Below are 55518 nucleotides of genomic sequence, written 5' to 3' on the forward strand. Positions count from 1 at the left end.
CCACGCCCGCAAGCCCCACCAGCGCAGACGTTCTCCACGAACGGATGACCTTGCCGATTTCGCTTCGGTCCGTCGCCAGCATCCAGAAGAGCATGAACAGCGTCTGGAAGCCGGTGACGAAAGCCAGCGTAAAGCCTGCCTGCATCACGGCGTTCGGCCCATCGAGCGACAGCGACGCCGAACGATAGGCCACCGCCGAAATGCCGAACACGGCCCCGGATGCAATGCCGATCAAGGCCGTGCGGGTGGCGAGCGAACGGAAGAGGCCGGAAAAGGTCAGCGGCGAGCGCGCCACCGAAATCGTCATCACGCCGACAATGCCGATGAGGATCGCCACGAGTGTCCCAAGGCTCAAGCGTTCGCCCAGAATGACGAGGCCGAAGAGCGCCGCTTGCATCGGTTCGGTCTTGGAATAGGCCGTCCCGACGGTAAAATTGCGCAGCGAAAACAGGTAGACCAGCATGATGGTCGCATAGATCTGCGCAAGCCCGCCGATGATCGACCAGACGGCAAAGCCGAGTGTCGGCTGCGGCAGGCGGAAACCGCCGAAGAGATGCAGGCCGGCGACATAGAGTACGGCGACCGGAAAGCCGTAACCGAAGCGCACAAAACTTGCGCCGCGCGTGCCGAGCGAGCCCTGCAGGTGCTTTTGCAAGGCCGAGCGCAAATTCTGCAAAAAGGCGGCGGCAATGGTGATGGGGATCCAGAGTTCCATTCCGTGGCGCTAGCATGCGGCCCGTGCACCCGCCAAGGCCACCTCGGGCCGGAACGGTTCGGCTTACGGCCGGATGGCTTTTCTTTCCGTGGCGGGCGGTGCATAAAGCCGCCATGCCACAGCTCAACGCCACGCCCGACCCCGCCGATTTCGCCCATGTCCGTGACTGGGTCTTCGACCTCGACAACACGCTCTATCCGCATCACGTCAATCTGTTTGCGCAGATCGACCGCAACATGACGGCCTTCGTGGCGGAACTCCTGCAGATGGAGCCGCAGGAGGCACGGGTTCTCCAGAAGCGCTATTATCACGAGCACGGAACAACCCTGAAAGGCCTGATGGTGCATCACGGCATCGATCCGAACGCGTTCCTCGAGCGGGCGCATGCCATCGACTATTCCGCCCTTCTGCCGCATCCGGAACTGGGCGAGGCGATCAAGGCGCTGCCGGGGCGCAAGTTCATCTTTACCAACGGCACCGTTTCGCATGCGCAGGCGGCAGCAAGAGCGCTCGGCATTCTCGATCAGTTCGATGATATCTTCGACATCGTGGCGGCCGATTACGTGCCGAAACCCGCCGGCGCCACCTATGACAAGTTCGCCAGCCTCAACCGCGTAGATACGCGCCATGCAGCGATGTTCGAGGATCTGCCGCGCAATCTCGAAGTGCCCCGCGCGCTTGGCATGAAGACCGTGCTGATGGTGCCGCGCAATCTCGGTGATTTCATCATCGAACGCTGGGAACAGGCGCAGGACGAGGACCCCAACGTCGATTACATGACCGACGACCTGGTGGCCTTCCTCGGCGCCATCCTTCAACGCTGACGGCAAAACATTACCAAAGCTTCATTAGAGATTACCGATGTTTAAGTGGTGAAGGCGGGCAAGCAGCCCTAGCTTGGTGTCAAGACAACAAGCAGAAGGATGCATGTCTATGACGATCAAGAAACTCGCTCTCGCAGCCCTTGGCGCGACATTCCTCGTCGGGGCAGCCGCGCCAAGCTTTGCAGCACCCGAGGGGCGGCCCCATCACGGTCCCGGCCGGCCCGGCCCCGAGCGCGCCATGATGCGGGACATGATGTTCATTCGTCTGCTGAAGGAAGCCGACACCAACAAGGATGGCAAGATCACCCGCGAAGAAGTGACGGCCTGGGGTGATCGCCTGTTTGCGGCAGCCGACGAAAACAAGGACGGCGTGCTGACGCCGGGCGAACTGCGCAAGTACCACGAGGCGCGCATGGAAGAGTGGCGTGAAAAGCGCCGCGCCGAACGCGCCGCCGAGCCGAAGGGTCCAGGCGCCGAGCCGGACGAAATGGCCGATGACGAAGGCGGCCCGCCACCGCCGCCGGAAGCCGGTGGCCCGCGCGGCCCCGGTGGACTCGATGCCATGAAGCATGACGGCGGCCCCCGCGGCGAAGGTCCCCGTGGCCCGCATGGACGGCATCACGGCATGGGTCCGCGCGGCATGATGCCGATGATGGCCCTCATTCACATGGCCGACACGGACGAGAACGGCCAGATCAGCAAGGCCGAGGCAACGGCGGCCATCGACAAGCTGTTTGACCGCATGGATCGCAACAAGGACGGCGTCATCACCATCGACGACCTGCCGGACCGCCCGTTCTGATCCCCGGCTTCAATTTCTGAAGAAAGGATATGGCCCGCCCCTCACCGCGAGGGAGCGGGCTTTTCCATGTCGTAGAAATCGGCCATCACCTGCCACGCCTCCTCGGCGGTTTCGACGAAATTCAAGAGCTCGATGTCTTCCGGCGCAATGGTGCCGAAATCGGCCAGCGCCTGGAAATCGATGATCTTGTGCCAGAATTTCTCGCCGAACAGGATGAGCGGGATGCGCGCCATGCGCCGCGTCTGGATGAGCGTGACGGCCTCGAACAGCTCGTCCAGCGTGCCAAAACCGCCCGGAAACACCGCAATTGCCCGCGCCCGCATGAGGAAATGCATCTTGCGGATGGCGAAATAGTGGAAGTTGAAGCTGAGGGCCGGCGTGACATAGGGGTTTGGCGCCTGCTCGTGCGGCAGAAGAATGTTCAGCCCGATCGTCGGGGCCCCCGCTTCCGAAGCGCCGCGATTGCCGGCCTCCATCACGCCGGGGCCACCGCCGGTCACCACGACATATTCCTGATGGCCGTGAAGGGCAGACTCCTGCGCACAGAGCGCGGCAAACTTGCGCGCCTCCTCGTAATAGGTCGAGGCCGCGGTCAGGTTCTTGCGCTGCACCTCGTTGCGGGCAGCCCAGGGCTCGGTGCCGGGGGCCGGGATGCGCGCGCCGCCGAAGAGAACGACGGTGGACTTGATGCCCATTTCGGTGAGCGTCATTTCCGGCTTCAGCAGCTCCAGCTGCAGGCGCACGGGGCGCAACTCGTCCCGGCAGAGAAAATCCTCGTCCACATAGGCCAGCCGATAGGAGGGCGATTCCGACTGCGGCGTCTTGGGGATGGCGCGGGCACGCAGCTTGTCGACGGAGCTGTCCTTCAGCGGATCGAAGACACCACCCTTGCGTCTCGTCGCGTCGTTCTTTCCTGCGGCCATCTGTCGTGTCCTTCGCAATCCTGCTGTCACTGTCTCGTTCTATCCGCAATGGATTGAGGAAGTGTGCGGTTCCCCATTCACATGCGATGCATTGCTGCGTTTCGCCGGGCGGGTCTTCGTGCCGGCACGCCAAACCACATTGACGCTTAAGTGGCGGTCGCTTAGAGCAAAAGGCAAGAATTTGCCAGCCGGCAGCGCGCTTGCCCTCATCACGATCCGTGTGACATCCAAGGACCCCCCATGACCAGCCCCGAGCCCAAGGACTTCTCCTCCCTCGAAGCGACCATCGAACAGGCCTTCGACAACCGCGATAGCGTCAACCTTGGCACCAAAGGCGAGATCCGCGATGCCGTCGAGGCAGCCCTGAACCTTCTCGACGCCGGCACGCTGCGGGTTGCCGCGCGCGGCGCAGACGGCCAGTGGACGGTTCACCAGTGGCTGAAGAAGGCCGTTCTCCTCTCCTTCCGCCTCAACGACATGGAAGTGGTGAAGGGCGGCCCCGGCGCCTCCACCTGGTGGGACAAGGTGCCGTCGAAATTCGAAGGCTGGGGCGAAAACCAGTTCCGCGCCGCCGGCTTCCGCGCCGTGCCGAATGCGGTCGTGCGCCGCTCGGCCTATGTCTCCAAGGGCGTCGTGCTGATGCCGTCCTTCGTCAATCTCGGCGCCTATGTCGGTGAAAACACCATGGTCGACACCTGGGCGACCGTCGGCTCCTGCGCGCAGATCGGTTCGAACGTTCACCTGTCCGGCGGCGTCGGCATCGGCGGCGTTCTGGAACCCCTGCAGGCCGGCCCCACGATCATCGAGGACAATTGCTTCATCGGCGCCCGCTCGGAAGTGGTCGAAGGCTGCATCATCCGCGAGGGTTCGGTTCTCGGCATGGGCGTCTATATCGGCAAGTCGACCAAGATCGTCGATCGCGCCACGGGCGAGGTCATGTATGGCGAAGTGCCGCCCTATTCGGTCGTTGTTGCCGGCTCCATGCCGTCCGCCAACGCCACCATGGGCAACGGCCTTCCCGCCCCGCATCTCTACTGCGCCGTCATCGTCAAGCGCGTCGATGAAAAGACCCGCTCGAAGACCGGCATCAACGAGCTGCTGCGCGACTGACCGAAAGCCTATTTGATGTCTGCCACCGATCCCGTCGAAAACCTCGGCACTCTCATCCGCTGCCCGTCGGTCACACCGGCGGAAGGCGGCGCGCTGTCGGCGCTTCAGGCCATGCTGGAACCCCTCGGCTTTTCAGTCGAGCGGGTGACGGCCACGGAGGCGGGAACGCCGGACATCGAAAACCTCTATGCACGCCTGGGAACGTCCGGCCCGCACCTGATGTTTGCCGGCCATACCGACGTGGTGCCGGTCGGCGATGCGGGTGCCTGGAGCCATCCGCCCTTTGCCGCCGAAATCGCCGGCGGCGAACTGTTCGGCCGTGGTGCCGTCGACATGAAGGGCGGCATCGCCTGCTTCATCGCAGCCGTTGCCCGCCATATCGAAAAGCATGGGGCGCCTGAGGGCTCGATCTCCTTCCTGATCACCGGCGACGAGGAAGGCCCGGCGATCAACGGCACGGTGAAACTCCTGGAATGGGCCGCCGCAAAGGGCGAGCGCTGGGATGCCTGCCTGGTTGGCGAACCGACCAATCCGGACCGCCTCGGCGACATGATCAAGATCGGCCGCCGCGGCTCGATCTCCGGCTTCGTCACCGTGCATGGCGTGCAGGGCCATGTGGCCTATCCGCACCTCGCCGACAATCCGCTGCGGGCGGCAACGGCCATGATGCAGGCGCTGATGAACCCGCCGCTCGATGCGGGCACCGAGAATTTTCCGCCGTCGAACCTTGAAGTCACCGGCATCGATACGGGCAATACGGCCACCAATGTCATTCCGGCAAAGGTCAAATTTGCCTTTAACGTGCGCTTCAACGATCTGTGGAGCGTGGAGAGCCTGCAGGCGGAATTGCTTGCCCGTCTCGAAAAGGCCTGCGCCGACGAGAGCCTGAGGCCCGGGCGCACGGCGATGCGCTATGAGATCACCTGGTCAGAGCGCCCGAGCCATGTTTTTCTCACCCGCAACGATGCGCTCGTCTCATCGCTTTCCGGCGCCGTCGAAAGCGTAACCGGCCAGACGCCCACACTGTCGACCACCGGCGGCACCTCGGATGCGCGCTTCATCAAGGATTATTGCCCGGTGGTGGAATTCGGCCTTGTCGGCCAGACCATGCACATGGTGGACGAGCGCGTGGCCGTGGCGGATCTCGAAACGCTGACAAACATCTACGGCGTGTTCATCGAGCGCTGGTTCGCGCATGCTGTCCTTTAGCCAGCTGAAGCGGCATCTGGCCGGCCTGCTGCTGCTGGTGCGGGGCGATGCCCGTGGGCTGTCGGTGTTTGATATTTCAGACGAAGGGCTCGCACGCTCCTTCAGCGCCTATCTCTGGACGCTTCCGGTCATCGCTTTCTATGGCATCGGCAGCTGGCTGGTGGAACGTGGAGGGACGCCGGGTCTTGGCCACCCTGTAGCGGCACTGGACGGCAGCCTTTCCTTCGCCTTGAAATTCCTGCTCAACGAGGCAGCCGGCATCGTTTTGCCGATCCTCGTGTTGTCGCTTGCCTCGCCGCTTCTCACCGTCCGGGTTCTCTTGCGCACGCTGATCGTCACATGGAACTGGTCGGCACTCGTCTATCTGCCGCTCGTCCATCTGGTGGCCGCACCCTTCTTTCTCATGAACCTGCAGACCTGGAACCTTGCAAGCCTGGCGGTCGTCGTGCTGGCGCTGATCGGCGTGGGCGTCGCCTTGTTTGCGCTTCAATGGCACCTTCTGACAACCGTCGTTGGCGGCGACAGCCGGATCCGGCTGCTGATCCTGCTGATCCTTTTGCTATCGCCTCTGGCCATGTTGCCGCTTCGCACCCATTTGTCGTCCTGACATCCCCCGCCTCCCCGTCTCAACCGATACGAGATCCCCCTTTGCCTCCCTTCGATGAAATCAAGCTCTACCTCTTCGGTCTCTGGCTGCTGATCAAGGGCAACCGAGCGGGCTTCAAGTATCTCGACCTGAGCGACCGCGGCATGATGCGCTCCTTCTGGGCCATCATCTGGTGCCTGCCGGCCATCGGCCTGTCATGGTTCTGGTGGCGTCTTGCCTATCAGCAGGGGCTTCCACCCAGCCAATCGATCGGCGGCATCTTCTTCCTGCGCATGGCCATGCTGGAGGCGGCCAACTGGCTGTTTCCGCTGGTTCTGGCCGGCATCCTTGCGCTGATGCTTGGCATCGGCCGCTACTTTCCGGCCATCGTCTTCGTCACCAACTGGCTGTCGGTGCCGTTTTCCTATCTGTATGGCGTGCTGAGCCTGCTGCTGATTGCCGTGCCCGGCCTGACTGGCCTGATTGCGCTGGTCTGGCTTGGCGCCATCATCGCGCTCATCGTGGCACTCAGCCGGATCTTCCGCATGCTGCTCGGCGATCAGCGGCTGATGATCGCCACCCTCACCATGGTGCTGATCGTACCCTCACTCCTCCTCTCGGACGTTCTGGAGCGGTTTCTCGACGTCTATCCGGGCTGAACCGGCCCCGTCCGGGTAATCCACCTGCATGAAATAAAGTCCGTCCGGCGGGGCAACCGGCCCGCAGGCCGCGCGGTCGCGGGCTTCGAGCGCCGCGCGCACATCCGCAACCGTCATCTTGCCCTCGCCCGCCATTTTCAGCGTGCCGGCAAAGGAGCGGATCTGGTTGTGCAGGAAACTCTGCGCAGACGCCCGGATCTCGATCAGATCGCCGGAGCGCGTCACGTCCAGCCGGTCGAGCGTGCGCACCGGACTGGCCGCCTGGCAGTGGACGGACCGGAACGTCGTGAAATCATGGTGGCCGACCAGCGTCTGGGCCGCCGCGTGCATGAGCGTATGATCGAGATCCTTCGACACCCACCAGGCGCGTTTCGCCTCGACCGCCAGCGGCGCGCGGCGGGAAATGATGCGGTAGAGGTAATGCCGGCGCAGCGCCGAAAAGCGCGCGTCAAAGCCGTCTTCCACCCGGTCGACGTCAATGACCGCCACCTTTTCGCCTGCCATCATCAGATGGGCATTCAGCGCATTGCGCAGCTTGTAAGGCTGCCAGTCGCGCGACAGATCGGTGTGGACGACCTGGCCGAGCGCATGGACGCCGGAATCGGTGCGGCCAGCGCCGCGCACCACGACGGTCTCCTGCGTCAGCGACAGAACCGCCTTTTCGAGCGCTGCCTGCACCGAATGGCCATTCTCCTGCCGCTGCCAGCCGACATAGGGCGTGCCGTCATATTCGACGGTCATCTTGAAGCGCGGCATCAGGCAATCCTTGAACCGGCGGGAAGCGGCGTGCCGCGCAGGAAATCGACTGACGCAAGCGGCTTGCCGCCGGCCTTCTGCAGCCGCGTCAGACGCACCGCGCCTTCCCCGCAGGCGACCGTCAGCGCGTCATCCAGCAGAACGCCCGGCTCGCCCTGCCCGTCGGCCCTCTCGCTGGAAAGCACCTTCACCCGCTCCGTCCGTCCATGGATCTCCACCTCGAACCAGGCACCGGGAAACGGCGACAGACCGCGGATATGGTCATGAACCTCACGGGCGCTCCGTGAGAAATCGATGCGCGTCTCGCCCTTGTCGATCTTTGCGGCGTAAAGCACGCCCTCGTCAGCCTGCGGCACCAGAGGCAGGTTGCCGGCCTCCAGCCGCGCCATGGCCTCGACCATGGCTTCCGCACCGACCTGCATCAGCTGGTCATGCAATTCTCCAGCCGTGATGTTTTCGCCGATCTCCACTTCGCGCGTGAGGGCGACGGGCCCGGTATCGAGCCCCTTTTCCATCTGCATCACCATCATGCCGCTCTTCTGGTCGCCCGCCATGATCGCCCGCTGGATCGGGGCAGCCCCGCGCCAGCGCGGCAGAAGCGAGGCATGGCCATTATAGCAGCCGAGCCGCGCGCCCTCTAGCACCGCCACCGGCAACAGCAACCCATAGGCGACAACGACAGCGACATCCGCGCCAAAGGCGGCAAACCGGTCACGCTCGTCCTGCTCCTTGAAATTCAGCGGCGTCAGAACCTTAATGCCGAGCCCTTCGGCGGCCTGATGCACCGGCGATTTCTGCACATCGAGCCCGCGCCGGCCGCCCGGCCGCGGCGGCTGCGTGTAGACCACCACGATCTCGTGACCCGCCTCTGCCAGCGCCTTGAGCGTGGCCACGGAAAATTCGGGCGTTCCCATGAAGATGATGCGAAGTGCCATTTGCGCGGTCCTGTTCGTCAGGCCCCTTCAAACGGGTTCACGAGACGAAGATCAAGCCCTTCGAAGTCTTTTGTGTTGCGCGTGGCAAGGCTCGCCCCGTGAACGAGACAGATGGCTGCGATCATGGCGTCCTGCACGCTTATCGGCCGGCCCAGCGCATCACGTCGTGCGCGCACCTCGCCACCCCTCAAACAGGTATCGAGAGTGAGTGAGAGGATCTTGTCCTGAAAGAGCTTCAGGATTTCGACAAGGCGCTCCTGATATCGCCGGGAGCCGGTTCTGCGAAAGAAACTCTCCGCACCATAGGCCTGCTCCATCACCACGATGTCGCAGAGATAAAGATCAGCAGGCTCGACAGCGTCCATCCACGCATGAACTTGCGGGTCGATCCGGATCTTGTTCAGTTCGGAAAGGATGTTCGTGTCGAGAACGATCATTCCGCATCATCGGGCAGACGACCGAAATCAGACTTCCGCTTGGCCTCGATCCCCTCCATGATCTCAGCGTAGAGATCTGCTTCGTCCTGGTTGTCAGCCTTCAGGATCTTCCGAAGGGACAATAGACGCGAGCGCGCATCCGCTTCCCGCGGTCGGCCCAAACCGCCCAGCTCCTCTCCCAGAATAGCGGCGACCTCTTCCGACACACTTCGTCCTGAGCGCTCGGCGCGCTCGGCAAGGCTTTGCCGGATGGCATCAGGGATATTGCGTATCAGTAGATCACCCATCGGCCATCCTCCTTGATATCCCGGACATCATAAGCGGCGATGAGGTACGCTTTCAAGCGCCTCAGACAGCCTTGCCTTTCGCTGCCTTGGTGAATTTCTTGATCACCATCTCGCGCTTCAGCCGGGAGATATGGTCGATGAACAGCACGCCGTTCAGGTGGTCGATCTCGTGCTGCAGGCAGGTGGCAAGCAGGCCGTCGGCTTCCAGCACATGCTCCTTGCCGTCACGGCCGACATGGGTGACGGTGACCGCGGCCGGGCGCTCCACTTCCGCATAGTAGTCCGGGATCGACAGGCAGCCTTCCTCGTAGACCGACGCGTCATCCGAGAATTTGACGATCTGCGGGTTGATGATGACGAGCGGCGTCTTCTCCTCGCCTTCGCGGGCAAGATCGATCACCAGAATGCGGCGGGCCACGCCGATCTGGATGCCGGCAAGGCCGATGCCGGGCGCTTCGTACATGGTCTCCAGCATGTCGTCGGCAAGTTTCAGCACGTCGGCGTCCACGCGCTCGATCGGCTGCGAAACCTGACGCAGGAGGGGGTCGGGAAGGATGATGAGGGGCTTGATCGTCATGAAATCCCCATAGCCCATCTTTTGGATCGATGAAACAGCCCAAACCACCGGTTTTTGCGCTCAAATCACAAATGTTCCCGTTTTGATCTTCCAGAAATCGCGGATCTCCGGTAGGCTTGCCCCATGCAGAACCGGAATTTTCCCCTTTTCGACCAGATCCTCCTTTCGCTTCAGGGAACCAGCGGCCTTGTCGTGGTCGCGGGTCTTGTGCTTGCGCTGCTGCTGGTGCTTGTGATGCGCCGCTCGTCCCGACACGACGCGGAGCAGGCGGAGGAACGGTTTGCTGATCTGATGCGCGCGCAGATGGAGATGCAGGGCCGCGTTTCGGCCATGGCCGAGGCTCTCGCAAGCCGGCAGGCAGAGCTGAACCGGGGGATCAATCAGCGGCTGGATGGCATGACGCACCGGCTGGGCTCGACCATTGCCGAGCAGACGAAATCCACCCATGACAACCTGCGCAAGCTGCAGGAGCGGCTGGCGGTAATCGATGCGGCGCAGAACAACATCCAGACGCTGGCCAAGGACGTCGTCGGCCTTCAGGCGATCCTCTCCAACAAGCAGACGCGCGGCGCCTTCGGGCAAGGCCGCATGGAGGCGATTATTGCCGATGCCCTGCCGCAAGGGGCCTATGCCTTCCAGCCGACGCTCTCCAACGGCATGCGCCCCGATTGCACTATCGCCATGCCGAACGGTGCACCGCCCCTCGTCGTCGACGCCAAATTTCCGCTGGAAGCTTGGCACGCCCTTCGCGATTCGACCCAGCCGGAGGCGCGCAAGCAGGCAGGGGCGCAGTTTCGCCGGGATCTCGAAACCCATATCCGCGACATTGCCGAAAAATACCTGATCGCGGGCGAAACGCAGGATACGGCCTTCCTCTTCGTGCCGTCCGAATCGATCTTTGCCGAGATCCATGAGCATTTCGAGGCGGTGGTGCAAAAGGCGCAGCGCGCCCGCCTCGTCATCGTCTCACCGTCGCTGCTGATGCTCTCCATCCAGGTCATCCAGGCGGTGCTGAAGGACCAGCGCATGCGCGAACAGGCGCATCTGATCCAGGGCGAGGTGGCGCTTCTGATGGAAGATCTTCTGCGGCTGGATGAACGGACGCGCAAACTGCAGAGCCATTTCCTTGCGGCCCAGAAGGATGTCGAGCAGATTCTTACCTCTTCCGACAAGCTGACGCGCCGAGGTGCCCGCATCGGCGCGCTCGATCTGGAACCGCCGCCTGCAAGTCTACCGCCATCGGAAACGCCGGCACGGGAGCGGAGTGTCGACAGCCGGACAGGCCTGTTGAAGCTGAGGGTGGTTGACGAGGATTGACCTCCTCGGGCAGTGTCCGGCGCGCATCTTTCGCACATCGCTTATCGGACACCTCAACAGCATAGGCCGCCTGTCATGATCACCGTCTTCGGCTCCGTCAACATGGACCTCATCGCCACCACGGCGCGTCTGCCAGAGCCGGGGGAAACGGTTGCCGGCACAAGCTTTGCAACGGCCGCCGGCGGCAAGGGCGCAAACCAGGCGCTGGCGGCCGCACGCGCCGGAAGTTCCGTGCGCATGGTGGCGGCCGTCGGCCAGGATGAATTTGCCGCACCGGCCCTTGCCCTGCTGAAGGACGCCGGCACCGACCTCTCCGCCGTAAGCCCCGTCCCCGGCCCGACCGGCACAGCGCTGATTCTGGTCGGCGGCGATGGCGAAAACATGATTGCCGTCGTTCCGGGCGCCAATGGTACGCTCGATGCAGACGATGGCGCTGCCGCTGTCGCCGGCATGGCAGACGGCGACATCCTGATGCTGCAGATGGAAATCCCCGCCGACGCGGTCGAAAAGGCCATGGTCGAGGCAAAGAGCCGCGCAATCCGCACGCTGTTCAACACCGCGCCGCTGACGCCCGATGCCATCCGGCTGGCGGGCCTTGCCACGATTGTCGTTGCCAATGAAACCGAGTTCGAACTGCTGATCGGCAAGAGCGGCCTTGACGCGGAAAGCCGCCTTGCGGAAATGCAGGCGCTGCATGCCAAGACCGGGCAGACGCTGGTGGTGACGCTCGGCGGCGACGGTGTCGTCGCCCTGCATGATGGACAGGTTCTGCGCGCCAAAGGCCTCGTCATCGACCCTGTCGATACGGTGGGCGCCGGCGACACGTTCTGCGGCTATCTGGCGGCAAGCCTCGACCAGGGACTTTCCTTCGAGGCGGCGCTTCGCCGTGCAGCCGTTGCCGGTTCGCTCGCCTGCCTGAAGCCCGGCGCGCAGCCGGCCATTCCGCTGTTTTCCGACGTGGATGCCAGGGTCTGACAGGCAACCAGCCGCGCTGCCTGTCAGGGGCGGCGCGGCTTGCGCTCAAGCGCAAGACTTCCCATATGAGGGCCATCAGACGCATGCCTTTCAGGGTGCGCAAAAGTCGCTTGATCCCAAGGACTGGACAATGAGCCGCATGACACCGTTCACCAGCCCGCTGCTGCTGGGCTTCGACACCATGGAAAAGACCCTGGAACGCCTGGCCAAGGCGAATGACGGTTATCCTCCCTATAACATCGAGCGCATGGCGCCGGATGCGGCGGGAGAGCCGGAGCGGCTGCGCATCACGCTTGCCGTCGCCGGGTTCTCGCAGGATGATCTCGACGTCAGTGTCGAGGAAAACCAGCTCGTCATCCGCGGCCGCCAGAGCGAAACGGGCGAACGCGATTACCTTTATCGCGGCATTGCCGCACGCCAGTTCCAGCGAATGTTCGTGCTGGCCGATGGCATGCAGGTATCCGGCGCACGGCTGACCAACGGGCTCCTGAGCGTCGATCTCATTCGTCCCGAGCCGGAACGCATGGTGCGAAAAATTAACATTTCCGTCTCAAAGTAACGTCGTGGCAGCAATGCCTGACATTTCGAGACGGAGGCTCACATGCTCCTCAAAAACGCGACCGCAAGCCTGACAGAATCCGAACTGGCCCACCTCGGTTCCGGGGAAGTCGGCTATATCCGCAAGATCCGCTCGGAAGATGTTTCCCGCTGCTTTCCCGAAGCGCCGCAGATCGACCCGACGCTCGATCTCTGGGCGTTGTTCGGCGCCGATGGCACGCCGATCCTGCTCACCGACAACCGCTCCAGCACATTTTTCAAGGCTGCCGAAGACGATCTGAAGACCGTAAGCCTTCACTGAGGGTCTTTCTCTTCCCGCCGCGCACCCTGCCGAAGCGACAACAGACGCCCGGCACGCGACAGCTCAAAAATTCAATCAGACACGGGTGAAGGTGAGATAGGCGGATGACCGACCTTCGCGGCGGGCCTTTGCCTCGTAACGTGTGCTCGGCCAGTTGGCGTAAGGCGTCAGCCAGTCCGCCGGCTCCTCGGCTGTCCACTGAAAGCCACCATGGGCGGCGCAATGGGAGAGCGTCCAGTTGACATAGGTATCGATGTCGGAGGCAAAGCAGAACACGCCGCCGGGCTTCAGCACCCGGTGAAAGCGCGCCAGATTGACGGCCGATACGAACCGCCGCTTCCAGTGCTTCTTCTTCGGCCAGGGATCAGGATAGAGAAGATCGATATGGTCGATCGAGGCCTCCGGCAGCCAGTCCAGCAGCGCCGTCGCATCATCCTCATAGACCCGGATATTTTTCAGGCCCAGTTCTTCCACGCGTGCCAGAAGCTTTGCCATGGAATTGATGAAGGGCTCGACGCCGATAAAGCCGACATTGGGATTTTCAACGGCCCGGTGGACGAGATGCTCGCCGCCGCCGAAGCCGATTTCCAGACGAATGGATGTGACCGGCTGCGGAAACAGCGAGGCGATGGTCTCTGGCGCAGGCTGCGCCAGATCCACTTTCAGCGCCGGCAGGACCGAGGCCATCAGGTCGGCCTGGCGTTCCCGCAATGGCTTTCCCTTGCGCCGCCCGAAAAAGGCCTCGGTGGCTCGCGAACGGCGCTCGGATTCCATCAGTCTGACGTCCTCAGTTCTTCAAGGCTTCCTTCAGCGGCTTGACGAGATCGAGCTTCTCCCAGGAGAAGGACCCGTCGCGACCGGCCTTGCGGCCGAAATGACCGTAGGAAGAGGTCTTGGCATAAATCGGCTTGTTGAGGTCGAGGTGACGGCGGATGCCGGAGGGTGACAGGTCCATCACCTTGCGGATTGCCGCTTCGACCTGATCCTCGGTTACCTTGCCGGTGCCATGCAGGTCAACATAGATCGACAGCGGCTGCGCGATGCCGATGGCATAGGAGATCTGGATCGTGCATTTTTCCGCAAGACCGGCGGCCACGACGTTCTTGGCGAGGTAACGCGCCGCATAGGCAGCCGAACGGTCCACTTTCGTGGTGTCCTTGCCGGAAAACGCGCCGCCGCCGTGGGGGGCAGCGCCACCATAGGTGTCCACGATGATCTTGCGGCCGGTGAGGCCCGCATCGCCATCCGGGCCGCCGATGACGAATTTACCGGTCGGGTTGATGTACCAGGCGCAATCCTCGGCGATCTGCAGGTCGCCCAGCGCTTCGCGGATGTAAGGCTCCACAACCTCACGCACCTTCTTGCTGTCCCAGCTTTCGTCGAGATGCTGGGTGGAGAGCACGATGGAGACGGCCTCATAGGGCTTGCCATCGACATAACGCACCGTCACCTGGCTCTTGGCGTCCGGTCCGAGCTTGCCGACATCGCCTTCACCCGTCTTGCGGGCCGCCGAAAGCAGCTGCAGGATGCGGTGCGAATAATAGATCGGGGCCGGCATCAGGTCCGGCGTTTCGTTGCAGGCGTAACCGAACATGATGCCCTGGTCGCCGGCGCCTTCATTGCCCTGCTGGTCGGCGGCATTGTCGACGCCCTGTGCGATATGCGCCGACTGCGAGTGCAGGAGCACATCGATCTTGGCCGTCTTCCAGTGGAAGCCGTCCTGTTCGTAGCCGATGTCCTTGATGGCGCGCCGCGCCGCCGTCTTGAACTTGGCCGGGTTGATCACCTCGTTGCCGTTCTTGTCGGTCTTCATCAGGCTCGGCGGCAGACGGACTTCGCCGGCAATCACCACGCGGTTGGTGGTGGCAAGCGTCTCGCAGGCGATGCGAACCGTCCACGGGTCAACGCCCGTCTTGGCGGCTTCCCGGTAGACCAGATCGACGATTTCATCGGAAATGCGATCGCATACCTTGTCGGGGTGACCTTCGGCAACGGATTCGCTGGTGAACAGATAATTGGCGCGCATGCTGGGATTCCCCTCAAGAACAAACCGCTGAATGTCGTAGTCAGTTCGCCATTCAAAAACAAGGACAGAACCACATAAATATATCTTTATACGACAACGAAAGGTTTATGCCGGCGCTTTTGGAGCGATTTTGGACAAAAAAAAGCGGCCGATCAGGCCGCTTTTCCGGGGATATGCGATGGGAAGCGCTTATTCGACGTCAGCCTCGGCGGCCAGCGCCTTGACCAGATCGACCAGCTTGCGGCGAACCTTGGGGTCGGAAATCTTCACGAAGGCGCGGTTGAGCTGCAGGCCTTCGGAGGACGACAGGAAGTCGACGACGTAATTGGAGCTGGATGCCTCAGCCATGCCGGATGGGCCGGTCGCATGGTCGCCAGGCGCGTCCTCGAAGAAGAACGAGACCGGCACATTCAGGATGCTGGAAATGTTCTGCAGCCGGCTGGCGCCGACACGGTTGGTACCCTTTTCGTACTTCTGGATCTGCTGGAAGGTGATGCCCAGGCTCTCGCCCAGCTTTTCCTGGCTCATGCCCAGCATGGTACGGCGAAGCCTGATTCGGCTCCCGACATGGATATCAATCGGGTTCGGCTTCTTCTTGTTTTCAATCATCGTCAATGTCCTAGGTTGCTCTTCAATCCCCATAACCCGCATTACGTGCAAACTTATGTTTCTACTAAAACAATCGCTGCCCAGGCGATACACGGAAACATAGGATCCAACGAAAGGCTGCAACACTATGCAATTTTAGGGGTTTCTGGTCAATTGAGATGGTTTTTTAAACCCATGCGCGAAACAGCTGCAATCAACGCCATAGAGAGGATCAACAACCAGAAGTGCGTTTCCCGCGTGTAGTTGTCCCAAGCAGGGACGGAAGCACCACTCAAAGTGGAGTCGATCACGCCTTTTTGATCAAAGTCAAGCGCATTTCCTACCTCGCCAGTGGCATTTATGATTGCGGAAATGCCGTTATTGGCTCCGCGAATCAGCGGAAGGCCGGTTTCCACCGCCCGCAACCGCGCCTGCAGGAAGTGCTGGTAGGGCCCGGGTGTATTGCCGAACCAGGCATCATTGGTGATGTTGAGAAGCGCGGATGCACGCGCAACTTCCGCGCCGATCTCGCCCGGAAAGATCGCCTCGTAGCAGATGAGCGGATAGAAGGACTGCCCGCTCGGCAGCGTGATCAGCGACCGGCTGGCGCCGGCGGTAAAGCCGCCCGGCATCTCGACAATATTGCTGATGCCGAGCCTGTCCCAGAAACTCTGGAACGGCAGATATTCACCAAACGGCGTCAGGTGCACCTTGTCGGAGGCGGCAATGATCTCGCCCTGGCTGTCGATGGCATAAACGGAATTGTAGTAGCGCGTCGGCTCGCCGGGGGCTGCCTCTTCGGCGCGCACCACGCCCGCCAGCAGCACCTGCCCGTCCTGCAGCATGCCGGCAATGCGGGTGAGAGCCCCCGGATTCTGGGTCAGGATGAAGGGGACCGAGGTTTCCGGCCAGACGATGACATCCGGTCTGCGGGCGCCCGGCTTTGGCGGCAGCGCCGACAGCGCCAGATGTTCCTCGAACACCGCCAGACGGTCGGTGTTGTCCATCTTGCGGGCCTGGTCGATCACCGGCTGGACGATCCGCACGGAAAGAGGCGGCTGGCTCGACGGAATGGCGGCGACGACATGCATGCGATAGACGCCGTATCCGACATGGGCCGCAATCAGGGCCGCCGCGATGACAAGGCCGCCGGCCGCACCCTTGCGCGTTGCAATCAGCGCCGGCGCGCCGGCCACGAACACGGCCAGCAGCGTGACGCCAAAAATGCCGATCGCCTGCGCCGACTGCATCATGACCGGCACCGGCATCATGCCATACCCGATCGCATTCCAGGGAAAACCGGTAAACAGAAAGCTGCGCAGCCATTCGGCAAGGGCAAAGCCCACGCTAAGAGCCGCCAGACGCCCGAACCCGTCCGACCACAGAAGGCTCGCGATCAGCGTCGCGCATCCGTAAAACACCGCAAGCACCGCCGGCAGGCCGAAAATTGCCAGCGGAAGCGCCCAGGCAAATTCGTCCGCATCCACCAGCAGCGCATTGCCGAGCCACCAGAGGCCGGCGACGAAATAGCCAAAGCCGAACAGCCAGCCGAGAGAAAACGCCGCGCGAAAACGCCCGAGCCGCCCCGCTTCCGGGACGGTTGCGGTGCCATCCATCAGCCAGACAAGCAGGGTAAAGGAAACAAAGAGCGAGGCGACAAAGGAGACGGGCGGCATGGAAAGCGCCGCAACAGCGCCGGCCAAGATCGCAAGACCCGCTCGACGCCACCCCCATAGAAGCATGACACTGCCGGCGAAACGCTCCATGGACATCCTTTCCGATCTCTTAAGGACGCGCAGGCAACCGGCTGTGCGGGGCCACGCCTGACGGGCTTGATACGCATGTGACTGAAGCAACGCCTACAACATCACGGCCGAAACCGGAAACGCTTTGCAGGCAAACTGAGGCGGATCAAAGGAAGGCGCGGCTGGCCGTGGAAGGAGGCGACGGGCGGCCGCATGGGCCTGACTTGCCGCAGGCGCGCCGCACGCGACGGCGCCCTTCGGCAGAGTACCCTTCCCGGATCAGCCTTCGGGCCGCTCGACACCATCCTGCGGCGGGTTGGGGGCTGCCGACACAGGTGCTGAATCCACCGGCGTCTCGGCCGCGCCCAGTGCTGCCTCGGATGCGGAGGCATCCCCCTTCAGCTGGCGCCGGCGCGCAACGACATGGCGCTTGCGCATGATGCGTACCCGCTTGATGCGGCGCGGATCGGCATCGAGAATCTGGAACTCGAAGCCCGGCACCGCCTGCACCAGCTCGCCGCGCACCGGAATGCGGCCAAGCGCCGAAAAGATCAGACCGCCCAGCGTATCGACATCTTCCAGCTGATCGCGCACGTCGAAATCCGGGCCGATGGCCTCGGCAATTTCTTCCAGTTCGACGCGGGCATCGGCGATGAACACATCCTCGCTGGTGCGCGAGAACAAAGCCTCGTCGTCATCGTGCTCGTCCTCGACATCGCCAATCACCATTTCGACGATATCCTCGTGGCTGACGAGACCGTCAGTGCCGCCGTATTCGTCGATGACAAGCGCCATCTGCGTGCGCGCCGCCTGCATGCTCTGCAACAGGTCGGACGCCAGCATGGAGGGGGGCACGAAGAGGATCTGGCGGATGAGGCCGGCATCGGCAACCGTCTTCATCAGGTCGACGCGGCCAAGATCAAAGGCAGGACGCGGGGTACGCACCGTCTTTTCCTTCAGCACGGCACCGGAGGCACCGTCCACCTGCACCGCCTTTTGCGGCGCGCTGCGGCGCTTGTTGCGCGCTTGCTTGGCGAGATAGGACAGAAGGTCGCGAATGTGCACGAAGCCGCGCGGATCATCCAGCGTATCGCTATAGACGGGCATGCGCGAGCGACCGGTTTCCTCGAAATGGATCATCAGCTCGCCGAGCGTCATGGTCATGTCGACGGCCTCGATATCGGCGCGCGGCACCATGATGTCTTCGACACGCACTTCCCGGAATCGCAGGATATTGTGCAGCATCGCCCGTTCTTCGGGCGAAAAGGCACTGCTGACGGAGGTATCGGTCATCAGGGCGTCGGCGAGGTCTTCGCGCAACCTTTCGCCCTGGGCTGGCCGCAGCAGGCGGATCGCCCGCGCCCAGAAGGTGCTGTGCGAGCGGCCGTGGTGTTCGCGTCGTAACGGACTGCCACCCTCTTCGGAGGAGGACTGCTCGGATTCGGTGCCGCCGTGCGCGGCCTGAGTCGAAATCTCGTTCATGGTTCCAGTGTTATACCAGCGGATCCTGTCCCGCATAGGGATCAGATAGGCCAAGGGTGGCCAAAATACGAGTCTCCAGCGCTTCCATTTTTTCCGCCTCGTCCACCTTGATGTGGTCGTAGCCGAAAAGATGCAGGAAACCGTGCACCATCAGATGCGTCAGATGATCGTCGAAAGACTTGTCCAGATCAACCGCCTCGCGCTCGACAGTTTCGCGCGCAATGACGATATCGCCCAGCATGGGGCCGGGCATCTTGCCGGGCGTCACCGGAAAGGCGGGGAAGGACAGGACATTGGTCGGCTTGTCCTGATCGCGCCACTGCGCATTGATCTCGCGGACCGCCGCATCGTCGGTAAACACCAGCGAAAGCTCTGCCGGATGCGGCTGGAAAGGCTGCTTTTCTTCGCGTGCCAGGTAATCGGCGGCCGCGTGGATCACCCGCTCGGCCATCGTGGCGAGCGTCTCTTCATCGGGCCAGCGTTCGTCCTCGACGCTGATCTGTATGTCTAGCTCTGGCATGGGATTGAAGGCCGACTTCAGCGGCTCTCGTGCTCGCTTTCTTCATGAACGGCATATTGCGCGTCATAGGCCTGGACGATGCGACCGACCAGCGGGTGGCGCACGATATCGGTATCCTTGAAGCGCACGACGGAGATGCCCTCGACGCCGCTCAAGAGCTGCAGCGCTTCCACAAGGCCAGATTTGACGCCGCGCGGCAAATCCACCTGGCTCGGGTCGCCGGTCACGATCATGCGGGCATTTTCGCCAAGTCGCGTCAGAAACATCTTCATCTGCATCGATGTCGTGTTCTGCGCCTCGTCGAGGATGACGGCGGCATTGGCAAGTGTGCGCCCGCGCATGAAGGCCAGAGGCGCGATTTCGATGACGCCGGCGGTGATTGCCCGCTCCACCTTGTCGCCGGGGATCATGTCGTACAGCGCGTCGTAAAGCGGGCGCAGATAGGGATCGACCTTTTCCTTCATGTCACCGGGCAGGAAGCCGAGCCGTTCGCCCGCTTCCACCGCCGGACGCGACAGGATGATCCGGTCGACGGCACCGCGCTCCAGCAGCTGGGCGGCATGGGCAACGGCCAGATACGTCTTGCCGGTGCCGGCAGGGCCAACCCCAAAGACCAGTTCCGACCGTTCCAGCGCCCGCATATAGGCATCCTGCGTCGGGGTGCGGGCCGCCACCGTCTTCTTGCGGGTGGAGATCTGCGCCATCGACAGCTTGGCCTTGCGTTCGAGCGTCGGCAGGATCAGCTGGTCGTCTGCGGCAACTGCCATGCGGATTGCACCTTCCACGTCGGAGGTTTCGACAGAGGCACCCTTCTGCAGGCGCTCGTAGAGGAAATCGAGGGCGCGTCGCGCCTGGTTGGTCGCCAGAAGCTCGCCGGAAATGCTGACCGAGTTGCCCCGCGCCCGCGCATCGATATGCAGGCGCTCCTCAAGGAGCTTCAGGTTCTGGTCGAATTGGCCGAAGAGTTCGCTGGCCAGCCTGTTGTTCTCGAACGTCAAGACGAAGTGATTGGCATCGATCGCGGCGGTGCGGGTGTTGCGCGAGGGTGAGGAAACCAATTCCTGTCTGTTCAAGTAGCAAGGCTCCTATAAGCGGCTTTGAACCATTTAACGCTCGATCCTCTCGGCAAACAAGCTGTTTGGTCCCGTGCCCGTGATTCGTACCTGGATAATGTCACCGATTTGCGATGTTTTTGCATCAACATTCACAGACTGCAGCCAGGGCGAGCGACCGATCAGCTGGTCGGGCATCCGGCCGGGTTTTTCCAGAAGCAGGTCGATGGTCTTGCCCACGCAACCCTCTGCAAAGGCGTGCTGCTGCTTGAGAAGCAGCGCCTGCAACCGTTCGAGCCGTTCGGCCTTCACCGCATCGTCCACCTGAGAACCGAGATCGGCACCCGGAGTTCCGGGCCGCGTCGAATATTTGAACGAAAAGGCCTGGGCATATTCGACGGTTTCGACCAGCCGCAGCGTGTCTTCGAAATCCGCATCCGTTTCGCCGGGAAAACCAACGATAAAATCGCCCGACAGCGCGATGTCAGGACGCGCGGTGCGGATGCGCTCGATGAGGCGCAGGTAATCGGCAGCTGTATGGCGACGGTTCATCGCCTTCAGGATACGGTCGGATCCCGCCTGCACCGGCAGATGCAGATAGGGCATCAGGGCGCGCAGGTTCTGATGCGCCTCGATCAGCCGGTCATCCATGTCGCGCGGATGGCTCGTCGTATAGCGAAGCCGCGCAAGACCGGGAATCTCGGCCAGCCGATAGAGAAGATCGCCAAGCCCCCAGGCGGCGCCGTCCGGACCCGTGCCATGCCAGGCGTTGACGTTCTGGCCAAGCAGCGTCACCTCGCGCACGCCCGCATCCACAAGGCGCTTTGCTTCGTCGAGGATCTGGGACAGCGGCCGCGAGACTTCCGAGCCACGCGTATAAGGCACCACGCAGAAGGTGCAGAACTTGTCGCAGCCTTCCTGCACGGTCAAAAAGGCGGTCACGCCGCGCGAACGGATCGCGGCGCGCTCGGCGCCCGGCAGATGCTCGAACTTGTCTTCGACCGCATAGTCCGTCTCGATGACGCGCTCGCCGGCGCGCGCGCGCTTCAGCGCCTGCGGCAGCCGGTGATAGGTCTGCGGACCGATCACCACATCGACGGCAGGCGCCCGGCGCAGGATTTCCTCGCCTTCCGCCTGCGCGACGCAACCGGCCACGCCGATCATCATCTCGCGGCCGTTGGCATTGCGCTCCTTCTTCATGTCACGCAGCCGGCCAAGCGCCGAATAGACCTTGTCGGCGGCCTTTTCGCGGATGTGGCAGGTGTTCAAAAGAACGAGATCGGCATCCTCCACCGTCTCTGTGGTCACATATCCTTCGCTCGCCAGAGCATCGCCCATGCGCATGGAATCGTACACGTTCATCTGGCACCCGTAGGTCTTGATGAACACTTTTCGCGCATTGCCCACAGGGCTTGCCTGCGGGATGGCGATGTCGCCGCCGGAGGGCGTGGCGGCTGGAAGGGTGGCTGTCAGGTCGGTCATGGCCGCCTCTTTACTGCAAGACGGCCTGAATTAGAAGGGCTTCGTGCTCACCGGCTGCGCGGATAAAGCCGGTCGCGCAGCAGGGAGCGCAACCGGTCCACCACCGTCGCGCCTGCCACCTTACGATTGGTCTCGGCGCGAAACTCCACCACCTCGCCGAAATCCACATCCACTTCCATGGCTTCCGCCTTCAGGACGCCCATCAGATGCGGCACAAGTTCGACATCGCCGGGCCAGGCGGCAATCGGGCGATGATAGCGGCCCATCGGCATGCCATAAATGCCCGTATAGGCAATCGAAACGGGCTGCACATAAACGACACCCTCCGGCGCCGACGCAACCGCGGCAGAGGCTGCGCCGAACAGCGAGGACTTCACCTCCAGAAGCCGGTTGCCATCCGATGTCGTTCCTTCGGGAAACAGAACGATGATTTCCCGCGCGGCCAGTCTCGCGGCGATCTCGTTTACCTGCTCGCCCGCCTTGCGTTTCTGTTCGCGCACCACGAAGACCGATTTCTGCAGCTTTGCCAGCCAGCCGAACACCGGCCAGTCGGCCACCTCGGCTTTCGCGACAAACACCACATCGGCAATCGCGCCGAGCACGAGAATGTCCTTCCAGGACGCGTGATTGGCGGCCAGCATCAGCGGCCGGCGGCTTTCAAGGCTGCCATGCTGGCGAATGCGGATGCCGAGCAGGTAACAGGCCGCCCGATGCCAGACGCGCGGCAGGCGGCGGCGCAGCATCCAGTCGAATCGGAGGGCCAGAAGCTGCACCGGCAAAAGAACAAGCGTCAGCGCCGTAAGGAGCAGGAAGACCAGCCCGATCCGCAGCCAGTTGATCACGGATCGTCCTTGTCGAGCGGAATGCCGTATAGCTCAAGCCGGTGGCCGACGAGGCGAAAGCCGTGTTCGCGGGCAATGCGCTCCTGCAGCGCCTCGATCTCGGCGGAGCGGAACTCCACCACCTCGCCGGTCTTCACGTCGATCATGTGGTCGTGATGTTCTTCCGGCACGGTTTCATAACGCGAGCGGCCATCGCGAAAATCGTGCTTCTCGATGATGCCGGCATCCTCGAACAGTTTGACCGTGCGATAGACCGTGGAAATGGAGATGCGCGAATCGACCTTGGTGGCGCGGCGGTAAAGCTCCTCCACATCGGGATGGTCATCGCTGTCCTGCAGGATGCGCGCAATCACGCGGCGCTGATCGGTCATGCGCATGCCACGCTCGGCGCACAGCTCCTCCAGGGATTTGGAAAGGTCTGTCATGTCGTCACGGCCTTGCATCGCAGATGGGATCTGTATCGGACTAGCGAAGATCGCGCCGCATGACAAGCGCTGCGCTCCGCGTGCCATCGGCGCTGGCATAGTAGGCGGGCCGGCGCGCCACCTGCGAAAAGCCGAGCCGCCGGTAGAGACCGACGGCGGCGGCATTGTTTTCCTCGACTTCCAGAAACATGGTTTCAGCACCGCGGACGGCCGCTTCGCGAAGCGCCGCTTGCATCAGGCGCCAGCCAAGGCCGGTGCGCGCAAGCTTTTCGCCGACGGCAATGGTGAGGATTTCCGCTTCGCCCGCCACTTCGCGCGACAGCACGAAGCCGCCGAGCGGCCGGCTGAAAAAGGCATTGGATTGCAGTGCGCAAAAGCCGAAGACGCCGTCCTGCCCGAGAAGATCCAGAACTTCACCCTCGCTCCACTGCCGCGCAAAGCGCTGCCCGTGCAGCTCCGATGCGGGACGGCAATCGCTGTCCTTCATCGGCACGATATCGAAAAAGGGCTTCCAGGTCAGGTAATCGTCGAACATCGAGAATCGTCAGGCGCGGGAAAGGGCAAATCCGTCCTGCGGTTTAGCATCCGGCCCGCGAAGGTAAAGCGGTTTCGGCCGCGCTACATGCGCCTCAACCTCCGCGCCGAGGCGCGCGACAATGCCAATGTCGAAACGATCGGGTTCGGAGGCCGCCCCTTCGCCGGACAGAAGGGATGCTGCCGAGCCGGTAACGGCTGCGCCCTGGATTTCCGCTAAATGGCGTAGATCCTCAAGAGACACGGCGGCAGGCTCGGTTATTGGCGCACCATCAGTGCCAAAAACCTGCGCATAAATCTCGTCACGCTTGGCATCCATGGCCGCGATCACCGGACGAGACGCATCGTTTGCAAGGTGGGCGCGGGCAAGAGCCGCAAGCGTGGTGACGCCCACGGCATCGGCCGGCAGCGCAAGCGCGAGGCCACGCGCAGCTGCAACGCCGACGCGGATGCCGGTAAACGAGCCGGGCCCGATGGTCACTGCAATCCGGGTGAGATCGGGCAGCGCCACGCCGGCCGTTTCCAGCACCTCATCAATCATCGCCATCAGCCGTTCCGCATGGCCCTTGCCGATGCGGTCCGTCACCTCGGCCAGGATTTTGCCTTGGGAAGCGTCATAGACCGCGGCGGAACAATCCACCCCGGCCGTATCGATGGCGAGAAGCATCATGAAGGATCAGAGCGCCTCGACCGACTGCACTTCCGGCACGAAATGCTTGAGGAGGTTCTGCACGCCGTGCTTCAGCGTTGCCGTCGACGACGGGCAGCCGGAGCAGGCACCCTTCATGTTGAGATAGACGGTGCCATCGCGAAACCCCTTGAAGGTGATGTCGCCGCCGTCCTGGGCCACGGCCGGGCGCACGCGCGTTTCTAGCAGTTCCTTGATGGTGGCAACGATCGTTTCGTCACCATCCTCAAAGAATTCGCCTTCCTCGTCGGTCGCTTCCGCCATGCTGGCCGATCGGCCCATCACGGGCTGGCCGGACATGAAATGCTCCATGATGGAGCCCAGAATGGCCGGCTTCAGGTGCTGCCATTCCTGGCGTTCCTTCGTCACGGTGACGAAGTCATAGCCGAAATAGACGGCCGTCACACCATTGATGGCAAACAGGCGCGCTGCGAGCGGCGAAGCCTCGGCTTCTTCGGCGTTGCGGAAATCCGCCGTGCCCTTTTCCATCACCACCTTGCCGGGCAGGAACTTCAGCGTCGCCGGGTTCGGCGTGGATTCGGTCTGGATGAACATCTGGGGATCTCCTCGGCAGCCACAGGGGCGCCAGTTTAGAATTCTTCAAAAGAAGATAATCGGGTTCATGTTTATATTCAAGTGCGTATTTCCAAAACCCCGATCAAGACCCTGTCAGCAGAGCGCGTCGATCTCGTCATCCGTCAGCGTATCGGGAAGCACGGTGACGGGGATGGGGAAGGCCGCGCCGCGGGCGGCAAGCGAGGTGACAAGCGGTCCCGGCCCTTCCTTGGAGGAGGAACCGGCGGCCAGAACGAGAATGGCGATATCGCGATCCTCCTCGATCACCGCATTGATTTCGTCCGACGCACTGCCCTCGCGAATCACCACTTCCGGATCGATGCCGATCGTCTCGCGCACCCTCTGGGCAGCCTTTGCCATGGCGGCTTCCGCTTCCTCGCGCGCTTCGGCGCGCATGATCTGCTCGACACCCAGCCACTGCTGGAAATCGCCTTCCGGAATGACGAAGAGGAGGATCAGCCCGCCATTGGAATTCTTGGCGCGGCGCCCGGCATAATGCACGGCGCGTTCGCATTCCGGCGTTCCGTCGATGACGGCCAGGAACTTGCGGCGATGCCCCTCAAGCCGTGAAAGACGCTTTGAAACCATGGACGCTCCCCCTCATCTCGACCGGATGTATCGCGTTTGAGAACTTATACCAATCGGCGAAAATGAAAACCCGCCGGCCTGTTGCAGCCCGGCGGGTGCCTGTCTCTCGGCCCGGCTATCGGTTCAGCGCAGGAAGCCCACGATGTCGAACACCTCGTTCATCACCTTTTCGGCGCGGGCGCCGGCGCGCTCGCCGCCATCCCGCAGGATGGCATCGATATGGCTGGTATCGTCCATCAGCCGGCGCATTTCACCGGTGATCGGCGACAGCACATGAACGGCGAGATCGGCAAGCGCCGGCTTGAACACGGAAAACTGCTGACCGCCGAATTCGGAAATCACCAGTTCCTTCGTCTTGTCCGACAGCGCCGCATAGATGCCGACAAGGTTTTCTGCTTCCGGACGACCTTTCAGGCCTTCCAGTTCGGACGGCAGGCCGTCCGGATCGGTCTTGGCCTTGCGGATCTTTTTCAGGATCTCGTCGGCATCGTCCATCAGGTTGATGCGCGACAGGTCCGACGGGTCGGATTTCGACATCTTCTTGGTGCCATCGCGCAGCGACATGACGCGCGGGGCCGGCCCGTCGATCAGCGGCTCGACCAGCGGGAAATAGCCGTGGATCGGCTCTTCACCCACGACCATGTCGACACCCGTGCCGGTGGCGCGGATCTTTTCCTGGAAGTCGATGTTGAATTTTTGCGCGATATCGCGGGCCAGTTCCAGATGCTGCTTCTGGTCGTCGCCGACAGGCACATGGGTGGCGCGGTAGACCAGAATGTCGGCCGCCATCAGGCTCGGATAGGCAAGCAGACCCAGCGAGGCATTTTCGCGGTCCTTGCCGGCCTTATCCTTGAACTGCGTCATGCGGTTCATCCAGCCGATGCGGGCAACGCAGTTGAAGATCCAGGCGAGTTCCGCATGCTGCGGCACGGCCGACTGATTAAAGACGATATGCTTCTTCGGATCGATGCCGGAGGCGATGAAGGCGGCGGCAATCGAGCGGATCTGGCCGCGCAGATCGTCATGCACGAGCTGGGCGGTGATCGCATGCAGGTCGACGACGCAATAGATGCAATCATTGTTTTCCTGCAGCGCGACGAACTTGCGGATCGCGCCGAGATAATTGCCGAGATGGAGATTGCCGGTCGGCTGGACGCCGGAGAAAACAAGCGGCTGGAAGGTATTCATATCGTCCTCATTCAGGCTGGTGGAGGGCCACAGGCTTTTGGAAACGGATCATCGGAAAGGGTGAAGATCTTTCCGCGTTCCGCCCCTGAGGGCCATGGTGCTAACGGCGCGCTTGAAGCACGGCTTGGGCCTTGCGATCAAGGGGCTGCATCGGTGTTGTGCTGGATCAGATCCCAAAGATTGCCGTAGAGATCGGAAAATACCGCAACCGTGCCGTAAGGCTCGTGGCGCGGCTCTTCAAGGAAGCGCACGCCCTTCTCCAGGAAGGCCGCATGATCGCGGGCAAAATCATCCGTCGACAGGAAGAAGCTGACGCGGCCGGCCGTCTGGTTTCCAATCGCCGCCTGTTCGACCTCGCCATCGGCGCGGGCCAAAAGCAGCGAGGCCCCCTCGCCGCCCTTCGGCTTGATGACCACCCAGCGCTTACCCTCCTCCGGCAGGGGCGCGTCGAACACGGGTTCGAAGCCGAGTACCCCACAATAAAAATCTTTCGCGCGGTCATAGTCATCGACAACAAGGGTCACGAGAAACAGGCTCAGCATGTGTCCTCTCCTTCAAAAAAAGTTACGCCCGGCAGAACCGGGCGTAACACGAGAGATATCAGTGCGTGAAGGCAGCCGCGATCAGCGCCCGGGTATAATCCTGGGCGGGACTGTCGAAAATTTCCTCCGTCGGCCCCTCCTCCACGATGCGGCCGTTCTTCATGACAACCACATGGTCGGACATGGCGCGCACCACAGAAAGATCGTGGCTGATGAAGACATAGGAGAGATCATGTTTTGACTGCAGGTCGCGCAGGAGATCGATCACCTGGCGCTGCACGGACCGGTCGAGCGCCGAGGTCGGCTCGTCCAGAATAACCACCTTGGGCTTGAGGATCATCGAGCGGGCTATCGCGATGCGCTGGCGCTGGCCGCCGGAAAACTCGTGCGGATAGCGGTTGCGCGCGGCCGGATCGAGCCCGACCTCGTTCAGCGCCTCGATGGCCCGCTTGTCCCGGTCGGCCTTGGAAAGCGCCGGCTCGTGGACGTAAAGCCCTTCGGTGATGATCTCGCCCACGGTCTGGCGCGGCGACAGCGAACCATAAGGATCCTGGAACACCAGTTGCAACTGGCGCCGGTAGGGCCGCATCTGCTTGCGGTCGAGGCTCGAGACATCGGTCGTCTCGAAGCGATAGCGCCCGTCCGATTCGAGGAGGCGCAGCAGGGCGCGCCCGAGCGTCGATTTTCCCGAACCAGATTCGCCGACGATGCCAATGGTCTGGCCCTTGCGGAGCCTCACCGTCACATTGTCCACGGCGCGAAACGTCTGGTTGCCCTTGAAGAACAGGCCCGAGCCGATATCGAAATCAACCACGACATTGCGGCCTTCCAGAATGACCGGAGCCTCCGCAGGCGGCGCAGGCTTGATGCCGGCGGGCTCGGAGGCAAGCAGCATCTTCGTATAGTCATGCTGGGCATTGCCAAAGATCTCGTCGCGTGTGCCCTGTTCGACAATCTCGCCACGCCGCATCACCACGACGCGGTCGGCGACATGCTTCACGACACCCAGATCATGGGTGATCAGCACGATGGCCATGCCGAAGCGCTTTTGCAGGTCAGCGAGAAGATCCAGAATCTGCGCCTGGATCGTCACGTCGAGCGCCGTTGTCGGCTCGTCGGCAATCAGCAGATCCGGCTCGTTCGCCAAGGCCATGGCGATCATCACGCGCTGGCGCTGGCCGCCGGACATTTCGTGCGGATAGCTGTCGATGCGCCGCTCCGGGTCCGGGATGCCGACGAGTTTCAACAATTCCAGAACGCGGGCACGCGCCTCGCGCTTGCCCATGCCGCGATGATGGATGAGCGGTTCGGCAATCTGCCGGCTGATCGTGTAGAGCGGATCGAGCGAGGTCATCGGCTCCTGGAAGATCATGGTGATCTTCGATCCGCGCACGCTGTTCAGCGTCGAAAGACTCGCACCAACCAGTTCCGTTTCGCCATAGCGCGCCGAGCCGGAGACGCGGCCATTGCTGGCCAGAAGTCCCATGATCGCCATCATCGTCTGGCTCTTGCCGGAGCCGGATTCGCCGACGATGGCGAGCGTTTCGCCCTTTTTCACCGAAAAGCCGGTGCCCTTGACGGCATTCACCTCGCCGTCCGGTGTGGTGAAATCGACCTTCAGATTGGCAACCGTCAGCACGGTCTCGCTTGTGTTGTTCGTATCCATTCTCAGCGGTCCTTCGGATCGAGCGCGTCGCGCAGGCCGTCGCCGACGAAATTCAGCGAAAACAGCGTGATGACGAAGAAGATCGACGGGAAGATCAGAAGCCAGGGGGCGTTCTGCATGTTCTTTGCCCCTTCCGAGATCAGCGTGCCCCAGCTGGCAAGCGGCGCCTGGACACCAAGGCCGAGGAAGGACAGGAAACTCTCCGTCAGGATCACCTGCGGCACCACCACGGTCACAAACACAATGACCGGCCCGATGGTATTGGGGATGATGTGGCGGCGGATGATCTGCCAGTCGGAGAGGCCGAGCGCCTGCGCTGCGCCGACGAATTCGCGCCGCTTCAGCGACAGCGTCTGCCCACGCACAATACGGGCCATTTCCAGCCATTGCACCGCGCCGATGACGGCAAAGATCAGGATGACCGAGCGGCCGAAGAAGACCACCAGCACCACGACGAGAAAGACGAAGGGCAGCGAATAGAGGATTTCCACAAAGCGCATCATCACATTGTCGACGCGCCCGCCGAGATAACCCGACGTTGCGCCATAGACGACACCGATGCCGAGTGAAACGAGCGAGGCGGCAAGTCCGACGGCAATAGAAATCTGTCCACCGAGCATGACGCGCACCATCAGGTCACGGCCGTTGCTGTCGGTGCCGAAGAAGAAATATTTCTGGTCCACCGTGCCGGTCAGCACCATGGAGAGCTGGTCGGGGGCGGTTTCCTTGACCTCCGTCGACTTGAACTCGTTCACCCGGTCGAAATAGCGCACCGAGCGCGGATCGATGGGGCTTGAGGAGGTCACTCTGGCGGTAAAGACGCCGTTGTCGATCTCAAAACTTTCGAGCGTCAGGCGGGCGCGCTTTGCCGCCGAGGCGGCGACGTCTTCCAGCGTCTTCGGGTCCGGTCGCGGCGAAAGGCTCGGCGGAATGGTGACGTAGGAGGCAAACACCTGATCATAGCTGTGCGGCACGAAGAGCGGGCCGGCAAAGGAAAAAAGGCCGATCAGCAGCAGCACGAGGCAGGACACCATGGCCGCCGTGTTGCGGCGAAAGCGCATCCAGGCCAGCTGGCCAAGGCTTCGGCCCTTCATTTCGGGTGCTGTCGCGGAAAGAGTGGTCATGTCAGTCATGGCGAACCCTCGGGTCGAGCAGGCCATAGGCGATATCGACCAGGAGATTGAAGAGGATCACGAAGATCGCGACGAGGATGACGGTGCCCATCACCAGCGGATAGTCGCGGTTGAGCGCCCCCAGCACGAAATAGCGGCCAACGCCTGGAATGGTGAAAATGCTTTCCACCACAGCCGAACCGGTAAGCAGCGCTGCAGCACAGGGCGCCAGATAGGAAACGACCGGCAGCATCGCCCCGCGCAGCGCATGGGTGACGACCACGACCCGCGATGGCAGACCATAGGCGCGGGCCGTGCGGATATGGTCGGTGTGCAGCGCCTCGATCATCGCGCCGCGCGTGAGGCGGGCAAAGACGGCCAGCTGCGGCAACGCCAACGCAATCATCGGCAGGATGAGATATTGCGCCGAGCCATCGCCCCAGCCGCCGGCAGGCAGCCAGGACAGAAGCACGGCAAAGACCAGCGTCAGCACCGGACCGACAACGAAATTGGGAACGGTGACGCCCACCGTCGCGAACGCCATCAGACCGAAATCAAGCGCGCTGTTCTGGCGCAGCGCCGCAATCGTGCCGAGCAGCACGCCGCCAATGAGCGCGATCAGGATGGCCATGGAGCCCAGCTGCATCGAATAAGGCAGCGCCTTGCCGATGAGTTCGGCAACGGTATTGTCCTTGTAGATGAAGCTCGGGCCGAAATCGCCGGTCAGCGCATTGCCGATATAGGTGAGGTATTGCCGCCAGATCGGTTGATCGAGATGGTAGGTCGCCATCAGATTGGCCATGGTCTGGGGCGGCAGCGGACGTTCCAGGTTGAACGGGCCGCCGGGCGCAAAGCGCATCAGGAAAAACGAAATGGTCACGACGACGAACACCGTGGGAATGGCGCTCATCAGCCGGCGCAGGACGAAGCTGATCATGGGTCAAAAAGCATGACGCGCGACACCCTTTGGGTTTCGCGCGTCATTCTCCCTTCAAGGATTATTCGGAGACGTTCAGATACTTGGACAGATGCTCGTTCACCGCATTGTCGCTCCAGCCGGAGACGCGCGATGCGACGAGCCACAGGTTGGCCGTGTTCATGAACGGCGCAATCGGCTGGTCACGGCTGAGAATGGCCTCGGCCTTCTTCAGGATGTCCATGCGCTTTGCCACGTCCCGCTCCTCGTTCGACTGCTGCATCAGCGCGTCGAACTCGTCGTTCTTGTACTTGGCATAGTTGAAGGTGACGTTGGAGCCGACATTCAGCGTCAGGAAGTTTTCCGGATCGGCATAATCGGCCGTCCAGCCGGCGCGGGCCACGTTGAACTTGCCGCCCTCCTGCAGGTAGGCATAGTGCGAGGCGACATCGAGATTGACCAGCGACACATTGGCACCAAAGGTGTTCTTCCACATGTCGGCGACCGCCGTTGCCACACGCTCATGGTTGGCGTTGGTGTTGTAGCGGATCTCGATGTTGAGCGGCTTTGCGCCTTCGCCGTAGCCGGCCTCCTTCATCAGCGCGACGGCCTTATCCTCGCGGTCGATCTGCGACAGCGCGGCCCAGTCCGGCACGGCGCCCTCGCCATAGCCTTCCATGCCCGGCGGCACGAGATGGTAGGCCGGAAGCTGCGCGCCGGAATAGATCTCGGCTGCCAAGAAATCGCGGTCGACAGCCATCGAGAGCGCGTTGCGCACCCGAACGTCGCTATAGGGCGCCTCGCGCGTGTCGAAGGTGTAGTAATAGGTGGCGAGCGAGGGGTTCACATGCACCTGGTCGCCATAGCTTTCCCGCAGGCGTTTGATCTGGTCGGCGGAGAAATTATAGACCAGGTCCATTTCCTTGGCCTCGAAACGACGCACGGACGCCGCATCGTCATCAATCGGGTAGAAGATCACTTTGTCGAGCTTGACGTTGGCGACATCCCAGTACTGGTCGTTCTTCACCACGGTCAGCGTATCGTTGGGCACATGGCTCTCAAGCTTGAAGGCGCCGTTGGAGACCATGTTGCCGGGCTTGACGAACTGATCGCCGAACTTTTCGAAATTGGCTTTGGAGATCGGCAGTGCCGTCTGATGCGCCAGAAGCTGCAAGAAGAACGGCGTCGGACGCTCGAGCGTGATCTCGACCGTCTTGGCATCCACCGCCTTCACACCCAGCTGGTCGACGGGGAGTTCGCCCTTGTTGACCTTCTGCGCATTCTTGATCGGGTAGAGAATATTGGCATAGCCGGCCGCCGTCTTCGGATCTTCGACGCGGCGCAGGGAGAACAGGAAATCCTCGGCCGTCACGGCAGAACCGTCCGACCATTTGGCATTGTCGCGCAGCTTGAAGGTATAGACCGTGCCGTCGTCGGACACGGTCCAGCTTTCGGCGGCACCGGGCACGATCTCGCCCTTGGCATCATAGATCGTCAGGCCTTCGAACAGGTCCTTGACCACGAAGCTTTCGATGTCGATGGAGATGTGGGCGTAGTCGAGCGTCTGCGGCTCGCCACTGTTGCCGCGATGCAGAACGGCTTCGGCCAGCGCATTGCTCGCGCCAAACAGAAGCGATCCCACGAGGATCGAAGTCGCCAATCTGGTTTTCATGAACGTCATTCTTTGTTTCCCTTCCCCCAATGTGATCCTGGGTGTGAGGCGCAGAGCAAATGCGAATCCTGATCACAATACAAGCAGAACGTTAGTGCATTCGACATTATTCAGGCATATTTGCGACATCTTTGCGCCGTTGCGACCGCCTTTGAGCGCACGGATGCGTGATCATGAACCACCCTTTTCTCCGTCTTGAATGCTCCATCCAGAGCGGGTGCCGCGGAAAATGGTTAATGGAATTTAACATCAAAGGCAGACAGATCTAAAATTTGAGCAATTTTGCCCTTACTGAGGTCACTTTCAGGAAGGAAATGCTCCGCCAGTTGAAAGTTAGCCCTTTCTTATGGGCCTTGAACCGGACGGAGACTTCATGCGCAAACTGTTGTGCGTCGCGCTCGCAAGCGTCATCAGCCTTTCATCGGCCATGGCTGCGGAAAAGGAACCTGTGAAAATCCGACGCGGCAATCTGTTCACCCACGATTACAGCGCCGCCTATACGGTGCAGCGGGTGAGCGTCAAGACCGAGTGTTTCCCGGAAAGGCTGGAAGCCATCCTTGCCCATATCGCGATCGAGACCGGGCGAAAGCCGGTCGTCACCTCGGGCCATCGGCCGCGCTCCGGCCGCTCCCAGCACAGCAGTTGTCTCGCCGCCGATATCCGCGTGCCCGGCGTGTCCGACCGCGCGGTGATTGCGGCCGCCTCGACAGCGCCCGGCATTGGCGGCATCGGGCGCTATTGCAACGGCATCATCCATGTGGATGTGGGGCCCAAGCGCCGCTGGGCCTATTGCGGCAAGTCGTAAGAGCCTCACACCACCGGCTTTTGCGCCTGCCGCGTCAGCTGCGCGGCTTGCGCTTGAGGTTGCGGCGGATCATGCCGAAATCGGCACCGCCAATGGCAAAGGCCGCAGCGAAATAGACCAGCATCGCCACGCCGATGAGGGCAAAGAGCGCTAAAACCTTTTCGATGAGCCGGGTTCCCGGTGCAAGCCACGGGGCGGCATGGCCAAGCGCATAGCTCAAGGCCAGGCACATGATGCCGGTTGCGACCAGAAGCAGAGCAGCGCGCCGGGCAAGCGCCCATTCCCAGACCAGATGGCCGCGCCTCAGCAGCATGGAAAATAGAAGCGCCGTGTTCAGCCAGCCGGCGGCCGCTTCTGCCGTGGCGATACCGCGCTCGGCAATCAAGGGGAAAAGCGTGATGGCAAGACCGGAGTTGATGACGACCGAGGCCATGGTAAAGCGCATCGGCGTCTTGGTGTCCTCGCGGGCGTAAAAGCCCGGCTGCAGCGCCTTGATCAGCACGAAGCCCGGCAGGCCGAGCCCGTAGATGGCAAGGATGGAGGCGACCACCGTGGTGTTTTCCGCCGAAAACGCGCCGCGCTCGTAAAGCACGCGGATGATGGCATCCGACAGCATCCATAGGCCACCGGCTGCCGGCAGCGTCAGGAACAGCACGAATTCCAGCGACCGGTTCTGGATATTGCCGGCCTCCTTCATGTGGCCGGACTTGAGCGCGCGCGACAGTTCTGGCAACAGCACGACGCCAACGGCAACACCGACCACGCCAAGCGGCAGCTGGTAGATGCGGTCGGCATATTGCAGGGCGGCAATCGCACCTTCCTTGCTCGACGCAATCGCCTGGCCGATGATCTGGTTGATCTGGGTGACGCCGCCGGTGACAGCCGCCGGCACGGCCAGCACCAGCAGCCGCTTCACGTTGGGCGTGATGCGCGGCATGCGAAAGCCGATGCTCATGCCGGCATGGCGCACGCCGACATAGACGACGGCAAGCTGCAGAAGGCCTGCGGCGAGAACGCTCCAAGAGAGATACCAGGCCGTCGACAGCGGATCGGCCCCGCTCCACAGCGCATAGAACAGCGCGCCGATCATCACGACGTTGAGGAAAACCGGCGCGATGGCGGCGGCAAAGAAATGATGCATCGAATTCAACATGCCGCTCATCATCGCCGTCAACGACATGCACATCAGATAGGGAAACATCACCGCCGCAAGGCGGATGGTGATCGACATCTTTTCCGCATCGTCGGCAAAGCCGGGCGCGATCACGAAGCGCACCAGAAGCGGCATGGACAATTCCATGACGATGGTGATCAGCAGCAGAACGGAAAACAGAACGCCGAACACTTCCTCGGAAAAGCGCTTGGCGCCCTCGATGCCGTTCGCCTCGATTTCCTTGGAAAACAGAGGCACGAAGGCGGCGTTGAAGGCGCCTTCGGCAAACAGGCGGCGAAACAGGTTCGGAAAGCGGAAGGCCGCATAGAACACGTCGGCCATGGGTCCGGTGCCGAGTGCTGCCGCCATCAGGGTTTCGCGGGCAAAGCCGAACAGGCGACTGCCGAGCGTGGCGCCACCGACGGTCGCAAACTTCTTGACGAGGCTCATGCTTGTGTCCGTGATTTTGTCGCCGCAGCGCTGGAGACGGCGGCCGGATCAGGCGCGATAATGCCCGACGGCATGCCGCGGCGCAGTTCGTCCTCCTGTTCGGAGATGACCGTTTTCAGCCGCGTGACGATGGTGCCCTGGCGGTTCTCGTTGGTCACCTTCTGGCCGACGAGATCCGTCACGTAGAAGGTGTCGATGACCTTTTCACCGAACGTGGTGATGCGCGCCGAGTGGATGTCGAGCGAAAGATCGGCAAGCACCACCGTCATGTCGGCCAGCAGGCCGGTGCGGTCGAGCCCTTCCACCTCGATGACGGTGAACTTGTTCGACAGCGTGTTGGAGAGCGTCACCGAGGGGTGAACGGTAAAGGTCTTGTTGCGCTTCTTGGCCCGTGCCCGGGTGGCGATCACCTCCGGCAGGCGCTTCTTGCCCGACAGCACGTCCTCGATCATGCGCCCGATCGTGCCAGCGCGGCGCATCTCGTCCTCGTCGTTCTGAAACTCGCGGCTGATGAGGATGGTGTCGAGCGCGCGCCCGTCGGTCGTCGTGTAGATCTGCGCATCGGCAATATTGGCGCCGGCGGCCGCACAGGCGCCGGCAATGATCGACAAGAGGCGCGGATGGTCGGGCGCCAGAACGGTGATCTCGGTAATGGCGCGAAAACTGTCGGTGCGCACCATGGTGGCCAGCGCATGGCCCGCCTTGTCGGTTTCGCGGATGAAGCCGACATGGCGCAGCTGGTCTTCGAGAGGGACGGACAGGAGATAAGGCTGGTAATGCAGCCGCGAATAGGTCTTGCGGTCCTTCTGGCTCCAGTTGGAGAGCGCCTTGGCCAGCGCCTCCTCGGCAGCACTCGCCCGCTCCTTGCGCGAGACTTCCGAAAAACCGCCCGACAGCAGCAATTCCGTCTCATAGTAGAGCGTGCGCAAGAGCTGACCTTTCCAGCCGTTCCAAACGCCGGGGCCAACGGCGCGGATATCGCAGATCGTCAGGATCAGCAGCATTTTCAGCCGGTCGAGAGACTGCACCTTGTCGGCAAAATCGGTGATCGTCTTGCGGTCGTGAAGGTCGCGGGTCTGCGCCACCATCGACATCAGCAGATGCTGGTCGATGAGCCAGGCGACGAGTTCCGTCTGCTTTGGCTTCAGCCCGAAGCGCGGGCACAGCTTGCGCGCCACGCGGGCGCCGGCCACCGAATGATCCTCCTGACGGCCCTTGGCGATATCGTGCAGCAGCACCGCCACATAGAGCGCCTGGCGCTCCTCGATGCCGGGCATCAGCTTGTTGGCCAACGGATGCTCGTCGGCAAAGCGGCCCTTGTCGATGTTGGAGAGGCCTTCCACGGCGCGGATCAGATGCTCGTCCACCGTATAGTGGTGGTACATGCTGAACTGCATCATGGCGACGATCTTGCCGAATTCGGGAATGAACCGGCCAAGCACGCCCGCCTCGTTCATGCGACGCAACGTCAGCGCCGGCTCCAGCCGCGAGGTGAGAATGGAGAGGAACAGCCGGTTCGCCTCGGTGTTTTCCCGCAGCTCGTCATCGATCAGGTGCAGGCCGCGGGTGATCGCCTTCAGGGCATCCGGGTGATATTCCAGCCCGTGCAGGTCGGCCACATGAAACAGCCGGATGATGCTGACCGGATCGCGCTTGAAGACGTCCGGATCGGCAAGCGCAATGCGGCCCTGATCCTCGACGAATTCGGCACTGCCGGGGATTTTTCGCGTGCGCTTGCGAAAGCGCGAAATGACGCCGGTGAGCCCCGGCGCCGGCTTGGCCTGCTCTTCTTCCAGGGCCGCACAGAGAATGCGGGTGAGATCGCCGACATCCTTGGTGACAAGGAAATAGTGCTTCATGAAGCGCTCGACCGCCGAAAGGTTCGGCCGGTTATGATAGCCGAGGCTTTCGGCAATCTCGCGCTGGATATCGAAGGACAGACGCTCTTCCGCCTTGCCCGTCAGGAAATGCATCTGACAGCGCACCGCCCAGAGAAAATCCTCCGCCTTCTGGAACAGCCGCCATTCCTGGCGCGACAGGACGCCGAGCTTCACCAGTTCGGCCGGATCGCGCACCCGGTAATGGTATTTGGTGATCCAGAACAGCGTCTGGATGTCGCGCAGGCCGCCCTTGCCTTCCTTGACGTTCGGCTCCACCAGATAACGGGTATCGCCGGCCTTCTGGTGGCGCTGGTCGCGCTCGGCAAGCTTGGCCACGATGAAATCCGGGCCGCTGTGATTGACGATTTCGGCGGCAAAACGCGCCTGAAGCTCGTCCGCCAGCGCTTCCTTTCCGCACAGAAGCCGCATTTCCAGAATGGTCGTGCGGATCGTCATGTCCTGACGCGACAGCGCAATGCATTCTTCCACCGTGCGGGTGGCATGGCCCACCTTGAAGCCGAGATCCCAGAGCACGTAGAGCAGGAATTCCACCGCCTTGCGCACTTCCTCGGAATTCTTCACCGGCAACAGGAACAGAAGGTCGATGTCGGATCCGGGCGCAAGCGTCCCGCGTCCATAGCCGCCAACGGCCGTCACGGCCATGCGCGCACCCGATTTGGGATAGACGAAACGGGAAATCAGCCCATGAACAATGCAGATCAGCTGGTCCTGAACCCAGGAGATGCGCTCGGCGCAATTCAGTCCGCTGCCATCTTCGGACAGTTTTTGCCGGGCTTTTTCGCGGGCCTCGACACTGGCGCGGCGCAGGATCGGCAGGATGGCCGACCGGATCTCCAGCATGCTGTCGTTTCCGGCGCGCGCGACCGCCTCGCATTCGTCTCTGAGGCGGTTCACATCCAGAAGTTCTGAAAATTCAATCTCGTGTCTTGCCATCTTGCCCTGCCGGTGCCGCTCCCGCCATGCGCTATAGCGTTTCCGGACCGCTTTCACAATGAAATCGCAAGCCGGCGCCAGCGCCACGGCACAATGAACGGCAGATCTTGCCAAGCGGTTTCGATGCCGCCGCGATGCTGTAAGGGCGGCGCCAAAAGCGCAGGCCGGGGTGACAGTCGCCCGATTATTTTGCCGCGAGCTGCTTCTTCAACGCATAAAGCGCATCCAGCGCCTCGCGCGGGGTCATGTCATCGGGGTTGATGGCCTTCAGCGCTTCTTCGATCTTGGAAGGCCCGCGCTTTTCCTGCTCCTTGCGCACCGCCACCTGGAAGAGCGGCAGATCGTCGATCAGCTGGCTTGCCGGGTTCTTGCGGTCGGCATCCTCAAGCTTGTTCAGGACGTCGCGGGCGCGCGAGACGACCGCCTCCGGCAGGCCCGCAAGCTTTGCCACCTGGATACCGTAGGAACGATCCGCCGCCCCCGGCCCCACTTCATGCAGGAAGATGACATCGCCATCCCATTCCTTCACCCGCATCGTGGCATTGGAGAGCCGTCCGAGCTTTTCAGACAGCGCCGTCAGTTCATGGAAATGCGTGGCAAACAGGCCCCGGCAGCGGTTGGCCTCGTGCAGATGCTCAACGGCGGCCCAGGCAATCGACAGACCGTCGAAGGTGGCGGTTCCCCGGCCGATTTCGTCGAGGATGACCAGCGAGCGGTCGGTCGCCTGGTTGAGGATGGCAGCGGTCTCCACCATTTCCACCATGAAAGTGGAGCGGCCACGCGCCAGATCGTCGGAGGCGCCGACGCGGGAAAACAGCCGGTCGACCACGCCGATCTGGGCGGACGCTGCCGGCACGAAGGAGCCCATCTGGGCAAGGATCGCAATCAGCGCATTCTGGCGCAGGAAGGTCGATTTACCGCCCATGTTCGGGCCGGTGAGCAGCCAGAGCGCGCCGAACCCGCCATCACTGTTGGGCGAGAGGTCGCAATCATTGGCGATGAAGGCGCTCGCCGACTGGCGCCTGAGCGCCTGCTCCACCACCGGATGGCGGCCACCCTCGATGTTGAACTGGCGCGAACCATCCACCTGCGGACGGCAATAGTTCCATTCGTCGGCCAGCAGCGACAGGCCGGCGGCGACATCGATGACGGCAAGCGCGCGGGCGCCGGCCTTGATCGCCTCGGCACCCGCCAGCACCGCCTTCGTCATTGTCTCGAAAGCGGCAAGCTCAATGGTGAGCGCCTGGTTTGCAGCATTGGCAATGCGGCTTTCCAGATCGGCAAGCTCGGTCGTGGTAAAGCGCATGGCATTCGCCATGCTCTGGCGGTGAATGAAGCGGGCCTTTGCCTCCGGTGTATCGATCATCGGCCCGGCATTGCCGGCGGTCACCTCGATGAAATAGCCAAGCACGTTGTTGTGCTTGATCTTCAGCGACTTGATGCCGGTTTCCTCGGCATATTGCAGCTGAAGGCCGGCAATCACCCGGCGCGATTGGTCGCGCAGCGCCCGTACCTCGTCCAGTTCGCCATCGGCGCCATCACGCACGAAGCCGCCGTCACGCTTGAGGAGCGGCAGATCCTCGGCAAGCGTGGAGCCCAGTTGCTGCTCCAGCGCAAAGGGCAGCGCCTGCAGGTCGGTGAGGGCCGCCGACAGTTCCTCTGGCAAGAGCGCGCCGGAAAACCGCTCGACCACCTGGCGGGCCGCGGACAGTCCCTGGCGAATACCGCCAAGATCGCGCGGGCCGCCCCGGTCGAGCGCCAGACGCGACAGCGCACGCGGCATGTCCGGCACATGCTTCAGCGCCGCCCGCAGATCCGAGCACAGCGACGGCTCGTCGATGAGGAAGGCGACACTATCCAACCGGCCGTTGATGATGGCGGGATCGGTCAGCGGCGACATCAGCCGCTCGGCCAGCAGCCGTGCGCCGCTGCCGGTCACGGTGCGATCGATCGCCTTCAACAGCGATCCGTCTCGGTCGCCCGACAGCGTGCGCGTGAGTTCAAGGTTTGCCCGGGTGGCGGGATCGATGAAGAGGGTCGAGGCGCCGCTTTCGCGCTCGGGCGCGCTGAGCGGCGGCCGTTCGGCAATCTGCGTCTTTTCCACATAGGCGACGGCAGCGGCGGCAGCGGCGAGTTCACTGCGCGAAAACGTGCCGAACCCGTCCAGCGTGCCGACGCCGAAATAGCGCGTGATGCGCCCTTCCGCCGTCGCGCTGTCAAACAGCACGCCCGGCTGCGGCACCGCAACCCGCCCTAGGATATCGAATGTCGCCTTGAGGTCCGGATCGTGAAAGACGGTGTCGGGCACGATCAGTTCGCGCGGCTCGATGCGCAGGATATCGGCAAGCAGGCGCAGCGGCGTGGTTTCGGCAACGCGGAAAATGCCGGTGGAGATGTCGATCCAGGCAAGCGCCATCTGCGTCTCGGTGCCACCGCGAATGCGGGCCAGCGCCATCAGGTAATTGGATTCCGACGGCGAAAGCAGCTTCTCTTCGGTCAGCGTGCCGGGCGTCACCAGCCGCACCACATCGCGCTTGACGACGGATTTGGAGCCGCGCTTGCGGGCTTCCGCCGGATCTTCCACCTGCTCGCAGACGGCAACGCGAAAGCCGAGCCCGATCAGCTTCTGCAGATAATCGTCGGCCGCATGGATCGGCACGCCGCACATCTGGATATCCTGCCCCATGTGCTGGCCGCGGCGGGTGAGCGTGATGCCGAGCGCCCGCGAGGCTTCCACGGCATCCTCGAAGAAAAGCTCGTAGAAATCGCCCATGCGATAGAACAGCAGCGAGTCGGGGTTATTCGCCTTGATCTCGATGAACTGTTCCATCATCGGCGTGGCCGAAGCGCGGCTTTCGGCCGTGATCAGTTCGGCTGTATTCCAGACATCTGAAGTAAGGCGTTCCAAAGGTTTCCCGGCCGTTTTCTGTTGCGTGGCGTGACCTGCGACACTATCGGTTATGCCCCCGACAATACAACAGAGCGCGCCTGAAACTTGGGCGATGCCCACAACATGCTGGAGGAGGAGACATGTCTGCCAAGGAAACCCGCCCGACCTCGGGCGAGCCCCGCAAGCGCGCTTCGGTGACGGAACAGGAGGCGCTCGATTTCCACAGCAGCGGCCGTCCCGGCAAGCTGGAGATCACGCCGACCAAGCCGATGGCGACCCAGCGCGACCTGTCGCTCGCCTATTCGCCGGGCGTCGCCGTGCCGGTCAAGGCCATCGCGGCCGATCCGGCCACCGCTTATGACTACACCACGCGCGGCAACATGGTGGCGGTTATCTCCAATGGCACTGCCATTCTGGGCCTTGGCAATCTGGGAGCGCTTGCCTCAAAGCCGGTCATGGAAGGCAAGTCCGTTCTCTTCAAGCGTTTTGCCGATGTCGATTCCATCGACCTTGAGGTCGACACGGAAAATGTCGACGAGTTCGTCAACTGCGTGCGCTATCTCGGCCCCTCCTTCGGCGGCATCAACCTGGAAGACATCAAGGCGCCGGAATGTTTCATCATCGAAAGCCGCTTGCGCGAACTGATGGACATTCCGGTCTTTCACGATGACCAGCACGGCACCGCCATCATTGCCGCTGCCGGCCTTATCAACGCGCTGGAACTGACCGGACGTGACCTCAAGACGACGAAGCTCGTCTGCAACGGCGCCGGCGCTGCCGCCATCGCCTGCATCGAGCTGATCAAGGCCATGGGCTTTGCGCCCGAAAACATCATCCTCTGCGACACCAAGGGCGTCATCTACCAGGGCCGCACCGAGGGTATGAACCAGTGGAAGAGCGCGCATGCGGTGAAAACCGACCGGCGCACGCTGGAAGAGGCCATGAACGGCGCAGACGTCGTGCTCGGCCTGTCGCAGAAGGGCGCCTTCAGCGAAGACATGATCCGCTCGATGGCGGACAAGCCGATCATCTTTGCCATGGCCAACCCCGATCCGGAAATCACGCCGGAGGAAGTGGCGCGCATCCGTGACGACGCGATCATGGCAACCGGGCGTTCGGACTATCCGAACCAGGTGAACAACGTCCTCTGCTTCCCCTACATGTTCCGCGGCGCGCTCGACGTGCGGGCAAGCCAGATCAACGACGCGATGAAGATTGCCGCCGCCAATGCGCTGGCAGACCTCGCCCGCCAGGACGTGCCGGATGATGTGGCCGCTGCCTATCAGGGCGTGCGCCCGCGCTTCGGGCCGCAATACATCATTCCGGTGCCGTTCGATCCGCGCCTGATCTCGGCCATTCCGGTGGCCGTCGCCAAAGCCGCCATCGACAGCGGCGTGGCCCGCAAGGTGATCGCAGACCTCGACGGCTACGGCCGGGAGCTTTCTGCCCGGCGCGATCCGATTGCGGCAACCACGCAGGGCATCTACCAGCAGGTGCGCCGCAGCCCCAAGCGCGTGGTGTTTGCGGAGGCCGAAGAAGAGCAGGTCATGCGCGCCGCCGTCTCCTTCATCGCGCAAGGGCTCGGCACCGCCATCCTGCTTGGACGTGACGACGTGATCCGCTCCACGGCCGAACGCGCCGGCATCGAACTGGACCGCCCCGGCATCGAGATCGTCAATGCCCGCCTTTCGACCCGCGTCGAGGCCTATATCGACTATCTCTATGCACGGCTTCAGCGCGAGGGGTACCTGCTGCGCGACGTGCAGCGCCTCATCCATAACGACCGCAACCACTTTGCCGCCTGCATGGTGGCGCTGGGAGATGCGGATGCGATGGTAACCGGCACGACCCGCAATTACGCCACGGCGCTGTCGGACGTGCGCCGCTGTATCGATGCCAAACCCGGCCACAAGGTCATCGGCGTTTCGCTCGTCGTCTCGCGCGGCCGCACCGTCTTCGTGACGGATACCGCGGTGCATGACATGCCCTCTGCCGAGGATCTCGCCGATATCGCCGTGGAAGCGGCCCGCATGGCACGCCGAATGGGATACGAGCCGCGCGTGGCGCTGCTTGCCTATTCCACCTTCGGCCAGCCGCGCGGCGAACGGTCGGAGCGGGTGCGCGAGGCGGTAAAGATCCTCGACCAGCGCCGACTTGACTTCGAATATGACGGCGAGATGGGCGCCGATATTGCGCTCAATGCCAGCCGCATGGAGCAGTATCCGTTCACGCGGCTGTCGGGCACCGCCAATGTGCTCGTCATGCCCGCCATCCATTCGGCTGCCATTTCCACCCGCATGCTGGAGGAGCTCGGCGGCTCGACGCTGATCGGTCCGCTGCTTGTCGGCCTCGACAAGTCGGTGCAGATCACCTCGATGGGCGCCAAGGACAGCGATATCGTGAACATGGCAGCGATCGCCGCCTATAACGCCGGGTCCTGATCTTTCTTGCCGGACATCCCCCGTGTGGGCTACACTCGGCCCCAAGGCCCATACGGGGGAACACCCATGAAGACGGTCAGCCTGCAGGAAGCCCGCTCACAGCTGTCCAGCCTCGTCGACAAGGCGGCAAACGGCGAAGCCTTCATCATCGAGAAGGATGGCAAGCCTGTGGTCAAGGTGGTGCCAGTGGAAGATGCTCCGAAGAAGAAGCGCCGCGCGGGCTTCCTCAAAGGCCAGGCATCATTGCCTGACGATTTTGACAGCATCTATGCCAAAGAAATCGAAGACATGTTCTATGGCAAATGAGCGTTTTCGCTGACACACACATTCTGGCATGGTTTGCCGAGGATGCAGCGGAATTGACCGCGGAGACGCGCAGCATTCTCGAAGATGACCGAAACATGCTGTTCTTCAGCTCAGCCAGCATCTGGGAGTTGACGATCAAGAAGGCACTCAAGAAGGTCGACTTCCGCCTTGAGCCGCCTATTCTCCATCAAGCGCTCTTGGAAAACGGCTTTATGGAGCTTCCTGTATCAGCGCTCCACGCGCTCGCCCTCAGTTCGCTGCCCCCCATCCACAAGGACCCGTTCGACCGGATCCTGATTGCCCAGAGCGCTCATGAAGGCATGACGCTTCTGACTGCGGATCGAACGATCGCGCAGTATGGCGGGGCAATCCGGCTGGTTTGAAGCGCAGACTGGCGACGTGCCACCCGGGTCTCTGCCAGCCAGGGATCAGCTGGCAAACCGGCCGGCATCGGCACCGTAATAGTTGATATAGCGTCCGGAAATGGCTTCGATCGGCAGGATGACCAGCACGTCGGTGGTGTTGAACGCCTGGTCGACGACGGCGCCGTGGCCAACCATGGCGCCCAGCCGCAGATAGCCCTTCACCAGCGGCGGCATCGACATCAGCGCCCGCTTGGGATTGATCGCTTCGGCCGGCATCAGGTCCATTTCACAAAACAGATCGGACTTGGCAGAGGCTGCCCAGTCGCCCTTGGCGCAGACCGTGTGATGCAGGAAGGACAGCGCCAGCGCATGTTCCTCCGGCCGCACGCCCGGAAACGAAGCGCAACCGAACATGGCATGGATATTATGTTTGAGCGCATAGGCCCAGTTGCCCTGCCACAGCAGTTCCACCGTGCGCTTGGTGCGATAGTTCGGCAGCACGCAGGAGCGGCCAAGTTCCATGAAGCGCTTGTCCGGATGGCGTGCCAGAAGCGGATCGATATCAAACTCGCATGCCGAATAGAAACCGCCATGGTTGATCGCCACATCCTGGCGCAAGAGCCGGTAGGTTCCGACGATCTGGTCTTCCGGATCGCCGTCCAGCGCTGTGTCGACCACCAGAAGATGGTCGCAGATATCGTCGAAACTGTCGACATCGCGGGCACGGCGCATGGCCTCGGGCGGCAGTTGCGCCTGCATTTCCTCGACGAACACCCGGTAGCGCAGCGCCTGGGCCGCATCCACCTCACGGGGGTTGCGGGCAAGCCGCGTTTCCAGGCTGCCGATCCGGCCGAGCACATCCGTGCGCGCCGGCGCACGCGACGGGCTCTGTTCGGCGCCAAACGCGATGTCGCGATCAAGCAATTCGATAGTCATGACGCTTCGTCCGTCTCTGATGAATGTCTTCATAGAACATCAAAGTGCAACAGCAACGTGACAAACCGAATTCCGGCAAAAGAAAGGCTGAAACGGATTTATCACCGCATCAGGCGGACGCGGCCATGACCAGCTCCACCTCGCGCAGGAGCTCCTGCGGATCGATGGGCTTCTGCAGCACGCGCCGCGCGCCCTGTGCCAGCATCTTTTTCTGCAGCACGGCATCCATCTCGCCGCTGAGGACGAGGACCGGGGCCGTCGCGCGCGAACCAGCATTGCGGCCATTGGCCAGGAGCGGCAGCACCTGTGCCAGATCGCCGCCGGGCATATGGATGTCGGAAATGATGAGATCGGGATGCCGCTCGCTGAGCGCTGCGTCGCGAAGCGCTGCCAGATCCGATACATGATGCACGACGCAACCGGCCCTCTTCAGGATCGAACCGACCATCATGGCGCTGACCGGATCATCCTCGGCCAGCAGCACGGAGAGCTGCCGGCGCGCCAGGATCGTGGTCTGCGGGGAGGCTTGCGTGCGCATGGCTGACGGTGAACGCCCCTCGCCTCCGCCCAGTCTGCCGCGCAGCACGTCGACCAGCGACTGTTCACGCAGCGGCCGGATCAGCCAGGCGTCGTAACTGTCCCAGGGCTGCGCGGCGCGTTCCTCCGGGCTCACCAGCAGGATGCGGCGCATGCCCTGCATATGCGCAAGCGAGGCAACTGTCCCCACTGTGCGGTGATCGACGATCATGTCGGTAAAGGCCATGCCCTGCCGCGCCAGCTGGCCGATCGTGTGCTCCGCTTCGGCAAGCGTACGGACATGGCGGCAACGACCGCCGAGCGTTTCGATCGTGGCAATGGTTGCTGCGGCCGCCGGACCGGTCGGCGCAATGAGGAGCACGCGTGACGAGCGCAGCAGCAGCATGCGGTCATTGCCTTCGTTGCCCGCCTTGACGAAGCTTGCCGGGAAGCGAATGGTAAAGGTGGTGCCCTTGCCCTTTTCGCTCGCCACCGACAGCGATCCGCCGAATTCATTGAGGATGCGGGTGGCGATGGAAAGGCCGAGGCCCGTTCCGCCGCTGCGCTCCACCGCTTCGCCCACCTGCTCGAATTCGGCAAAGATATTCTGCTGCGCTTCCGTCGTCATGCCGGGCCCGGTATCGGCCACGGTGATCACCACCTGTGCGCCGTCCATACCGACGCGTGTCAACACGCCGCCCTTCTGGGTGAACTTCACGGCATTGCCGATGACATTGAACAGCACCTGGCGCAGGCGTGCGGGATCAAAGTCCATCAGGGTCGGCACGTCGAAGGCAACCGTCGAGCCGATCTCGATGGATTTTTCATGGGCGCGTGGCGCCAGCATTTCCACCACGCTTTCCAGCAGCTGGCGCAGATTTTCAGCGCGGCTGTTCAGCCGGAAGCGACCGGCCTGCAGCGTGGCGAAGTCGAGAAGATCATCGACGAGCTGCGCCATGGCAAGACCGGCCTGATGCACGGCGCCGATATAGTTCTTCTGCTCCAGCGTCAGGCTGGTCTGCTCCAGAAGATGGCTCATGCCTAAAATGCCGGTGAGCGGGGTGCGCAATTCGTGGACGACCGTCGCCATCTGCCGGGTTTTCGCGGCACTTTCCTCTTCCGCATGCAGACGCGCTTCCTCGCGCTGATGGGCCGCATCGCGCTCGGCCGTCACATCCCGGCCGCTGCCATAGACGAGAATCGCCTGCGAGACCGGATCCTGCAGCACGACATCCCGCCAGGAAAAAATGCGCAGCCCCTCGACGGTCGGGATTTCGATGTCCTTGGGATGCAGAAGCGGTTCGGGCGCAAGCGCAATGCCCAGTTCGTCCAGCAAATGCCCTTCAGGCGATCTAAAGCCCGTCAAAAGCCGGAAGGTCCGATTGGAGCCCTTCACGACACCGTCTTCGGTGCGCACCAGCGCGGGGTTGGAAAACAGATCCTGACTTGACAGGAACGCAAGAGGAGCGATGCCGGCCGAAGCCTCCGGCGCATGTACCGACCCGTCTTCAAGATAATCCCCGGCCTCTGTCAGGAAACGGCTCATTGCGCTCATTCACTCCGCAGGATCTACGTCACGATCCATCCTGCCAGTTCGGTCTGCCAGTTCGGTCGGATAAAGAAAGCGCTTCCAAACCAGCCATGATGATCTGCGCATAGGCGCAGGCCTCATGGTTAGCACAAGTTCCTTCCAAACGCTTACCACTTCAACCGTAAAGTTTATGTGCGTTTGCGTCTAGACCCCAAAAGTTCGTCAAGAATGACGCACCCTGCCCCCACCGTTATAAAGCTGTCGGCAAGATTGAACACAGCAAAAGACCAGGTCTGCGTGTGAAAGAGAATATAATCTACAACATGCCCATAAAATAGGCGGTCGAGAATATTACCTAGCGCTCCGGAAATGATCAGTGCAAATCCCAGATGCGCAAAGACCCGGTCCTTCGGCGTGCGGCGCCACAGCCAGAGAACGAAGACGACGATGGCAAGGCGCATCGAGACGATGAACCATCCCTCCATCTCCGACAGCATGGAAAAGGCGACGCCGAGATTATAGGTCCGGTACAGCGCAAGCACCGGCAGAAGCGGCACCGCCTCCTGCAGAGGCAGCCAGGCCTCCACCGCAAGCTTGATCAGCTGGTCGAGAAGAACGGCAAGGCCGATGAAGAGGGCAATCGGCAGGGGCCGCGACAGGAGTGTGCGGTGGGCGGCGGGCTCGGTCATCGGGCCTCCAGGCTGAGCAGGTGACGGCGGGCCTCAAACAGCATGACGGCTGTGGCAACCGCCAGATTGAGCGAATCGGCAAGCCCCTGCTGGGGAATGCGCGCCAGCCGGTCGGCCGCCTTCGCCAGATCGTCCGGCAGGCCCGACTGCTCGTTGCCCATCAGGAGAATGGTCGGTTTTCGCTTGTAATCGATGGTGCGATAATCCACCGCCCCCGCCAGATGCGTGGCAACCACCTGCGCGCCGGATTTTCCGGCAAAGCCGATGAATTCGGCTGGGGATGCGCGGTAAAGCGGCATGGCAAAGATCGATCCCATCGTGGCGCGCACGGTTTCCAGCGAATAGGGATCCGTGCATTCGCCGACGAGGATGACGCCCGAGGCGCCGGCGGCATCGGCGGTGCGGATGATCGTGCCGAGATTGCCGGGATCGCGCACCCGGTCCAGCGCCACGAAGGTCTGGCCGAGGTCCGGCCGCAGGTCGGACAGGCGCTTCCACTGCTGTTCGAAAATGCCGACGACCATTTGCGGATTGTCGCGCCGCGTGACGGAGGACAGGACCTTCTCGCTGACCTCCAGCACAAGCCCGCCGCGCGCCACGGTCTTGGAGGCCACCTGCTCGACCAGCGGCTTGCCCTTGGCAGCCTTGGCATAGACGAGCGTGCGGATCTCGAACCCCAGTTCCAGCGCGTCGATGACGAGCTTCAGGCCCTCCGCCATGAAGGTGCCGGTTTCCTCGCGGTCCTTCTTGTTGGACAGCGCCTTGATGTCCTTGATGATCGGATTGGCAAGGCTGGTGACTTCCTTCACCTGCCCTACCCGGCCCGTTCCCGGCCGACGGTCGTCGTATGTCATGTGCGTACCCAGCGGCTGAAGAGGGAGGTGGAAAGCGTGCGCCCGGCCGTCTGGCCGTCAAGCCCCGCCTCGCGGATGACCAGCTCGCCGGATTCGACCATGCCGCCCGCCCCGCGCATCGTCTCGCGCATCAGTTCATGGATCGAATAGAAGCTGGCGCGGATCGAATAGGCCGTCAGCACCAGGCCGATGGCGTTCGGCGACAGGATTTCGCGGCACACGTCGAGCATCAGCGGCAGTTGTTCGAAGAGATGGAACACTTCGCCATTCGGGCCGCGTCCGAATTTCGGCGGATCGGCAAGGATGATGTCGTAGCGATTGCCGCGGCGCTCCTCGCGCAGGATGAACTTCATCGCATCCTCGCAGATCCAGCGGATCGGCGCCTTGTCGAGCCGCGACAGCGCCTGGTTTTCGCGCGCCCAGCCGATCGCCTTCTTCGAGGCATCGACATGGGTGACTTCGGCGCCTGCCGAGGCGGCCACCAGCGAGGCAACCCCCGTATAGCCAAAAAGGTTGAGGACCTTGATCGGCCGCCCGGCCTTTTCCGCCTGTTCTTTGACGAAGGCCCAGTGGACGATCTGCTCGGGAAACACGCCGACATGGCGAAAGGCGGTGAAGCGGCCGAGAAAATCGACGCCGCAAAGCGCCATCGGCCAGGTTTCGCCCAGCGCCTGCCGCGGGAACCGCCAGCGGCCCATGCCGTCTTCATCCGTATCGCCGGTAAAGATCGCATCGGCATTGTCCCATACGGAGGCGTCCAGCGACGGCTGCCAGAGCGCCTGCGCTTCCGGGCGCACGATGCGGTAGGGGCCATATTGCTCGAGCTTCAGGCCCGCGCCACTGTCGATCAGGTGAAAATCGCCGGCCGCCTGCGAGGCAAGAATGACGGGCACGCGCTCGGGCGGGCGCTCGCCCGTCCGCACGATCAGCGGACGGGTTTCGACCGGCGCTGCGGTCTCCGCATCCGGCCGTGCTGGTCTTGCCTGCTGTTTTGCAAGGGGTTTAGCGAGCGGCTTTGACGCTGCCGTTCCAGACGAAGGGGCAAAACCCTTTGCCGGCGCCCGGCCGTCGCTGCGCCCGCGGCCTTGCGGCTCGCCGGATTTTTTCGGGGAACGCGGCTCGCGCCGCTCAAATTTCTTCTTCAACGCATCGTGTCCGTTGGTCTTTGGGCTGATGCGAGCAAATAGCACTGGCAGCCCCCTTGGCAAAGCGCTTTCCCGTCTGCGATACAGGAAGGTGAACGGCCGTCAGGGAGCAAGGTCGAACGGACACCGCGTTTCTGCGCGCACCGGCTCCCTCTTGCGGACGCACGGCACTTTGGGAGGAGAGCCATGGATATCGTTGGAGAAGAACGCATTGCCGCGCCCCGCGCCATCGTCTGGGCCGCGCTGAACAACCCGGACATCCTGCGCCAGTGCATTCCGGGTTGCCAGACGCTGGAGCAGACATCGCCGACCGAGCTTGCAGCGACCGTCAAGGTGAAGATCGGACCGGTTTCCGCCAGTTTCAGCGGCGAGGTGACGCTGCTCGACATCATCCCGCCGGAGAGTTATCGCATTTCGGGCGAAGGCAAGGGCGGCATTGCCGGCTTTGCCAAGGGCTATGCCGATGTGGTTCTGCACGAGGACGGCGACGGCACCATTTTAAGCTACAAGGCGGATGCGCAGGTGGGCGGCAAGCTCGCCCAGCTCGGCTCGCGCCTCATCGGCTCCACGTCGCAAAAGCTCGCCCAACAGTTCTTCGCCAATTTCAATGCAGCGGTTGGCGAGCGGCAGAGCGATCTCTGAAAGAAACCGTCTGCCCGGCGCTTCAGCCCTTTGCGGGCGGAAGCGTCAGGGAAGAGGATGTGCGGGTGCCGGCCTGTGCCGGACTGCCGGCCGGCATGCCCTGATGGCGCTTCAGCGCCTCGCGCGCCTCGATGCGCGCCTGGCGACGGTATTTCCCTTGCGCGATCCAGGTGGCGATCGAGCCCAGCAGCATGCCGAAGATCACCGCCAGAAACAGGAAGACGAAGAACGGGCCGCTCAGCGCCAGAACCGTGTCCTGCGGTTCGAACGGGTTGAGCGCCAGCGTCACCACCTGCCGGTTGGCCACGCACAGCACGATCAACACGATGGCCAGCGGCACGAAAACCACCAGACTGACGATTTTCTTGACGCGGTTCATCGATAGCTCCTGGCAAATATCATGCAGAATGCACCGCAGGCTGCGGTGCCGTGATGGAAGACGATGATAGAGCCCGACCCGGCGCTTTCAAGGCAGGCCTAAAAAAGTCGGGCCGCAGGAGACCGCGATCAATCGCCGTCTTCGTCTTCCTCGTCCGCCAGATCAGGGTTCAGCCGCTCGCGCAGTTCCTTGCCGGTCTTGAAGAAGGGCACCCACTTCTCCTCGACAAACACCGTCTCGCCGGTGCGCGGATTGCGGCCGGAGCGCGACGGGCGGTTTTTCACGGAAAACGCGCCGAAGCCGCGCAGCTCGACACGATTGCCGGCCGCCAGCGCATCGGTGATCTCGTCCAGAACCGCATTCACGATATTCTCGACGTCGCGGTGATAGAGGTGCGGATTTCGTGCCGCGACGATCTGCACCAGTTCTGACTTGATCACGATTTCCCCCTGAAAGGATTAGACTTTCACTGGCGCCCAACCTGCCAAACCGAGACAAGACCGTCAAGGAACAAGTTTCCCGCGCCCCATCTGCGAAGGGTGTCGGACAGAGCGCCGGCATCGAGACCCGTCAACCCGGCAAGGCCTGCGGCAGAGGCGAGCGACAGGAAGGAGGAGTCGTCCGTCTTCTTCCATTCAACGATCGGCAGCGTCTCATCCACGCCGCGCGAGGCAAGGTAGCGACGGATCTCGGGGGTCCCGCCAAGCTGGTCGACCAGCTTCACCTTCAGCGCCTGGCGACCGGTGAAGATAGTGCCGTCGGCAAGTTTGAGAACTTCGTCGCGGCTCATGCCGCGCCGGCTGGCCACAAGGTCGACAAACCAGTCATAGCTGTCCATCACCATGGCGCGGATCATTGCCTTGGCGTCGTCGCTGGCCGGATGGAAGGGCGAAGGCTCGGCCTTCAGCGGCGCCGACTTGATCTCGTCGAGCGACACGCCGAGCTTTTCCAGGAGCGGCTGTACCTGCGGATACTGGAAGATGACGCCGATCGAGCCGGTGATCGAGCTTTCGCCGGCCACGATATTGTCGCCGGCAGATGCGATCATGTAGCCGGCAGAGGCGGCAAGCGTGCGGATATCGGAGACGACGGGCTTTTCGGCCGCCACGGCGCGCAGTGCCTTGAAGATGCGCTCGCCGCCATAGGTCGTGCCGCCCGGCGAGGAAATGGAGACCACCAGCGCCTTGGCCTGGCTGTTCTTGGCGATCTTCTCCAGCCGCTCCACCAGCTCGTCGTCATCGGTGATCATGCCGGAGATCTCGACGCGCGCCACATGGGGGGCAACCGTGCTGCTGCCGCCTGCCGCATAGCGGTAGACGGAAAAACCGATGGCAACGACGAGCAGGGCAGCCGCCACCCGCCAGAAGGTAAGCTTGCGTCGCAGCATCCGCCGATCGGCAATGGCCAGTTGGTCCATAAGGTCCTCGCTTGTTTCACTCTGTCGCGCCTGCCATCCGGGAAGGACGGCACGGTTCAATCCGACCGGGATTGCTCATAGCATGGCAGGGCGGCCGCATAAATCCTCGTTGCGGAAAGCACGTCTACCGTGTCCTTGAAGCCGCATACAGACAAGAATGGCACGCAACCGGGCCGGCGCTACACGAAATTGTGTCGGCCTTTATTGTTTCTTGATGGAGAAAAGCCATATTGGAGTTGGAGGAAGTCCACCCAATTTCGCCTCCCCCTGGCGCAGACGTCCTGCACCGGGAGGCCCAAAGGTTTCAATGCTGCAGAAAACGACGACACAGCCCAGCTCCACGGTCACCGATCTGCGCGCCAATGCCTACCAGGCAGCGATGGCGCATTCCAGACGCGTGCGCAGGCTCCGGGTGCTGCTGCCCGTCGCAGCAACCGTGATTTCGGCGATCTTCATCGCCGTGTCGGTCGTGCGCACCTACCTGCCTGAAAATCTCACCATCCAGAGCGCCACGATCGAGGACGGCAAGATCGTCATGGAGAGCCCGGCGATTGCCGGACGCAATGAAAAGGGCATCAGCTACTCGCTGACGGCGACGCGAGCCTTGCAGGATCTGGCCGACCAGAACATGATCACGCTCGAAAACGTCAAGGCGGCGATGCCGATGAATGCCGACGTGATTGCCCGCGTCACGGCGCAGGGCGGCATCTTCGACCGCTCGAAGGATCGGCTCAACATGACCAAGCCCTTCCAGGTGAACCTCAGCAACGGCATCACCGCCGATTTCCAGACCGCCTTCCTCGACGTGCCGCAGAGCACCATGGAAAGCAAGGATCCCGTCAAGATTACAACCGACAAGGCCTCCATTGTTGCACAGTCGATGAAGATGTCGGATAAGGGACGTACCATCACCTTCGCGGGTCAGGTCCAGGTCAATCTGGCGGGCGCCGCTCTCACCAACCAAGGCAACCAGAGCCCGGCCCCATGACCCTTTGCCGCCAAACCGCACATCCCTTTGCCGCCCGGCTGATCGCCAGCCTGGCGCTCGCCTGTCTTGCCACAACGGCATCGGCGCAGACGACGACGAAAAAGATGGACGGCATGAAGCTGTCCAAGGACCAGCCGATCCAGATCCAGAGCGACCAGCTCGAGATCAAGGATGAGGAAAAGAAGGCCTACTTCACCGGCAACGTGCAGGTTGTGCAGGGCGCGACCACCATGCATTCCGGCTCCATGATCGTGCTGTACAAGGGTGAAGGCAGCACCGTTTCGTCCGGCCAGACCGATATCGACAAGATCTTCATCGACAACAAGGTTTTGCTGACCTCGGGCACGCAGCAGGCGACCGCCGACAACGGCGTCTTCGACATGGCGAGCCAGACCTTCGTGCTGACCGGCAAGCAGGTCGTGCTGTCGGATGGCCCCAACGTGTTTAAGGGCTGCAAGCTGACGGTTCTCATGAACACCGGCGAAGCCAAGCTCGACAGCTGCGGCGGTCGCGTCGAAATCATGCTCGACCCGAAGTCCCGCCCGCAGCAGCAGCCGAAGCCGTAAAGAAACCGAACATCACGATGTCCCTGTTTTCAAGGCGTCCCAAGGCGGACGCGACCGAAGCTTTCGACCCGCGCGACAAGGCGCGGTACGAAGGCACGTTGATTGCGCACAGCCTGTCGAAGACCTACGATACGCGCCGTGTCGTGAACGGCGTCTCGATGATCGTGCGCCGGGGCGAGGCCGTGGGCCTGCTTGGACCGAACGGGGCTGGCAAGACCACCTGTTTCTACATGATCACCGGGCTCGTCGGAGTGGACGAGGGCATGATTGCCATCAACGGCAATGACGTCACCCGCATGCCGATGTACCGGCGCGCGCGCCTCGGCGTCGGTTACCTGCCGCAGGAAGCCTCGATCTTTCGCGGCCTGACGGTTGAGGAAAACATTCGCGCCGTCCTGGAAGTGCACGAGCGCGACCGACAGAAGCGCGAGCGCAAGCTTGATGAACTGCTTGAGGAATTCCACATCGAACGCCTGCGCAAGTCGCCGGCGGTGGCGCTTTCGGGCGGCGAGCGCCGGCGCCTGGAGATTGCCCGCGCGCTTGCGACCGACCCCGCCTTCATGCTGCTCGACGAACCCTTTGCCGGCGTCGACCCGATTTCGGTCTCCGACATCCAGAATCTCGTCCGTCACTTGACGGCGCGCGGTATTGGCGTTCTGATAACAGACCATAATGTGCGCGAGACATTGGGTTTGATCGATCGCGCCTACATCATCCATGCCGGTGAAGTGCTCACGCATGGACGCGCTGAAGATATTGTCAACAATGCCGATGTCCGCCGCCTTTATCTGGGCGACAATTTCAGTCTCTGACATAGAGCTGACAAGAAATTTACTTTCCCGTCACCTCTGCGCTTGACCAAATCTATTAAAAAAGCAATTTTTGGGCCAAGTGCTCTGTGTGATCCTGCGTGTCGATGACAAAGGGCGCGAAAGGGGGATTTGTACGGGAGTTCAGCGTCCGCCATGGCATTATCCGCCAGCCTTTTCCTGCGTCAAAGCCAATCGCTCGTCATGACGCCGCAGCTGATGCAGTCTATCCAGCTGCTGCAGATGACCCATATCGAGCTCAATCACTTCATCGCGCAGGAAGTGGAAAAGAACCCCCTGCTGGAAATTGCGCCAAATGATGGCGCAACAGGCAGCGACTATGCCGAACCTGCCGAAACCTATGGCGACGGCGCACCCTCGCTCAGCGAGATGCAGAGCGAGGCTTCCGACAGCGGCAGCGATGCCGACTGGTTCGACAACGGCTCGGCGCGCCACGAACAGCTGAGCGAGCGGCTGGACGCCAATTTCGAAAACGTCTTCCAGGATGACGTCGCCCCGCGCGGCGCCGACGCCCCCGAACTGATCAGCCAGTGGAAATCCATGCCGGGCGCCGATGCCGGCGAAAGCTACGATCTCGACGATTTCGTCGCCGGCGTGGTCACGCTGAAAGACCACCTGATGCAGCAGGCGCCGTTTCTTCTATCGCGGCCGGCCGACATGCTGACCGTCCAGCATCTCATCGACCAGCTCGATGAGAACGGCTATTTCCATGGCGACATGGCAGACATAGCCGCCCGGCTCGGCACCACGCCTGCAGCCGTCGATGCCGTCCTGTCGGCTGCCCAGACGCTTGATCCGCCCGGTGTCTTCGCCCGCTCGCTGAGTGAATGCCTGGCCATCCAGCTGCGCCAGAAGGACCGTTTCGATCCGGCCATGGCGGCGCTGGTCGCGCATCTCGATCTCCTCGCCAAGCGTGATTTTGCAAGCCTGCGCAAGATCTGCGGTGTCGATGACGAGGACCTGATGGACATGCTGGCGGAAATCCGCGCCTTGAACCCGCGTCCCGGCGCCAGCTTCCAGACGGGAATTTCCGAGGCGATCGTGCCCGATATCGTCGTGCGCGCAAGCACCGACGGCAGCTGGCTGGTGGAACTGAACCCGGACACGCTGCCCAAGGTTCTCGTCAACCAGGCCTATTTCCAGACGGTGTCGAAAAAGGCGACGCG

At 62.3% G+C, this 55518-nt stretch carries 57 protein-coding genes (2 of these 57 cut by a window edge); 19 read left to right on the forward strand and 38 right to left on the reverse strand.

The features are described 5' to 3' along the window. Window positions 1-715, reverse strand: partial view of an EamA family transporter gene (locus ACEXP3_RS12410; protein ID WP_210103698.1) — the 5' portion only. It extends 188 nt beyond the left edge of the window; 715 of the gene's 903 nt are visible here — the first part of the coding sequence; the start codon lies at window positions 713-715; its stop codon lies off the left edge, out of view. A 113-nt stretch (window positions 716-828) separates the two neighbouring features. Between ACEXP3_RS12410 and ACEXP3_RS12415 the strand changes: the two genes are divergently transcribed. Then, a complete protein-coding gene (locus ACEXP3_RS12415; RefSeq protein ID WP_377297538.1) occupies window positions 829-1539 on the forward strand; it encodes a pyrimidine 5'-nucleotidase in 711 nt (236 codons plus the stop codon). Window positions 1540-1648: 109 nt separating this feature from the next. Then, a complete protein-coding gene (locus tag ACEXP3_RS12420; protein WP_377297539.1) occupies window positions 1649-2341 on the forward strand; it encodes an EF-hand domain-containing protein in 693 nt (230 codons plus the stop codon). 41 nt (window positions 2342-2382) lie between these two features. Here ACEXP3_RS12420 and ACEXP3_RS12425 read toward each other — a convergent pair whose 3' ends face one another. Beyond that, the gene (locus ACEXP3_RS12425; protein WP_377297540.1) at window positions 2383-3264 is read right to left on the reverse strand and encodes an LOG family protein; all 882 of its coding nucleotides are present in this window, start codon (window positions 3262-3264) and stop codon (window positions 2383-2385) included. Window positions 3265-3504: 240 nt separating this feature from the next. Between ACEXP3_RS12425 and dapD the strand changes: the two genes are divergently transcribed. Genes dapD through ACEXP3_RS12445 form a run of 4 tightly spaced genes read left to right on the forward strand, consistent with a single transcriptional unit; the run spans window position 3505 to window position 6828 of the window. Further along, window positions 3505-4374 carry a 2,3,4,5-tetrahydropyridine-2,6-dicarboxylate N-succinyltransferase gene (gene dapD, locus ACEXP3_RS12430; RefSeq protein ID WP_377297541.1) on the forward strand — a complete coding sequence of 290 codons (870 nt, stop codon included), beginning with the start codon at window positions 3505-3507 and terminating at the stop codon, window positions 4372-4374. A 15-nt stretch (window positions 4375-4389) separates the two neighbouring features. Further along, window positions 4390-5583, forward strand: a complete 1194-nt coding sequence (gene dapE / locus ACEXP3_RS12435) for a succinyl-diaminopimelate desuccinylase (protein WP_377297542.1) — start codon at window positions 4390-4392, stop codon at window positions 5581-5583. Beyond that, window positions 5570-6190: a hypothetical protein gene (locus ACEXP3_RS12440; protein ID WP_377297543.1), complete on the forward strand. Its 621-nt coding sequence runs from the start codon at window positions 5570-5572 to the stop codon at window positions 6188-6190. Before dapE ends, ACEXP3_RS12440 begins: the two co-directional genes overlap by 14 nt. 41 nt (window positions 6191-6231) lie before the next feature. Then, window positions 6232-6828, forward strand: a complete 597-nt coding sequence (locus ACEXP3_RS12445) for a hypothetical protein (protein ID WP_377297544.1) — start codon at window positions 6232-6234, stop codon at window positions 6826-6828. Here ACEXP3_RS12445 and truA read toward each other — a convergent pair. The 5 genes from truA to def form a co-directional block, all read right to left on the reverse strand. Beyond that, window positions 6775-7584, reverse strand: coding sequence for a tRNA pseudouridine(38-40) synthase TruA (gene truA / locus ACEXP3_RS12450; RefSeq protein WP_377297545.1), 810 nt, complete (start codon window positions 7582-7584; stop codon window positions 6775-6777). The genes ACEXP3_RS12445 and truA overlap by 54 nt on opposite strands. After that, window positions 7584-8519, reverse strand: coding sequence for a methionyl-tRNA formyltransferase (gene fmt / locus ACEXP3_RS12455; RefSeq protein ID WP_377297546.1), 936 nt, complete (start codon window positions 8517-8519; stop codon window positions 7584-7586). The genes truA and fmt overlap by 1 nt, the downstream gene beginning before the upstream one ends. A gap of 17 nt (window positions 8520-8536) precedes the next feature. Then, on the reverse strand, window positions 8537-8956 hold the full coding sequence (locus ACEXP3_RS12460) for a type II toxin-antitoxin system VapC family toxin (RefSeq protein WP_377297547.1): 420 nt from the start codon (window positions 8954-8956) through the stop codon (window positions 8537-8539). Beyond that, window positions 8953-9243, reverse strand: a complete 291-nt coding sequence (locus tag ACEXP3_RS12465; protein WP_377297548.1) for a FitA-like ribbon-helix-helix domain-containing protein — start codon at window positions 9241-9243, stop codon at window positions 8953-8955. Before ACEXP3_RS12465 ends, ACEXP3_RS12460 begins: the two co-directional genes overlap by 4 nt. A gap of 61 nt (window positions 9244-9304) precedes the next feature. Beyond that, complete coding sequence (gene def, locus ACEXP3_RS12470) at window positions 9305-9820, reverse strand: peptide deformylase (protein ID WP_377297550.1); 516 nt, start codon at window positions 9818-9820, stop codon at window positions 9305-9307. 123 nt (window positions 9821-9943) lie between these two features. On the opposite strand from def, the gene ACEXP3_RS12475 reads away from it, so the two are divergent. From ACEXP3_RS12475 to ACEXP3_RS12490, 4 genes are all read left to right on the forward strand, one after another. Then, entirely contained in the window at window positions 9944-11137 is a 1194-nt protein-coding gene (locus ACEXP3_RS12475) for a DNA recombination protein RmuC (RefSeq protein ID WP_377297551.1), read from the forward strand. Window positions 11138-11212: 75 nt separating this feature from the next. Continuing rightward, a complete protein-coding gene (locus ACEXP3_RS12480; protein WP_377297552.1) occupies window positions 11213-12112 on the forward strand; it encodes a ribokinase in 900 nt (299 codons plus the stop codon). 130 nt (window positions 12113-12242) lie between these two features. Then, window positions 12243-12671, forward strand: coding sequence for an Hsp20 family protein (locus ACEXP3_RS12485; protein WP_210103713.1), 429 nt, complete (start codon window positions 12243-12245; stop codon window positions 12669-12671). A gap of 42 nt (window positions 12672-12713) precedes the next feature. Beyond that, window positions 12714-12971 carry a BQ00720 family protein gene (locus tag ACEXP3_RS12490; protein ID WP_210103714.1) on the forward strand — a complete coding sequence of 86 codons (258 nt, stop codon included), beginning with the start codon at window positions 12714-12716 and terminating at the stop codon, window positions 12969-12971. A 75-nt stretch (window positions 12972-13046) separates the two neighbouring features. Here ACEXP3_RS12490 and trmB read toward each other — a convergent pair whose 3' ends face one another. From trmB to ACEXP3_RS12590, 20 genes are all read right to left on the reverse strand, one after another. After that, window positions 13047-13745 carry a tRNA (guanosine(46)-N7)-methyltransferase TrmB gene (trmB, locus tag ACEXP3_RS12495; RefSeq protein WP_377297553.1) on the reverse strand — a complete coding sequence of 233 codons (699 nt, stop codon included), beginning with the start codon at window positions 13743-13745 and terminating at the stop codon, window positions 13047-13049. Window positions 13746-13758: 13 nt separating this feature from the next. Then, complete coding sequence (metK, locus tag ACEXP3_RS12500) at window positions 13759-14997, reverse strand: methionine adenosyltransferase (RefSeq protein ID WP_377297554.1); 1239 nt, start codon at window positions 14995-14997, stop codon at window positions 13759-13761. Between the two features lie 189 nt (window positions 14998-15186). Further along, window positions 15187-15606, reverse strand: a complete 420-nt coding sequence (locus tag ACEXP3_RS12505; RefSeq protein ID WP_210103717.1) for a helix-turn-helix domain-containing protein — start codon at window positions 15604-15606, stop codon at window positions 15187-15189. Between the two features lie 149 nt (window positions 15607-15755). Beyond that, entirely contained in the window at window positions 15756-17351 is a 1596-nt protein-coding gene (lnt, locus tag ACEXP3_RS12510; protein ID WP_377297555.1) for an apolipoprotein N-acyltransferase, read from the reverse strand. 258 nt (window positions 17352-17609) lie between these two features. Continuing rightward, the gene (locus ACEXP3_RS12515) at window positions 17610-18812 is read right to left on the reverse strand and encodes a hemolysin family protein (protein ID WP_377297556.1); all 1203 of its coding nucleotides are present in this window, start codon (window positions 18810-18812) and stop codon (window positions 17610-17612) included. A gap of 10 nt (window positions 18813-18822) precedes the next feature. After that, complete coding sequence (gene ybeY / locus ACEXP3_RS12520) at window positions 18823-19332, reverse strand: rRNA maturation RNase YbeY (protein ID WP_377297557.1); 510 nt, start codon at window positions 19330-19332, stop codon at window positions 18823-18825. A 17-nt stretch (window positions 19333-19349) separates the two neighbouring features. Continuing rightward, window positions 19350-20405 (reverse strand): PhoH family protein, encoded by a 1056-nt coding sequence (locus tag ACEXP3_RS12525; protein WP_210103721.1) that lies wholly within the window; start codon window positions 20403-20405, stop codon window positions 19350-19352. Between the two features lie 33 nt (window positions 20406-20438). Next, on the reverse strand, window positions 20439-21866 hold the full coding sequence (gene miaB, locus ACEXP3_RS12530) for a tRNA (N6-isopentenyl adenosine(37)-C2)-methylthiotransferase MiaB (protein WP_377297558.1): 1428 nt from the start codon (window positions 21864-21866) through the stop codon (window positions 20439-20441). Window positions 21867-21913: 47 nt separating this feature from the next. After that, window positions 21914-22708, reverse strand: a complete 795-nt coding sequence (gene olsA, locus ACEXP3_RS12535; protein WP_377297559.1) for a lyso-ornithine lipid O-acyltransferase — start codon at window positions 22706-22708, stop codon at window positions 21914-21916. After that, window positions 22705-23133: a Fur family transcriptional regulator gene (locus ACEXP3_RS12540; protein WP_210103724.1), complete on the reverse strand. Its 429-nt coding sequence runs from the start codon at window positions 23131-23133 to the stop codon at window positions 22705-22707. The genes olsA and ACEXP3_RS12540 overlap by 4 nt, the downstream gene beginning before the upstream one ends. A gap of 40 nt (window positions 23134-23173) precedes the next feature. Further along, window positions 23174-23668, reverse strand: a complete 495-nt coding sequence (locus ACEXP3_RS12545; RefSeq protein ID WP_377297560.1) for a GNAT family N-acetyltransferase — start codon at window positions 23666-23668, stop codon at window positions 23174-23176. A 9-nt stretch (window positions 23669-23677) separates the two neighbouring features. Beyond that, the gene (tsaB, locus tag ACEXP3_RS12550) at window positions 23678-24337 is read right to left on the reverse strand and encodes a tRNA (adenosine(37)-N6)-threonylcarbamoyltransferase complex dimerization subunit type 1 TsaB (protein ID WP_377297561.1); all 660 of its coding nucleotides are present in this window, start codon (window positions 24335-24337) and stop codon (window positions 23678-23680) included. Window positions 24338-24343: 6 nt separating this feature from the next. Continuing rightward, on the reverse strand, window positions 24344-24910 hold the full coding sequence (locus tag ACEXP3_RS12555; protein ID WP_210103727.1) for a NifU family protein: 567 nt from the start codon (window positions 24908-24910) through the stop codon (window positions 24344-24346). Between the two features lie 114 nt (window positions 24911-25024). Continuing rightward, window positions 25025-25519 (reverse strand): universal stress protein, encoded by a 495-nt coding sequence (locus ACEXP3_RS12560; RefSeq protein ID WP_210103728.1) that lies wholly within the window; start codon window positions 25517-25519, stop codon window positions 25025-25027. Between the two features lie 123 nt (window positions 25520-25642). Next, the gene (trpS, locus tag ACEXP3_RS12565) at window positions 25643-26707 is read right to left on the reverse strand and encodes a tryptophan--tRNA ligase (RefSeq protein ID WP_377297562.1); all 1065 of its coding nucleotides are present in this window, start codon (window positions 26705-26707) and stop codon (window positions 25643-25645) included. A gap of 137 nt (window positions 26708-26844) precedes the next feature. Continuing rightward, complete coding sequence (locus ACEXP3_RS12570; protein ID WP_377297563.1) at window positions 26845-27249, reverse strand: VOC family protein; 405 nt, start codon at window positions 27247-27249, stop codon at window positions 26845-26847. A gap of 58 nt (window positions 27250-27307) precedes the next feature. After that, entirely contained in the window at window positions 27308-28915 is a 1608-nt protein-coding gene (locus ACEXP3_RS12575; protein ID WP_377297564.1) for an ABC transporter ATP-binding protein, read from the reverse strand. A gap of 2 nt (window positions 28916-28917) precedes the next feature. Beyond that, window positions 28918-30048 (reverse strand): ABC transporter permease, encoded by a 1131-nt coding sequence (locus tag ACEXP3_RS12580; RefSeq protein ID WP_377297565.1) that lies wholly within the window; start codon window positions 30046-30048, stop codon window positions 28918-28920. Continuing rightward, window positions 30041-30964, reverse strand: coding sequence for an oligopeptide ABC transporter permease OppB (oppB, locus tag ACEXP3_RS12585; RefSeq protein WP_377297566.1), 924 nt, complete (start codon window positions 30962-30964; stop codon window positions 30041-30043). The genes ACEXP3_RS12580 and oppB overlap by 8 nt, the downstream gene beginning before the upstream one ends. 61 nt (window positions 30965-31025) lie before the next feature. After that, window positions 31026-32624: a peptide ABC transporter substrate-binding protein gene (locus ACEXP3_RS12590; RefSeq protein ID WP_377297567.1), complete on the reverse strand. Its 1599-nt coding sequence runs from the start codon at window positions 32622-32624 to the stop codon at window positions 31026-31028. A 364-nt stretch (window positions 32625-32988) separates the two neighbouring features. Here ACEXP3_RS12590 and ACEXP3_RS12595 point away from each other — a divergent pair, with 364 nt between their 5' ends. Continuing rightward, window positions 32989-33420: a YcbK family protein gene (locus tag ACEXP3_RS12595; protein ID WP_377297568.1), complete on the forward strand. Its 432-nt coding sequence runs from the start codon at window positions 32989-32991 to the stop codon at window positions 33418-33420. A 34-nt stretch (window positions 33421-33454) separates the two neighbouring features. On the opposite strand, the gene murJ is transcribed toward ACEXP3_RS12595, so the two are convergent. The 3 genes from murJ to mutS form a co-directional block, all read right to left on the reverse strand. Further along, window positions 33455-35023 (reverse strand): murein biosynthesis integral membrane protein MurJ, encoded by a 1569-nt coding sequence (gene murJ / locus ACEXP3_RS12600; protein WP_377297569.1) that lies wholly within the window; start codon window positions 35021-35023, stop codon window positions 33455-33457. Next, window positions 35020-37857, reverse strand: coding sequence for a [protein-PII] uridylyltransferase (locus tag ACEXP3_RS12605; protein WP_377297570.1), 2838 nt, complete (start codon window positions 37855-37857; stop codon window positions 35020-35022). The genes murJ and ACEXP3_RS12605 overlap by 4 nt, the downstream gene beginning before the upstream one ends. 184 nt (window positions 37858-38041) lie before the next feature. Next, window positions 38042-40690, reverse strand: coding sequence for a DNA mismatch repair protein MutS (gene mutS / locus ACEXP3_RS12610; RefSeq protein WP_377297769.1), 2649 nt, complete (start codon window positions 40688-40690; stop codon window positions 38042-38044). 197 nt (window positions 40691-40887) lie between these two features. Between mutS and ACEXP3_RS12615 the strand changes: the two genes are divergently transcribed. The 3 genes from ACEXP3_RS12615 to ACEXP3_RS12625 all read left to right on the forward strand — a co-directional run bounded on the left by ACEXP3_RS12615 (window position 40888) and on the right by ACEXP3_RS12625 (window position 43877). Continuing rightward, window positions 40888-43188, forward strand: a complete 2301-nt coding sequence (locus tag ACEXP3_RS12615; protein ID WP_377297571.1) for an NADP-dependent malic enzyme — start codon at window positions 40888-40890, stop codon at window positions 43186-43188. A 66-nt stretch (window positions 43189-43254) separates the two neighbouring features. Next, complete coding sequence (locus ACEXP3_RS12620; protein ID WP_377297572.1) at window positions 43255-43494, forward strand: type II toxin-antitoxin system Phd/YefM family antitoxin; 240 nt, start codon at window positions 43255-43257, stop codon at window positions 43492-43494. After that, on the forward strand, window positions 43491-43877 hold the full coding sequence (locus ACEXP3_RS12625) for a type II toxin-antitoxin system VapC family toxin (RefSeq protein ID WP_377297573.1): 387 nt from the start codon (window positions 43491-43493) through the stop codon (window positions 43875-43877). The genes ACEXP3_RS12620 and ACEXP3_RS12625 overlap by 4 nt, the downstream gene beginning before the upstream one ends. A gap of 45 nt (window positions 43878-43922) precedes the next feature. Here the strand turns inward: ACEXP3_RS12625 and olsB are convergent, their stop codons facing one another. The 5 genes from olsB to ACEXP3_RS12650 form a co-directional block, all read right to left on the reverse strand. Then, window positions 43923-44795, reverse strand: coding sequence for a l-ornithine N(alpha)-acyltransferase (olsB, locus tag ACEXP3_RS12630; RefSeq protein WP_377297575.1), 873 nt, complete (start codon window positions 44793-44795; stop codon window positions 43923-43925). Between the two features lie 109 nt (window positions 44796-44904). Beyond that, window positions 44905-46857, reverse strand: a complete 1953-nt coding sequence (locus ACEXP3_RS12635) for a hybrid sensor histidine kinase/response regulator (RefSeq protein ID WP_377297576.1) — start codon at window positions 46855-46857, stop codon at window positions 44905-44907. Between the two features lie 173 nt (window positions 46858-47030). Continuing rightward, the gene (lspA, locus tag ACEXP3_RS12640; RefSeq protein ID WP_210103742.1) at window positions 47031-47531 is read right to left on the reverse strand and encodes a signal peptidase II; all 501 of its coding nucleotides are present in this window, start codon (window positions 47529-47531) and stop codon (window positions 47031-47033) included. Further along, window positions 47528-48385, reverse strand: a complete 858-nt coding sequence (locus ACEXP3_RS12645; RefSeq protein ID WP_210103743.1) for a TrmH family RNA methyltransferase — start codon at window positions 48383-48385, stop codon at window positions 47528-47530. The genes lspA and ACEXP3_RS12645 overlap by 4 nt, the downstream gene beginning before the upstream one ends. Continuing rightward, window positions 48382-49530 carry a class I SAM-dependent methyltransferase gene (locus tag ACEXP3_RS12650; RefSeq protein ID WP_377297577.1) on the reverse strand — a complete coding sequence of 383 codons (1149 nt, stop codon included), beginning with the start codon at window positions 49528-49530 and terminating at the stop codon, window positions 48382-48384. Before ACEXP3_RS12650 ends, ACEXP3_RS12645 begins: the two co-directional genes overlap by 4 nt. A 186-nt stretch (window positions 49531-49716) precedes the next feature. Here ACEXP3_RS12650 and ACEXP3_RS12655 point away from each other — a divergent pair, with 186 nt between their 5' ends. Continuing rightward, window positions 49717-50172, forward strand: a complete 456-nt coding sequence (locus tag ACEXP3_RS12655; RefSeq protein ID WP_377297579.1) for an SRPBCC family protein — start codon at window positions 49717-49719, stop codon at window positions 50170-50172. 22 nt (window positions 50173-50194) lie between these two features. On the opposite strand, the gene ACEXP3_RS12660 is transcribed toward ACEXP3_RS12655, so the two are convergent. From ACEXP3_RS12660 to sppA, 3 genes are all read right to left on the reverse strand, one after another. Next, entirely contained in the window at window positions 50195-50551 is a 357-nt protein-coding gene (locus ACEXP3_RS12660) for a DUF1049 domain-containing protein (protein WP_377297580.1), read from the reverse strand. A gap of 128 nt (window positions 50552-50679) precedes the next feature. Beyond that, the gene (locus ACEXP3_RS12665) at window positions 50680-50991 is read right to left on the reverse strand and encodes an integration host factor subunit beta (protein WP_210103745.1); all 312 of its coding nucleotides are present in this window, start codon (window positions 50989-50991) and stop codon (window positions 50680-50682) included. Between the two features lie 26 nt (window positions 50992-51017). After that, entirely contained in the window at window positions 51018-51968 is a 951-nt protein-coding gene (gene sppA / locus ACEXP3_RS12670; RefSeq protein WP_377297582.1) for a signal peptide peptidase SppA, read from the reverse strand. Window positions 51969-52275: 307 nt separating this feature from the next. On the opposite strand from sppA, the gene lptC reads away from it, so the two are divergent. From lptC to rpoN, 4 genes are all read left to right on the forward strand, one after another. Continuing rightward, window positions 52276-52956: an LPS export ABC transporter periplasmic protein LptC gene (gene lptC, locus ACEXP3_RS12675; protein WP_210103747.1), complete on the forward strand. Its 681-nt coding sequence runs from the start codon at window positions 52276-52278 to the stop codon at window positions 52954-52956. Continuing rightward, the gene (locus ACEXP3_RS12680; RefSeq protein WP_377297583.1) at window positions 52953-53522 is read left to right on the forward strand and encodes an LptA/OstA family protein; all 570 of its coding nucleotides are present in this window, start codon (window positions 52953-52955) and stop codon (window positions 53520-53522) included. The genes lptC and ACEXP3_RS12680 overlap by 4 nt, the downstream gene beginning before the upstream one ends. Window positions 53523-53539: 17 nt before the next feature. Next, window positions 53540-54334 (forward strand): LPS export ABC transporter ATP-binding protein, encoded by a 795-nt coding sequence (lptB, locus tag ACEXP3_RS12685; RefSeq protein ID WP_210103749.1) that lies wholly within the window; start codon window positions 53540-53542, stop codon window positions 54332-54334. 153 nt (window positions 54335-54487) lie between these two features. Next, a protein-coding gene (gene rpoN / locus ACEXP3_RS12690) for an RNA polymerase factor sigma-54 (RefSeq protein ID WP_377297584.1) crosses the window boundary here: on the forward strand, window positions 54488-55518 show its 5' portion. It continues 532 nt past the right edge of the window; 1031 of the gene's 1563 nt are visible here — the first part of the coding sequence; it begins with the start codon at window positions 54488-54490; the stop codon falls past the right edge of the window.

Source organism: Neorhizobium fuzhouense (assembly GCF_042611105.1).
Taxonomy (GTDB): domain Bacteria; phylum Pseudomonadota; class Alphaproteobacteria; order Rhizobiales; family Rhizobiaceae; genus Neorhizobium; species Neorhizobium galegae_A.

Excerpts from the sequence above, each read along its gene's own strand:
- miaB (WP_377297558.1), bottom strand. The coding sequence starts at position 21,866 with ATGACCGACCTGACAGCCACCCTTCCAGCCGCCACGCCCTCCGGCGGC.
- ACEXP3_RS12480 (WP_377297552.1), top strand. The coding sequence starts at position 11,213 with ATGATCACCGTCTTCGGCTCCGTCAACATGGACCTCATCGCCACCACG.
- metK (WP_377297554.1), bottom strand. The coding sequence starts at position 14,997 with ATGCGCGCCAATTATCTGTTCACCAGCGAATCCGTTGCCGAAGGTCAC.
- dapE (WP_377297542.1), top strand. The coding sequence starts at position 4,390 with ATGTCTGCCACCGATCCCGTCGAAAACCTCGGCACTCTCATCCGCTGC.
- ACEXP3_RS12590 (WP_377297567.1), bottom strand. The coding sequence starts at position 32,624 with ATGACGTTCATGAAAACCAGATTGGCGACTTCGATCCTCGTGGGATCG.
- ACEXP3_RS12655 (WP_377297579.1), top strand. The coding sequence starts at position 49,717 with ATGGATATCGTTGGAGAAGAACGCATTGCCGCGCCCCGCGCCATCGTC.
- ACEXP3_RS12485 (WP_210103713.1), top strand. The coding sequence starts at position 12,243 with ATGAGCCGCATGACACCGTTCACCAGCCCGCTGCTGCTGGGCTTCGAC.
- ACEXP3_RS12680 (WP_377297583.1), top strand. The coding sequence starts at position 52,953 with ATGACCCTTTGCCGCCAAACCGCACATCCCTTTGCCGCCCGGCTGATC.
- lspA (WP_210103742.1), bottom strand. The coding sequence starts at position 47,531 with ATGACCGAGCCCGCCGCCCACCGCACACTCCTGTCGCGGCCCCTGCCG.
- ACEXP3_RS12420 (WP_377297539.1), top strand. The coding sequence starts at position 1,649 with ATGACGATCAAGAAACTCGCTCTCGCAGCCCTTGGCGCGACATTCCTC.
- ACEXP3_RS12575 (WP_377297564.1), bottom strand. The coding sequence starts at position 28,915 with ATGGATACGAACAACACAAGCGAGACCGTGCTGACGGTTGCCAATCTG.
- ACEXP3_RS12635 (WP_377297576.1), bottom strand. The coding sequence starts at position 46,857 with ATGAGCCGTTTCCTGACAGAGGCCGGGGATTATCTTGAAGACGGGTCG.
- ACEXP3_RS12595 (WP_377297568.1), top strand. The coding sequence starts at position 32,989 with ATGCGCAAACTGTTGTGCGTCGCGCTCGCAAGCGTCATCAGCCTTTCA.
- def (WP_377297550.1), bottom strand. The coding sequence starts at position 9,820 with ATGACGATCAAGCCCCTCATCATCCTTCCCGACCCCCTCCTGCGTCAG.
- ACEXP3_RS12515 (WP_377297556.1), bottom strand. The coding sequence starts at position 18,812 with ATGAACGAGATTTCGACTCAGGCCGCGCACGGCGGCACCGAATCCGAG.
- murJ (WP_377297569.1), bottom strand. The coding sequence starts at position 35,023 with ATGAGCCTCGTCAAGAAGTTTGCGACCGTCGGTGGCGCCACGCTCGGC.
- ACEXP3_RS12605 (WP_377297570.1), bottom strand. The coding sequence starts at position 37,857 with ATGGCAAGACACGAGATTGAATTTTCAGAACTTCTGGATGTGAACCGC.
- ACEXP3_RS12545 (WP_377297560.1), bottom strand. The coding sequence starts at position 23,668 with ATGTTCGACGATTACCTGACCTGGAAGCCCTTTTTCGATATCGTGCCG.
- ACEXP3_RS12415 (WP_377297538.1), top strand. The coding sequence starts at position 829 with ATGCCACAGCTCAACGCCACGCCCGACCCCGCCGATTTCGCCCATGTC.
- ACEXP3_RS12660 (WP_377297580.1), bottom strand. The coding sequence starts at position 50,551 with ATGAACCGCGTCAAGAAAATCGTCAGTCTGGTGGTTTTCGTGCCGCTG.
- ACEXP3_RS12490 (WP_210103714.1), top strand. The coding sequence starts at position 12,714 with ATGCTCCTCAAAAACGCGACCGCAAGCCTGACAGAATCCGAACTGGCC.
- ACEXP3_RS12540 (WP_210103724.1), bottom strand. The coding sequence starts at position 23,133 with ATGACAGACCTTTCCAAATCCCTGGAGGAGCTGTGCGCCGAGCGTGGC.
- ACEXP3_RS12425 (WP_377297540.1), bottom strand. The coding sequence starts at position 3,264 with ATGGCCGCAGGAAAGAACGACGCGACGAGACGCAAGGGTGGTGTCTTC.
- ACEXP3_RS12460 (WP_377297547.1), bottom strand. The coding sequence starts at position 8,956 with ATGATCGTTCTCGACACGAACATCCTTTCCGAACTGAACAAGATCCGG.
- lptB (WP_210103749.1), top strand. The coding sequence starts at position 53,540 with ATGTCCCTGTTTTCAAGGCGTCCCAAGGCGGACGCGACCGAAGCTTTC.
- truA (WP_377297545.1), bottom strand. The coding sequence starts at position 7,584 with ATGCCGCGCTTCAAGATGACCGTCGAATATGACGGCACGCCCTATGTC.
- ACEXP3_RS12465 (WP_377297548.1), bottom strand. The coding sequence starts at position 9,243 with ATGGGTGATCTACTGATACGCAATATCCCTGATGCCATCCGGCAAAGC.
- ACEXP3_RS12475 (WP_377297551.1), top strand. The coding sequence starts at position 9,944 with ATGCAGAACCGGAATTTTCCCCTTTTCGACCAGATCCTCCTTTCGCTT.
- mutS (WP_377297769.1), bottom strand. The coding sequence starts at position 40,690 with ATGATGGAACAGTTCATCGAGATCAAGGCGAATAACCCCGACTCGCTG.
- lnt (WP_377297555.1), bottom strand. The coding sequence starts at position 17,351 with ATGGAGCGTTTCGCCGGCAGTGTCATGCTTCTATGGGGGTGGCGTCGA.
- olsB (WP_377297575.1), bottom strand. The coding sequence starts at position 44,795 with ATGACTATCGAATTGCTTGATCGCGACATCGCGTTTGGCGCCGAACAG.
- ACEXP3_RS12625 (WP_377297573.1), top strand. The coding sequence starts at position 43,491 with ATGAGCGTTTTCGCTGACACACACATTCTGGCATGGTTTGCCGAGGAT.
- fmt (WP_377297546.1), bottom strand. The coding sequence starts at position 8,519 with ATGGCACTTCGCATCATCTTCATGGGAACGCCCGAATTTTCCGTGGCC.
- ACEXP3_RS12615 (WP_377297571.1), top strand. The coding sequence starts at position 40,888 with ATGTCTGCCAAGGAAACCCGCCCGACCTCGGGCGAGCCCCGCAAGCGC.
- ACEXP3_RS12570 (WP_377297563.1), bottom strand. The coding sequence starts at position 27,249 with ATGCTGAGCCTGTTTCTCGTGACCCTTGTTGTCGATGACTATGACCGC.
- trmB (WP_377297553.1), bottom strand. The coding sequence starts at position 13,745 with ATGGAATCCGAGCGCCGTTCGCGAGCCACCGAGGCCTTTTTCGGGCGG.
- sppA (WP_377297582.1), bottom strand. The coding sequence starts at position 51,968 with ATGGACCAACTGGCCATTGCCGATCGGCGGATGCTGCGACGCAAGCTT.
- tsaB (WP_377297561.1), bottom strand. The coding sequence starts at position 24,337 with ATGATGCTTCTCGCCATCGATACGGCCGGGGTGGATTGTTCCGCCGCG.
- ybeY (WP_377297557.1), bottom strand. The coding sequence starts at position 19,332 with ATGCCAGAGCTAGACATACAGATCAGCGTCGAGGACGAACGCTGGCCC.
- ACEXP3_RS12645 (WP_210103743.1), bottom strand. The coding sequence starts at position 48,385 with ATGACATACGACGACCGTCGGCCGGGAACGGGCCGGGTAGGGCAGGTG.
- ACEXP3_RS12440 (WP_377297543.1), top strand. The coding sequence starts at position 5,570 with ATGCTGTCCTTTAGCCAGCTGAAGCGGCATCTGGCCGGCCTGCTGCTG.
- ACEXP3_RS12505 (WP_210103717.1), bottom strand. The coding sequence starts at position 15,606 with ATGATTGAAAACAAGAAGAAGCCGAACCCGATTGATATCCATGTCGGG.
- ACEXP3_RS12620 (WP_377297572.1), top strand. The coding sequence starts at position 43,255 with ATGAAGACGGTCAGCCTGCAGGAAGCCCGCTCACAGCTGTCCAGCCTC.
- ACEXP3_RS12580 (WP_377297565.1), bottom strand. The coding sequence starts at position 30,048 with ATGACTGACATGACCACTCTTTCCGCGACAGCACCCGAAATGAAGGGC.
- ACEXP3_RS12560 (WP_210103728.1), bottom strand. The coding sequence starts at position 25,519 with ATGGTTTCAAAGCGTCTTTCACGGCTTGAGGGGCATCGCCGCAAGTTC.
- oppB (WP_377297566.1), bottom strand. The coding sequence starts at position 30,964 with ATGATCAGCTTCGTCCTGCGCCGGCTGATGAGCGCCATTCCCACGGTG.
- lptC (WP_210103747.1), top strand. The coding sequence starts at position 52,276 with ATGCTGCAGAAAACGACGACACAGCCCAGCTCCACGGTCACCGATCTG.
- ACEXP3_RS12555 (WP_210103727.1), bottom strand. The coding sequence starts at position 24,910 with ATGTTCATCCAGACCGAATCCACGCCGAACCCGGCGACGCTGAAGTTC.
- dapD (WP_377297541.1), top strand. The coding sequence starts at position 3,505 with ATGACCAGCCCCGAGCCCAAGGACTTCTCCTCCCTCGAAGCGACCATC.
- trpS (WP_377297562.1), bottom strand. The coding sequence starts at position 26,707 with ATGAATACCTTCCAGCCGCTTGTTTTCTCCGGCGTCCAGCCGACCGGC.